Origin of the sequence: Actinoplanes sp. NBRC 101535 (assembly GCF_030269225.1) — a bacterium.
GTDB classification, from domain to species: Bacteria; Actinomycetota; Actinomycetes; order Mycobacteriales; family Micromonosporaceae; genus Actinoplanes; species Actinoplanes rectilineatus.
Genome location: NZ_BSSY01000023.1, coordinates 57,672 through 115,342 on the forward strand (window position 1 = coordinate 57,672; position 57,671 = coordinate 115,342).

The window sequence follows — 57,671 nt, forward strand, 5'->3', positions numbered from 1 at the left end:
ACGATATTGATGATCGGGAACCGGTCGACCTTCGGGGGCCATAATCGATGGATCTTCAACGATCAACCCTACGATCTTGCAGGGCAACACAACTAATCTTGCGAACGTGCCAGGATCATCGTTGACCGCCGTTGTCCGCCCCGCCATCGAAGCCGACGTGTCCAGCATCGCCAGGATCTGCTCCACGTCCTACCGCGACGCGTACCGGGACCTTCTGCCCGAGGGCTACATCGAACGCAGCGTCGTCGCGTTCTACGAGCCGGAGAGGGTCGCCAAGGAGGTGTCACCCGCCCCACCGGACTGGTTCGGATACCAGGTTATCGAGGAGGACGGCCGGATCCTCGGCGCGGCCGGCGGCGGCATGAGCGGCCCCACCGCGGGCGAACTCTCCCTGATCTACCTCGAGCCGGCCCAGCGCGGGCGCGGCCTCGGCACCCTGATGCTCGACAGCGTCACCGATCAGATCCGGGCAGCCGGCGGCACCGAGATGTGGGTGTCGGTCTTCCTCGGCGACCGCAACGGCATCGGCTTCTACCGGGCGCGCGGCTTCCAGCCGATGGACACGGTCCGTGCGGCCCTGTCCCGCGTCGACGACCACATCGTGAGCCTGCGCATGTGCCGGCAACTGGGGTGACGGTCAGCTCGGGCGGGCGTACTTCAGCAGGCGCAGGCCCTCCAACCGCAGCACCTCCGGGTAGATCGCCTGGTAGATGTGGCAGTTGGGGGACTTCACGTCGAACCGCCCGGTGGCCCGGAACGTGGCGACCGAGCAACCGCCCGAGCACCAGTACCGCCACGAGCAGTCGCGGCAGCCCTCCTTCTCCTCGACGGCCAGGTTGAGCACCGTCCGGGTATCGGAGCGGACCAGTTCGAGCGGGTCGTCGCGGAAGACGTCACCGAGCGTCCGCTCGATCTCCATGTGACACTTGGCGACGCGTCCGTGCTGGTCGACGACCACGTAGTCGCGGCCGACCCCGCACGAGTGCTGCCGGGGCTGCAGCAACTGCCCACGGTCGAGCACCGTGCCGAGGACACTCCACGGTGGCAGGCGATCCTCGATCACGGCGAACGCGGCCCGCAACGCCGCGATCATCTGCTGCTCCTCGTAGCGCAGGTCGTCGAACCCGGAGGCGCACTCGTTGTCGCGGAAGAAGTTCAGGCTGAACGTGAGGTCGCGGTCCAGGGCGAAACGCACCGCGTCGGCCACCCCGTCCGCGTTCCGGCTGGTGATCGTGATCGACAGATGCGGTGCGACACCGAGCTGCGCCAGCCGGGCGATGGTCCGCTCGACCATCCGGAACGACGGCTTGCCCGCGGTCGACGGCCGCTGCACGTCGTGGCTCGCTCCCACCCCGTCCAGCGAGATCATCACCTTGATGTCCTCACCGGCCAGCGCCGCGGCGAGCCGGGGCGGCACCATGACGCCGTTCGTCAGCACGGTGGCGTGCAGGTCCAGGCCGTTCCTTCCGGCCACCTCCTTCGCGTACGCGTGAAGCGTCACCACCAGGTCCGCGTTCAGCGTCGCCTCGCCACCGGCGTACTTCATCTTGACCGCGGGAAATCCGTGCCGCACCGCCGAGGCCACCACGGCGTCGATCGCGGCCCGGCCGGTCGCCTCGTCCATCGGCTCCCGGGTCTTGGCGAGATAGCAGTACGGGCAGCGCAGATTGCAGTCGTTGGTCACGTGCAGCCAGGCGGTGAGCATCTCCCCGCGGTCCGATCCGGAGAAGTCCGGCCGGACCGGGGAATCGGCCGGCTCGATCATTTCCAGAGCGTGCAGCCGATTCACCACGGAATGGAATTCCGCCCGGGTCGCGGCATCCAGCGCCGCCCGGGCGGCCGGCACCGTCACCGGATCGGCGAAACCACGGAAAATCCGCCGGGCCGCCGCGTCGACGACCACCGCGCCGCCGTGCCCCAGCGGATTGAACAAGGTGCTGTACGCGTCGTCCACGGGTATTTCGACGACGTTGCGCCCACTCACCCAGACGTCGTCGTTCTCACCCGGCGCCGGCTGCCGTGGTGCCCGCCGCACGCTGGTGCTGCTCACCTCACAGGCGCAGTCCTCGCAGTTGTGCACCAGGTGGCCGCCGTCGCCGCCGACATCGGCGCCGGACAGCACGACGGCGTGCCCGTCGGATTGCATGCTCGCCACGATCCAGCCTCCATGCGGTCGGCGAGAAGCGGTAACAGATCAGTACAGCTCTTCCAACCGTGCCAGGAGCTCGACGGATCCGCCCCACGATTGCCGCAGACTCTCCTCCCACTGCTCCTGGACGTTTTCCGGGAGCCGGACGAACAGTTCGCGGAATTTAGCGAATTGGTCGGGAATGGCGGTCACGCCATGGGAACGCTGATAGCCCTCCGCAATGCGCTGGAATCCTTCGGTGTAGTGGAGTAGGGCGTCCGGCAGCCGGTCCGGGTCGCCGGCTTCCAGGGACTGCCGGACCAGGACGTGGCCCTGAACCAGCCGCCAGCGTCCCGCCAGGCTGGGGAAGGTGTAGTCCGCGGACACCTGCGCGATCTCGTCGGCGTGGACGCCGGTCTGCGCGCGGTAGTGGTCCCGGCCGGTGAGCTGCCACGCCTCGTAACTCAGTTCGGCGTACTCGACCATGTTGGCGAAGAGGAACCAGCCGTCGGACAGGGCACGTGCCTGCGTGATGCCCTCGTGCAGGTACCGCAGACCCCGGTCCCGGTCGGTGCTGCCGTAGATGCGCCCGGCCCGGTTCAGCGCCGACGGGTAGCTGCGGATCGCCTGGTCCCGGCAGATGTCCAGGGCCAGGCCGATGCGCTTTTTCGCCTGCTCGGCCGGGTGCGGCACACCCTCCACCTCGACACCGCGGCGCATCGCCTGATGCAGGCAGACCGCCTGCTGCTGGTAGATCTGACCGAGCCAGTGCCAGCTGCGCAGACTGTGGAACAGTCGTTCGGCGGTCCGGTAACACCGCCATGCCTGGTCGAACTCGCCGTCGAACCGGTGCAGTTCGCCGTGCACACTCCAGCCGATGCCCTCACCGGACCGCTGCTGGAACCGCTGCCTGATCTTGATCGCGCTCTCGACCAGCTGGTGGCCCTCGTGCCGGGAGCCGCTGAGGCCCTTCACGTACGCCCAGTTGATACGGATCGACGCCATCTCGCCCTGGTCCTCTGCCGGGCTGCGTTTGCGGACCTTCTCCCAGATGAGCTGGTGGGCCCGGCCGTACGCGGCGTCGGCCCGGTCCCAGCGCCCGACGTTGCGGTAGTAGAACCCGAGTTCCTTCTCGGCCTCGGCCCGGCGCTTCGGCCGGTCCTCCTCGGGCAGGAAGTCGGTCTCGGCCAGGGACAGCTCGAACTCGGTCAGGCCCTCGGCCACCCGGCCCGGCAACCGCATGTAGACGTTGCCCCGCAGAATGTGGACCTGGTAACGGCTCAGCGGTGGCGAGTGCCGGACCGGCAGGCCTTCCAGCACCACGGCGGCCGGCTGCCAGCTCTCGGTCGTGACGAGGTACGCCGCGATGGCGATGCCGATGTCGACGTAGACGGACGGCGAGGTGCCGATCAGCCAGCGGTGGAACGAGTCGACCGCTTCGGCGACCGCCTCGGTGACGGCGGGGGTGCGGTCCGCACCCGGCAGGAAACGCTGCATCTCCATCGTGACCAGGCTCTGGAACAACACGTCGTTGTCCCGGCGGGCCTGCTCGACGGACTGCAGGAACTCCCGGCAGCCGGGTTCCGGGTCGAGCAGCACCTGGTAGTACAGGTGCGCCGTGCGCAACTGGTCGAGCTCCCGCTTGTCCTGGCTGAGATGCTCCACCTCGAGGATGAAGGTGGCGTCCGGCGCCGCGGAGGTGTCGTCCTCGACCTTGGCGCGGAGCCGGTCGTTGAGGGAGGCCCGCCGTTCCCGGTAGACGCGGGCCTGCTCGTCGGCCCGGACGCCGTAGATGCGGACCGCGCGTTCCCACAGGTCCCGGCGCCACCGTTGATCGCTGTCGTGGACCGGGATGATCCGCTGGGCGAGTTCGTCGGCGAACGCGTCGTGCAGCGTCACGTAGTGCCGGTTGGCGCGCGGCCGGATCCAGGGGATGTCCAGCAGGAGGAACCACGCGTCCTGCCACGAGGCCAGTTCGGCCGGCATCGGCCGGTCCGCCATCAGCTCCAGCCAGATCGGCAGGCTCACGTTCTTGCGGATCACCGCGAGACGTTTGGTGGCCTCGTGCCAGAAGTCGCTGTCGCGGTACGGCGTGACGAGGCGGCGCTTGAAAGCCTCGTGCAGCAGGCGACCGGCCGGAGTCGGCTCCCCCGGAAGGGGCAGGTCGGCTGCGATCTCCGCGAGGCTCGCCGCGGCCTCCTCGGGCATCCCACGGTCCTGCAGATAGTCCAGCGTGATCGCCAGCCAGAGCGGATGGCCCTGCGCCAGGTGGGCGAACTTGGACTTCTCCTCGGCGGTCAGCGCACCGGCGATCGCGCTGGTCTCCAGATAGGCCAGTGACTCGACCATGCCGAAGGGCCCGAGACGCAGCGAGGTCACCGGGATGTGCTGATGCGGATCGCTGAGCTGCTCGGCGATGGCGTCCAGCGCCTCCTCACCGCCGTGCGGCGGCCGGCCCGAGAGCAGGAACAGCGTGTTCGGCAGCGATTTCATCCACTGGGTCACGGTGACCAGCAGATCCATGCCGCGGATCGCCTCGACCGTGTCCAGCGGGATCACCACGACGGTGCCGGTGGCCCGGACGAACGAGGTGTAACACTCGACGAAGACCCGCTTGATCCGGGCGAGATGGCTGACCACGGTCTCGTACGCGATGTCGTCGTGTTCCAGCCGGGGCAGCTCGGACAGGTATCGGAGGTACTCGGCGAAGTGTCCGCCGTCCGGGTCGAGCTGCTCGACCGTCCTGCGTTCGAGATTGGAGAGAAGCCAATACTCCGAGTCGTCCATGTCGATCGGGGCGAGCCAGACGGCCACCCCGTCCCGGCCCCGGGCGCCGAGCGCGCGGAGCATCTGGGTTTTGCCCACCCCGCCGGGACCGTAGAGCAGAACGGCACGGCTCTCGCCGTCCTCGCGTACCCGGGCCAGCTCGGTTTGGATCTGTTTCTCCTCGGCCGGGCGGGGGACGTAGTCGGGGTAGAGGCCGGGCTCATGCATCGCTGCCTCCCGCGGGCGACGAGATGATCGCGATCAGCCGGTTCGCCAGGCCGGACTCCACGCCGAGGACCTCCTGCAACTCCTCGTCCCGGCTGATCCGGGTGGCCACGTAGTCCCGCAGTTCCCCGGCGACGTAGAACGAGGAGGGCCGCAGGCGCTCGCGCATCCGGTCGGCGGTGGCGGACAGGACCGCCGTCAGCTCGGCCGGCCGTTCCAGGACGAGCGCCGAGGCCTCGTGCCAGAGCCGTTCCACCACGCCGACACCGGACTCCTTGCCGCGAGGGCTCTCCATCCACTGCTCGACGTACGTGGCGGCCTCGCGGTGCGCGGCGGCCCGGTCGGCGGCGGCCGGGTGGAAGTGGCGGAACAACAGGCGGCGGATCGGCGGGTGGATCGCCGTCCACGGCTCGTCGTGCGGACGGGCCAACAGCGCCGTCCGGTTCAGCGCCTCCCACAGGTCCGGCGGCGACCAGCCGCCGGCGGACACCGCCTGGTGCAGCGCGGCGTCGGCGGCCCAGTAGTGGGCCAGATGGGACTGGGTGAGCACCCGGTAGGGGGTGAGCACCCGGAGAGCGTGCGACAGCACGTCCCGGATGTCGCCGAGGTCACGGCCGCCCTCCGGCATGAGGCTCTCGGTCGACAGCAGCCTGTTCTCCACATAGGGGCGGGCGATCCGGTCGAACGACGTGGTGCTGTCCAGGTCGGCGATGTCGGCCCAACTGTCCTCCCGCCGGACCCACTGCAGGCACTCCACCACCAGTGCGGGCAGGCCCTCGGTGAATCGGTGGACGAACTCGGCGTGCACCTCCATCTCCCGGGGGGAGAAGCTCCGGTCCATCTGGGCGGCGAGGTCACGCAGGGCCTGGCTGATGACCTCGGCGCCGAACCGGGTCAGCGGTAACTGGTTCAGCCGGGGCGCCGGGCTGACCGGCAGCCACTCCTCGTTGCGCCGGCCGGCCACGACGACGGCGAGCCGGGCTGCCGGATGCCCGGACGCCTGCAGCCGCTGGTGTACCTGGGACAGCTGCTTGCGGAGCGCGTCCGCCGCGCCGCGATCGAGCAGGTCGGCGCCGTCGAGGAGACACGCGTAGGGCTGCTTGTCACCGCTGATCATCTTGGTGATCTCGCGGGCGCCGGTGGGCGGCGCGGACTGCGGGTCGACGGCCGGGAACATGTGGGCGAGCAGTTTGGTGGTGTCGCTGCGGACATCCGACGGCAGTACCCGGAGGTCGACCAGCCGCACCCGCCACGGACGACCGTCGCGGCCCTGCGTCAGCTCGGCGCTCACCTGATCGAGCAGCCAGGACTTGCCCAGCTGCGGGGGCGCGACGACCAGCCAGAAGCAGTGCCCGCCGAGCGTGGTGACCCCGTGCAGCAGCTGCTGCAGCTCCTGCTCCCGGTTGCGGAAGGCGGTCAGCGCCGGCCCGGACGCCGGGTCGCCCGGTGCGGCGTTGCCTCGGGATCCCATGTGGGCATCCAATACGTCCAGCAGATGGACCATGCCATCCGGCGCGACCAGATCGTGCCAATCATAGGTCCGCAGAAATCCGGGATCGGTCAACGGTGTGGGGCCGACCCGAGCCACGTGGACGAATTGTGTGTCTCGTCCATCGGCCTGAAGATCGTTTTCTCGGATCAGTGCCAACTCCCTTTCCCGGCGGCACCACCCCGAGACGAGATAACTCGGCGAGAGCAGCGCAAGGAATCCCTGAGCCTCGTTGATCTCCTCCTCGAGGCGACGAACCCACTGCTTGCCGCGCTGTGCGGGATCCTCGAAACGGAACACCTCATGGTGTCGCTGCTGCAATTTCCGGGCGATCTCCTCAGCGATCTTGCCGTCCTCTTGGGCATAACTAAGGAAGAGCGACATCTTCGTTCCCGCGTATGTGATCAATGGACCGGCCTGACGTTCGGTGACCAGGATGATAGACCTCGGACGATGCCCGGCAGCATCATGCGGACGGCGTCGAAGTCCCACCGATGGGACCCCGCCGACTGACCGATACTGCGGTGCTGGCAGGGTGCGGGCCGTCCGTCTGCTCGGTTCGTTTGTTCGGTTCGTCTATTCGGGAGGATGCGGGTGAACCCGGATCTCAAAGTGTCCGTCGAGGACCACGTCGCGGTGCTGGAGATGCGGCGGCCGCCCGCCAACCACTTCGACGAGTCGCTGATCGGGCGGCTCGCCGACGCCGCCCTGGAACTGGACGAGGACCGTGCCTGCCGGGTGATCGTCCTGGCCTCGCAGGGGCGGCACTTCTGCGCCGGCGCGGACTTCGGCAGCGGCGACTTCGCGACTGATCACGTCGACGCGGCGGACCGGCTCTACCGGAGTGCCGCTCGGCTGTTCGACGTGCGTACCCCCATGATCGCGGCCGTGCAGGGCAGCGCCGTGGGCGGCGGTCTCGGCCTGGCGTGCGCCGCGGACTTCCGCGTGGCGGAGGAATCCACCCGGTTCGTCGCCAACTTCGCCAAGCTCGGATTTCACCAGGGCTTCGGGCTCAGCGTCACACTCCCGGAGCTGATCGGCCGGCAGGCGGCGACCGGGATGCTGCTCACCGGCCGCCGGGTGGGCGGTGCGGAGGCCGTACACCTCGGACTCGCCGACCGCCTCGCCGAGCCGGGCCTGGTCCGCCAGACCGCGCACGATCTGGCTCGGGAGATCGCCGCGGGTGCGCCCCTGGCGATCCGGTCGATGCGCGCGACCCTACGGGGAGATCTTGCTTTGCGGGTACGCGACGCGCTCGCCCACGAGCTGGCCGAGCAGAAGGTCCTGTGGTCCACCGCCGACAGTGCCGAAGGCATCGCCGCGAGCCTCGAACGCCGCCCACCGGTGTTCCGCGGCGAGTAGCGGGTGATCAGCGGGTGACCGGGGTCGCGGGGGAGGGCAGGCCGCTCAGGTCGGTGGCGTCCGGTGGCACCTCGACACCGCCGACCAGGGTCGACAGACCCAGCGCCTGACCGAGACGGATCAGCGCCTCGACGACCTCCCTCTCCCCGCGGGCCCTCCCCAGATCGAGGACGTTGACCGACAGGCCGTGCAGCGCCTCGAAGGTCCGGCCCAGGTCGCGGACCGCCAGCCGGACGCCCAGCTCGCGCAGCCGGGCGATCGAGGTCTCGTTCAGGGCGTCGCCCGTCATGGTCAGAACCAGACGGTGCCCGGGCAGGCCGCAGGCCGCGAGGGCCTCGGACACGTCGGCGGTGAACCGTGGATGGCGGGACTGCTGCGGGGTGACCGCCACGGTGACGTAGCCGTCGTCCCAGGTCGCGGCGTCGGCGATCGCCCGGCGCAGGGTCCAGTCGGTGATCTGCCCGGCCACGCCGGTGCGTTCGGCGATGGGCAGGAACACCTCCGGGGCGATCGTGCCGATCTCCGGATGTTCCCAGCTCAGCGCGGTCGACGCGCCGACCTCGGCACCGTCGAGGGTGCGGATCGGGTGGTAGGACAGCCGCAGCTGCCCGGCCGCCGCGGCCCGGCCCAGCTCGGTGCCGAGGGTGTCGGTGCCGCCGGACTCCAGATCCGGCTGCCACGCCTGCCAGCCGCTGCCCTGTCGTTTCCGGTCATACATGGCGACGTCGGCCCGGTGCAGGACAGTGTCCGGATCGAGTTCGCCGGGGGCGCTCACCGCCACGCCGATGCTCGCCGACGCGCTCATCGGCACCGACCCGATCACGAACGGGCCGGCGATGGCCTCGATGATCCGCTCGGCGATCGCCGCCGCGCCGGCCTCGTCCGCGACCGACTGCAGCAGGATGCCGAACTCGTCACCGCCGAGACGTCCGACCAGGTCGTCCTGGCGTACCGAGGCCTGCATCGCCTCGGCCACCGCGGCCAGCAGGCCGTCACCGGCCAGGTGACCCAGCGTGTCGTTGATCTGTTTGAAGCCGTTCAGGTCGATCAGCAGCACGGCCACCGGGCGACCGGTCCGCGCCGACCGCTGCAGGGCGCGCGTCAACTCCTCGCGCAACCGGGCCCGGTTGGCCAGACCGGTCAGCGCGTCGGTCTCCGCCGCCTCGGCGGTCTCGCTCTGCGCGAGGACCTGCCGCAGCATCACCACCCCGGTCAGGCCGGTGCTGCCCACGACCAGCCCCAGCCACGGGAAGACCTCGTGCTCGCGCCACGCGGCCACCGCCGTCAGCGAGACACCGACGGCGACCGCCAGGTAGGGGAGTTTGCCGGCCACACCGCGCCGAAAGGTGTCGGAAACGGTCACCGGATGGACGGTCTGACGCCACAGCTCGATCGCGCCGCAGCAGAGCATCAGGTGTGTGGTGAGCCAGCAGACGAACTCGAACGTCGACCGGTGCACCGTGGTCATGTGCGACTGGGCGTACCCCAGATAGGCGTCGCTGACGAACAGCGTGAGACTGGCGAGACCGATACAGGTCAGCACCCGGCGACCGATCCGGCCGTCTCCGCAGAGCAGGGCGCGCGCCAGGGCGAACAGCACCAGCAGGTCGGCCACCGGATAACAGGCCGCGGCGAGAAGCAGCGCGACTGATCGTTTTCCGCTCTCCAGGGCGGGGCCGAGCGCCACGTACCACAGCACCATCGAGGCGCCGAGCACGACCGTGCCGGCGTCGAGAAGCGTTTTCAGGCGGTCCCGGCGGGAGGCGGCACGCATCGGGACGAGCAGCAGCGCCACGAACAGCACGGCCATCACCAGGAGGTGCGGGACGTCACCGGGCTGCGGGAACGCGCCGGTGCCGGTGATCGTGAACGTCAGGCTGATACCGAAAGTGATCACGAAGGCGGCAAGCAGCGTGCGGGCCACCCGGCGGATCGGCGGGTCCAGCCCGGGATGTCGGCAGGCACGCCATCCGTAGACCACGGCAACGATGTCGAACCAGAACATCCCCGGCCCGGCGGCAGCTTCGACCGGCGCGGCGCCGGTGCCGGCCGCGGCGGCGATACCGGCCAGGGCCAAGGCGTACACCAGGTATTGCGCCGCAAGCATCACGCGTCCGGCCACCGCTGATCCCTTCTGATCACCTATTTCTTCGACAGGCGCTCGGCCGAGCTGACAGTACCGACTTATGATTGTTTAACCGCAAAAATCTTTTATGGTACGAGCTACTACTCCCTGAGAACTACGTGTCCCGGAGCCACCAGCGATCGACGGCCCTGTGGAGAGTCGGAGGGGCCGCTCTGGATCGACGGTCCCGTGATGAGGACCGTGGTGAGCCGCATTCGGTGGCTCGGGCCCGGCCGTATCGCTACGTGCCACGGCCGGTTGCCCGGAATCGATGGTCCGGCGTCGTCCGTGGTTGCCTCGTGTTCCGAGCACGACCGGTTCTGTTCGGCCGCGAAGGAACCGACATCACCGCGATCGTCCCGTGGACCACCCCGGCCGAACCGAGCATCATCGCGACCGCCCGTGCACCCTGTTGGCAGGCGAGCACGGCGGCGAGGGCGGCGAACGGCAGCACGGGCAGTCGCATCGGCCGCCGCATCAGCGCCTCGACCGTCGCCGCCACCGCCGTCCAGCTGATCAGAATCGACAGCGCAGGCCCGGGGGTGCGGGCTCGGGCCGTGGCCAGCGCCGCGAACCCGAACACCACAGCCGCCATCGAGATGACGAGATGCCCTGTGGCCACGCGGTCCGGGGCGGGCCGCCGTGTAGCCACCGATTCAGGCAGCCCGGTTTCCGACTGTCCCTCAGGCGCAAGCGTGAGCCGTTGAGTGGCATCGGGATCGATGTCCGGTCGTCTGGGGAGAGGGAGCCGCAGAGTGGCGTCGGGGTCCGGGCTGGATCCGAGCCCGAGCCCGAGCCCGAGCCCGAGCCCGAGCCCGAGCCCGAGCCCGAGCCCGAGCCCGAGCCCGAGCCCGAGCCCGAGCCCGAGTCCGGGTTCGGGTTCGGACTCGGACTCCAGTCCGGGTTCGGGTCCGGGTGGCGTCGGGTCGGGTGGTGTCGACGATGCGCGCCGGCCGGGCGGGAGCACGCCCACCCGGCCGCTGGGTGATTCCACTCGCGGAATGGTGGCGGCCCCCGATCGACGCCCCGTTGATAGCGGCCCGAGTACCGCCTTATCCGGGCCTTAGCGAACAGACAGCGTGGTGATAGCCCTCTTTCCGCGAAAGTTCCTCCTGTCAGAACGAAGCAGCACCACACGACGGAAACACGTCGGAATCACGGAGGTACGCATCATGAGGAAGACCCGCACCGCAGTGGCGATCACCGTCGGCACGATCGCAGCCCTGGGCCTGGGCGGCATGGCCCTGGCAGCCGCCTCCGACAGCCCGAACCCGTCCGCCTCATCCTCGGCCACGTCGTCGCCGTCGGAGTCGCCGGACGTGACGGGAACCTTCGACGACAGCCAGAGCCGCGGCTTCGACGACGGGACCGCCTCTGCTTCGGCCTCGGTCTCGGCCTCCGCCTCCGCCTCCGCCTCCCAGAGCAGCTCGGCGAGCACCGGCGAGGACAACCCGAACCGTCGCTCCGACGACACGAACCCGCCCACCTCCCCGAGCAGTTCCGCGACGAACGGCTCCTCCCGGGGCGCCGTGATCACCGCTGAGCAGGCCGGGCAGATCGCTCTGCGGACGGCCGGCGGCGGCCGGGTAGAGGACATCGAGCGAGAGACCGAACACGGCATCCTGGTCTGGGACGTCGAAATCTGGAACAACGGCGTCGAGTACGACATCGACGTGAACGCCACCACCGGCGCAATCCTCCGCAACCGAGCCGACGACGACAGCCGCGGTCGCGGTTCCGACGACAGCGGTCACCACGCGCGCGGCTCCGACGACTCGGGCTCCGACGACAGCGGTCACGGCGGTCGCAGCTCCGACGACTGACCTTTCCCACCCTGCCCGCTCACCCGGCCTGCTTGCTCGTCTCGGCCTGCTTGCTCGTCTCGGCCTGCTTGCTCGTCTCGGCCTGCTTGCTCGTCTCGGCCTGCTTGCTCGCCTCCGGCCTGCCCGCTCGCGTGGCGCCGCCGACCGATCGGACGAACTACCGCATCCCCCACCTTCCACGGCCCCGCGGCGAGTTTGCGCCGCGGGGCCTACCCGCGTCGCAGGTCACGACAGCCGACGTGGCAGTGGGCACACACCGCACCCAAAGTCGTTTCCGGGTGCCGCTGCAGTCCTTATCAGGGCGGCCAGCGCACCCAAGCTCGGAGCGGGTCTGCGTCGGGGTGGTCGGCGCACCCAAATCCGGGGCTGGCCTACGTCGGGGCGGCCATTGCACGCAAGAGCGCTGTCGGGTGCGCTTGCCGTCTCCAACGAGGCGGTCGGCGCACCCGAAGCCGCTGTTGGGTGCTTTTGCCGTCTTAGCGGGGCGGTCGGGGCACCCGAGGCTGCGATCGGGTGCGTTTGTTGTCCCTGGCAGGGCTGCGAGCGCACCCAAAGTCAGGTGCGACAGCGACTGCACCGCGACAGCGACTGCACCGGGACTGCGGATGTGACTCGGCAGCGGCTGAACCGGGACTGCGGATGTGACTCGACTGCGGGTGCGATCTCTGTTCAGGCGGTTGGTGCACCCGTTCGTCGGAGCGGCCGGCCGTCGATGGCGGGGGAGACGGGACTTACGGCAGCGCGTACCCCTCAAGGGGTTTTGAGGATGAGCTGGACCGAGGCGCCTCCGGCGGCGGACCGCCTGATCGTGAACGTGGTGGCGATCTGGCGGGCTATGTCCAAGCCTAGACCGGTTGATTCCGCCGCGGAGACGCCGCGCCTGACCGCCGATGCCGGGAAACCCGGGCCCGCGTCGTCGACCGTGAGGAGGGCGCCGCCCTCGTGTGCGGCCAGGGTGACCGACAGTGCGGTGCCGTCCGGGGTGTGGGCGAAGACGTTGCCGAGCAGCGCGTCCAGGGCAGCCGCGAGATCGTCCGCGGCCACCGCGACCGGGAGTGGTGTGGACGGCAGGTGTCGTCGCACGTCACGGCCGGTGTCCTCGGCCAGCACCGCCCAGAACGCCACCCGATTCTGGACCACCGCGGTTGCGTCGCATGACACCGTGGCCGGGGCCGTGTCCCTGCGGCGGGCCTGCTGGATCAGGGCGGTCACGGTTCGCTCCAACTGATCGGTAGCGGACGTGATCCGGGCCGCCTCGTCGGCGTCGCGCAACGACTCGGCCTCCAGACGTAGGGCCGTGAGTGGGGTGCGGAGGCGGTGGGAGAGGTCGGCTACGCGTTCCCGTTCGGCGCGGAGCAGGTCCTGGATGCGACCGGCGAGATGGTTGAGGGCGCCCGCCACCTCGCGCAGCTCGGGTGGCCCGGCGGGCTCGGCGCGGGCGTTCAGTTCGGCTCCGGCCAGGCGATGTGACACCTCGGAGAGTTCGATGATCGGCACCGTGATGGACCGCGCCAGACGGTCCGCCACCAGGAGACCCAGCAGTACCAGCACCACGCCGAGTCCGGCCAGGGTGAGCCAGGCCCGACCGACCCCACGGTTGATCTCGGCGTTGGTGACCAGGGTTCGCACCACGGCGTTTCCGGCGGTGCCCACCACGGCGACCGCCAACTCCTGACCGCTTTCGGTCTTGACGGTCAGCGCACGGCCGCGGGCCGCGGCCAGGCGGACCGCGGGGGTGGGGGCGGCCGGAGCGCCGATCACGGTGCCGTCGGGCATGAAGACCGTCACGGGTACGGGCTGAGTCGTCACCGTCAGTTCGAGGACCGTCACGTCGCCCGCCCCGACGAGCGGCACGATCGTCTGCACCACGTCGTCGGCACGGCTGAGCGCGCGGTCGGCCGCCACCTGCCGGACCAGCAGTGCCATCGGAATCAGGAACGCCAGTAGTACGAGCACGGTCGTGCCGGCGACCAGCAGTGTCAGGCGGCGTCTCATGCGGGCTCGCTCAGGCGTACCCCGACACCCCGGACGGTGTGCAGATAGCGCGGCTCCTGCGCGGTCTCGCCGAGCTTGCGCCGCAACCACGACAGGTGCACGTCGACCGTCTTGTCGGCGCCGCCGTACGGTACCTGCCACACCTCGCCGAGCAGCTCCCGTTTCGTCACCACCTGCCCGGCCTTCTGCGCCAGATGGTGCAGCAGATCGAACTCGCGTGGGCTCAACTCCACGGCCGTGCCGTCCAGGGTGACGGTCCGCGCCGCCGGGTCGATGCGCAGGCCGCCGACAGTCAGTTCCGGCGACGTCTCCTCGGTGACGCCGCCGCGCCGCAGCACGGCCCGGATCCGCGCGTCCAGCTGCGCCGCCGTGAACGGTTTCACCACGTAGTCGTCGGCGCCGGCATCCAGCAACCGGACCATCTCGGCCTCCTCGTCCCGGGCGGTCGCCACGATCACCGGAATCCGGCTCACCGCGCGCAGCATCCGCAGCAGCTCCCGCCCGTCAAGATCGGGCAAGCCCAGGTCCAGGACGATCAGATCCGGTCGTTCGGCCAGCGCCGTCTGCAGGCCCTCCATGGCCGCGGCGCAGGCCGCGACGGCATGCCCCTTCTCCCGGAGGGCACGCAGCAGCGGCCCCCGGATCGCCGGGTCGTCTTCGATGAGGAGCAGTCGGGCCACCGCTGCACGGTATCCGTCCAGCTCGGGCCGCCGGTAAGGCCTTAACCGATCCTTATCGTGCCCGGGTACGCGTCTTATCGTGCCGGGGCGCACAGTGGTGGGGTGCGACTTCTCGATCGACTGGGCCGGCGACCCCTGGTGATCGTCACCGGCTGGCTGGTGGCGGTGGGTCTCGCCGTGCTCGTGGGCGTTGTCGGCATCACCACGGTGGGTGCCGGCCTGACGTCCCGGCAGACGACCACCTCGCTCAGCGAGGAGCAGGTGGAACGGGAGCTGCGTGCGTTGGCGGCCCCGTCACTGTCCTCTTCTCCCTCTGCGTCTTCCCCTACTCCGTCTTCTTCCTCTCCGTCGTCTTCTCCTTCCCGGTCCGAGCCGTCGGCGTCGTCCGATGTCAGGTCACAGGCCACCCGCGGCGGGATCGTGGTCTTCGACTGTCAGCGGATCCGTTCCCTGTCACCGGCCCAGGGCTGGTCGGTGCACGAGCAGGAGGACGACGAGGGCGAGTTCCGCAGCGACACGGATTCGCACGTGCGGCTCAAGGTGGAACTCGACTGCGCCCGCGGCGTGCCGCAACTGCAGGTCACCACGCGGGAGGACGACGACTAGAAACGTTCCATGGTCAGCATCCGTGTGGTGATTTGGGGCGCTGAGCGCGGCCGTAATCACCACATGCCACCACGGATGTGGTGACTTCGGGTGCTCAGCGCGCCTGAAGCCAGCACGCGTACGGGCTTCGCGCCCTGACCACGAAACGTGTCTAACGGGGGTGGACCACCTGGAATCGTTCGAACAGCACCTCGTCCGATTCTGACCAGGTGGCGCCCTGCGCGGCGCGGACTCGCTGCCAATACCGGCTGTGCTCGCGCATCCAGCCGTCGCGGGTACGGTCGTTCTCCCCCTCGTCCCAGGCGAACGCGTCGTCGACGCTGTGGAACGGGCCGATGCGCAGTTCGGTGGTGCGCAGCACGGCCCGCGGCGTGCCGGAACCGTCGCACACGATCCAGTGGACGCCGATCCGGGGCAGCGGGGTCTTGTCGTGCGCGAAGTCGGCGAGCAGCGACGCGGTGGCCCGCTTCCCGCCGTGCAGCACCAGGCCGAGTAGTTCGTCGGCCATCTCGGCGGAGTCCCCGAACCGTTCGACGGTGTACTCCGCGTCGGCGAGGTGCGGGGTGCCCCGGGAGTACTCCTCCCAGAGACGGGCGGCCGCCTCGTGATCCAGCGGCGCGGCAGCAGTCATGATCCCGATCCTGTCATTGGCGTCCCGCTCGGCCGTCTCGTACGGCTGAAGATCGCGTGCCGGGCATGCCGGAGTCGGTCTGCCGTCGTCGACGGTTGGAACTCCTGCTGCGGTCAGCCGTGCTCGACGGCCCGGATCGGCGGGGCGCCGAGTGGCGGCGGGCCGCTGTGGGTTGTTGCGGGGGTGTCGGCCGGCCGTGGTCGACGGCTGGCCCGCGTCGGCCGGTGGCAGCGGTCGATTTCGCTTTTGCGGGCGGCCGCTCACGACGGCCGGCCCGGATGGGCCGTCGTTGATGGTCGGAAAACGCGTTCGGAACAGCCGCCGGCGACGGCCCGCTCGCTTCAGCCGTCGTGCACGGTCGAGATTCGGTGGTGGAGGAGCCACTCACGACGGCTGGCGAAGTTCGGCCGTCGTCTGCGGTCGTCGTGCCGCTGTCCGGGAACCGTCCGCGACGGCTGGCGTGGGCGAGCCGTTCTTCAAGGCTGAGGATCTGTGGGCGGCGGCCGGGTGGGCGGGTCGTCTTCAGGACTTGCGAACGGTGGTTCACCGACGGTGGCTGCAGCCGGTGGTTCACCGACGGTGGTTCACGGGTGGCGGCGGGTGGGAGTGCTGGGACGGAGGATGACCTCTACCGGGATCGGGACGGACATCGGGCCGGAGACAGCGGCCGAGGCGCGGTCGGTGGTGGTGTGTGGGGGCGGCTCGGCCAGGGCCGACGCGAGAGCGCGGCGGCCCAGCTCGTGCAACGGCACCCGGACCGAGGTCAGGGCCGGGGAGACGTCCACGGCGGCGTTGATGTCGTCGAAGCCGGCGACGGCCAGGTCGCGGCCGGGTAGCAGGCCGGATTCGCGGAGGCCGGTCATCACGCCGATGGCCATCACGTCGTTCACCGCGAAGACCAGTTCCAGGTCACCGTGGCCGCGGGCGATCAGATCCAGCGCCGCCTGGCGGCCGCCCGCCCGGGTGAAATCGGTGGGCAGGAGGGCAGGCGGCGGCAGCCCGGCCTCGGCCAGTCCGGCGGCGAAACCGAGGCGCCGGTCGTGGGAGGTGCGGATGCTGTCGTCGGCGTGGGCGATGGCGAACCGGCGGTAGCCGAGTCCCGCCAGGTCGAGCGCGAGCTGCCGCGCACCACCGGTGTTGTCGATGGCCAGCGTGGTGAACGGCAGGTCGTCCTGGCTGATCAGCGCCACCCGCCCGCCGGCCTGCTGATAGGCGGCCAACTCCGCGATCAGCGCCGCCCGGGTGTCGTCGTCATCGGAAGCGGAAGCGGCGGCGGAAGCGGCGGAAGCGGCGGAAGCGGAGGCGGTAACGGAGGTGGAGGCGGGAGCGGAGGTGGAGGCGGGAGCGGAGGTGGAGGCGGCGGGGGCGATCCGGCTTCCGGCGATGATGACGGCCCGGGGGCGATGGCCGCGCAGTGCCCGCACGATCTGCAGTTCCAGGCCGGGGGAGCGGTCGGCGATCGCCATCGTGACGATGAGCCCGGCGTCGGTGGCCGCCTCGGTGACACCGGCCGCGATCGACGAGAAGTAGGGGTCGTCGATGTCGCTGACCACCAGTGCCACCGTGCTGCTGGATCCGCGTGCTGTCGCCTGTGCGGACAGGTCCGGGGTGTAGCCCAGCCGGTCGGCCGCGTCGCGGACCCGGGCGGCGTTGTCCGCGCGGACGGTGCGGTCGCTGCCGTTCAGTGCGCGGGACGCCGTCGCGTAGGAGACCCCGGCCTCGCGCGCCACATCGTGCAGAGTGACGCTGTGCAGAGTGATGCCGTGCAGAGTGACGTCGTGCAGAGTGACGCCGGTGTCATCCCGCTCCACCAGCACCATTCTGCCACCCGCGCTTGACGCTCGTCGATGAGCCCCGCACAATCCGGAATACGTTTTCCCCACCTGTATCACCGGGGCGCGGGCCCGCCCGTGCTGTGCCACCCGGACGACAAGGAGTGGCACACCCATGTCCTGGAAAGCTCTCCTCGCGCTGGCGTTGACAGTCGCGATTCCGCAGACCCCGGTCCACCGTCCGGAGCACCGATCCGGCACGACCTACTACCTGGACGCCGGCACCGGTGACGACGCCGATTCCGGCCGTGGCCCGCGTTCCGCCTGGCGCACTCTCGACCGGGTCAACACCACGACCTTCCACCAGGGCGACCGGATTCTGCTGCGTTCCGGCCAGTCGTGGACTGGTCAGCTCTGGCCGAAGGGTTCGGGCGCCGCCGGCCGTCCGATCGTGGTGGACCGCTACGGGCCCGGCGCCAAACCCCGTATCGACGGGGCGGGCGTGGTCGCCGACGCCGTCCGCCTGTTCAATCAGGAACACTGGACGATTCGCAATCTGGAGATCACCAATGCGAATCCGCCCACCGGGATGCCCGGCGAGAATCTCCGGGACCTGCGCGGATTGCATGTCGGCGGCGACAACAGCCAGATCCTGGACGGTTTCGTCATCGACGCGGTCGACGTGCACGACGTCACCGGCGAGGTCAATTGGATCAGTGGTGATCCGGCGGAGAGCGAGCCGGGTATGAACAAGGGCACCGGCTGGGACCGGTCGAAGAGGACCGGCGGCATCGTGCTGGACACCACCGTTCCGGATCCGCTGGCGCCGCCGGAGACGCCCACGATTCTCAACGACGTGCTGGTGCAGAACTCCACGGTCCGGGACACGTCGTTCGCCGGGATCGTCGTCAAGCAGTACACCGGTGACAAGGCGGTTCCCACCGGATGGGGCACCCGGACCAGTGCGACGGATCCCGCTTTCGCCCCGCACACCGACGTGACGATCAGGAACAACTTCATCACCCAGAGCGGGACCGCGTACGGCTGCAACGGTATTTATCTGACCGACGTCAGAGGCGCCGTGGTCGAACACAACGTCGTCCACCGCACCGGCACGTCCGGTATCGAGTCCTATTTCTCCGACGACGTGACGATCCAGTTCAACGAGGTGTACGAGACGACCGCCAAGGCCGGTGGCGCCGATTCCAACGGCATCGACCCGGACAAGGGCACCACCCGTCACCTGGTGCAGTACAACTACGTGCACCACAACGGCGACGGCATCCTGCTCTGCCAGTTCGTCTTCGGTGACGTGGTGGTCCGGGAGAACGTGATCGCGAGCAACAGCCGCCATCAGATCTATCTGCATTCCGACCGGGCCGCCCGCGCCCAGATCTACCACAACACCGTCCACAACGACCGGAGCAACTTTCTCATCTACGGGTACGGGAGTTCCCTCAACGCCACCTACGAGGTGCGGAACAACGTCCTGTCCACGACCCGTCCCGGCGCGGTGCTGACGACGAGTCCCACCATCACGTACGACGCGAATCTCTACAGTGATGCCGCCGTACCCGGTGACGCGCGGGCGATCGTCGCCGATCCGCTGTTCCTGAATCCCGCCGTGACCGGACCTTATGGCACCGCCGCGTCGGGTCCCGAGCTGACCACCGCGCACGCTTTCCGGGTGCGTGCCGCGTCGCCCGCGATCGACACCGGAACGGCGATTCCCGACGACGGCGGCCGTGATTTCGCCGGTGTTCCGCGCGTCGATGATCGGGGCGCTTTCGAGTACGCGACACCGCCCGGCGCCACCACCGAGACCATCGCCGGTTTCGTCCGCGACCCGAACGGCGTCCCGCTGTCCGGCGCGGTGGTGGCCGCCGGCGCCCGGACGACGACGACCGCCGCCAACGGTTGGTACGCCCTCCCGGACGTCCCGTTCGCCGCCTCGGTGATCGTCACCGCCACGCGGGACGGCTACTCCACCGGGCAGGCGGACATCGCCGTCTCGGCCCGGCGCGCCACCCTGCATTTCACCCTCACGTCGACGAGCACTGTCGGCCGGATCAGCGGCCAGGTCCAGGACCAGACCGGGCAGCCCGTCGCCGGCGCCGTCATCACCGTCCAGGGTGCGGTGGCGGAGACCCGCAGCGCCGCCGACGGCACGTTCACCCTGGTGGACGTGCCGGTGGGCGACGATCACACGATCACCGCGACCCGGGACGGCCTGGCCCCGGCCACCCGTGACGGCCTGGATGTCACCGCCGCCACGACCACGCCGGCCGGCACCCTGATCCTGCTCGCCGACGTCCCGGACGAGCGTGATCTGCAGACCTTCGACGACCTTCCTGACGGTCCGTTGGCCACCGGCACCAACGGCCTGACCGTCAGCCACTCCGGCGGCGCCGTCGAGGTGGTCGGCGGCCACCTGCGTCTGACCCGGTCCGCCGACAGCGGTGGCACCAGTGTCGTGCGGACCTTCGACCCGCCGCTGAAGGGGCTGGTGACGGTCGAGGGCCGGGTGATGCGCGACGACCCGTACGTCTCCGGCAACCACTGGTTCGGCGTCCCCTACCTGCGCGGCACGAGCGGCGTGAACGCGGTCAGTGTCGCCTTCGACCGGGGGAGGATCGTCGCCTACTCCGGGACCGGCACGGTAACCCTCGGCGATTACGAGCTCGGCCGCTGGTACCACGTCCAGTGTGTGGTGGACGTCGCCAACCGGCGTTTCGACCTGCTCGTCGACGGAACCACCGTGCTGAGCAGGGCGGCCCTGCGCGCCCCGATGGACGGGGTGGCCCAGGTCGAGTACTTCGCGAACAGTTCCAACTACGGTCAGGTGCACCTGGACGACTTCCGGGTCTATCAGGGACGCCGGTGAAGCGCAGGTAGAAGGAGGACGAGCGTGCCGCACCCAGCCAGGCCGACCGTGACCCTGCGGGAGGTGGCGGCCGCCGCCGGAGTCTCGGTGGCGACCGCCTCGCGGGTGCTCGGCGGCAGCTCACGTACGGTGGGCGGGGAGAACGCCCGCCGGGTGCTGGAGGCGGCCGCGGCCCTGCGGTACACCGTGGACGTGTCGGCGCGGGCCATGCGCCGTAAGAGCGACGCGATCGCCCTGGTCGCCGACGATCTGACCACGCCGTCGATCGCGCAGGTGGTGGCGGCGATGGAACGGCGGGCCCGGGCCGTCGACGCGTTCGTCACGGTGTCGGCGACCCGGGGTGATCCGGCCCGCCAGCTGGAGACGGTCCGGACCCTGTGCGCGTTCCGCCCGCGGGCGCTGGTCATCACCTCGAGCTGGACGGCGACCACCGCGTACGGCGCGCGGCTGGCCGAGGAACTGTTCGCTTACGAACGGCGCGGCGGCCGGGTGGTGACCTACGGTGATCTGGACACGCCGTTCGACGCGATCGGGGTGGACGATCACGGGTCGGCCCGGCTGGTCGGCGAGCACCTGGCCGCCACCGGGCACCGGCGGATCGTGGTGCTCGGCGGGACCCGGGACCGGACGTTCGCGGCGGCGCGGGTCCGTGGCTTCACCGAGGGCCTGGGCGGCGGCGACGTGCGGGTCGTCGACTGCGAGGTGTCCCGCGAGGGCGGATACGCGGCGACCGCGCGCCTGATCGCCGCGGGGCTGGGGGAGACCGGCGCTCTGGTGGCGGTGAACGATCTGGTGGCGATCGGTGCGCTGTCCGCGTGCCGGGCGGCCGGGGTGGACGTGCCCGGTCGACTGTCGGTGACCGGGTTCGACGACATCCCGCTCGCCGCGGACGTGACGCCCCGGCTGACCACGGTGGCCATCCCGTTCGCCGAGATCGGTGCCCGTTGCATCCAGCTCGCTCTGACTCCGGGCCGGGCGCCGGAGCGACAGAGGGTGACCGGCACGCTGGTGGTCCGGGACAGCACGTCGATGCGTTCCGGCGTCATCTGATCGAAACACTTGACCGTCCACGATGACGCGCGGCACACTGCGGAATACGTTTTCCATCGATGTCGGAGGGCACACCGGCATCGACTCTCATCGTGCTTCTTCGGCGCCGGCGACATCGAGAAGATCGTCAAGCGCTGGACCGAGGAGGTCTTGTTCAAGCGCCAGACGCCCGACCAGGCGGCCGCCGGGTTCATCAAGGAACTGCAGGCCGAGATCGACGCCGCTCAGATCGGCACCGGAGGAGTCACATGCATCGCGCGGCCATCGTCGGCACGGGCGCCATCGCCGCCGCCCACGCCCAGGCACTGTCCGACCACCGGGACCGGATCACGCTCACCTCCGTCGTCGATGTGGACGGCGCGCGGGCGCGTACCTTCGCCGACACCTGGCATGCGCCCGGCGTGGCGCCGAACCTGACCGCGCTGCTGGCCGGAGGCGGTCTTGACCTGGTGCATCTCTGCACGCCGCCGTCGACGCACGCGCCGCTCGCCCTGGAGTGCCTGCGGGCCGGGGTGAACGTGCTGCTGGAGAAACCGCCGACGCTGTCGCTGGCCGAGATCGATCAGCTGGCGGCGGCGTCGGCGGAGACCGGCGCGCAGGTCGCCACGGTGTTTCAGCACCGGTTCGGCAGCGGCGCCGTGCGGCTGCGCGAGATGATCGCGAAAGGGGAGCTGGGCCGCTCCCTGCTCGCCACCTGCAACACCCTCTGGTATCGCGACGCCGCCTATTTCGAGGTGCCGTGGCGGGGGAAGTGGGAGACCGAGGGCGGCGGGCCGACCATGGGGCACGGCATTCACCAGTTCGACCTGTTGCTCTCGATTCTCGGGCCGTGGGAACAGGTGACCGCGGTGGCCGGCCGGCGTTCCCGGAAGGTGGATACCGAGGACGTCTCGATGGCGCTGGTGACGTTCGCCGACGGGACCCTCGCCTCGGTCGTCAACTCGGTGGTCTCGCCGCGGCAGACCTCCGCGCTGCGGTTCGATTTCGAGCGCGCGACCGTCGAACTCGAGCATCTCTACGGCTATCGCGACGCGGACTGGACGGTGACCCCGGCGCCCGGGGAGACGGTGCACTGGGAGGCGTCGTCGACCGTGACGAGTGGTCATGGCGGTCAGCTGACCGCGGTGCTGGACGCGCTGGACGGCGGTGGTGTGCTGCCGGTCGGCATCGAGGAGACACGACAGACGATGGAATTCGTGGCAGCGCTGTACGCGTCGGCGTTCACCGGTGCGCCGGTGCGGGCGGGGGAGATCGGGCCGGGCAGCCCGTTCGCCGAGCGGATGGACGGGGAGGGAACGCCGTGGTGATGACGGGTCTCGATGTGGTGCACGCGGTGGGAAAGTCGGTCACGGTGTCGGCCGGTGACGTGGAGCTGTTCACCTACGTCTATCGTCCGGAGACTCCGCAGCTGGAGTCGCCGAAGCCCTATCTGCACCCGATCCGCACGCTGACCGGTGACGTGGTCTCGTTGTTCCGGCCGCACGACCACGTCTGGCACAAGGGGATCGCCTGGTCATTGCCGTACGTCGGCGAACACAATTTCTGGGGTGGCCCGACGTACGTTCACGGCCAGTTCTACGTGCAGTTGGAAAACAATGGAAGCGCAATCCATGACGAAATCTCCGAAATCTCGGACAGGCGGATCGCTCACTCGCTGAACTGGATCTCCCAGCAGGGCGCCCCGGTGATCCGGGAGGAGCGGGCACTCGAACCGGCCCTGGTCGACGACGGCATCTGGACACTCGTCTTCGAGACGGCGATGACCAACGTCTCCGGCGCGACGCTGACGTTCGCCTCACCCACCACGAAAGGCCGGGAGAACGCCGGATACGGCGGACTGTTCTGGCGCGGTCCGCGCTCCTTCACCGACGGCGTCGTCCAGTCACCCGACGGTGTCGGCGCCGACGACCTGCGCGGCAAGCGCGCCGAGTGGTTCGCCTTCCGGGGCCGGCACGACGGCACCGGCACCGCGTCGACCGTGCTGATCGTCGACGACACCACCAATCCGCAGCACCCGCCGCAATGGTTCGCCCGCAGCGAGCAATTCGCCTGCCTCAATCCGGCGCCGTTCTTCAGCGAGGAACTCGACCTTCCGGACGGTGAGACACTGGCCTTCCGCTACGCCGTGGTGATCGCCGCCGGCGACCGGGGCGAATCCGGCACCGCAGCCCTCGCCGAGCACGGCCGGGCGGCGCTGTCGTGACGGTCTTCCCGGGTGGGACCTCGGTGACCAGGCTCTCCGTCTACGACGGCGTCTGCGCCGCGGACGGCCTGGCCGGCGGCACCCCGCACCTGCATCTGGCGTCCACCGAGGCGTACGCGGTGATCGGCGGTTCCGGCGAACTGCACACGCTCGACACCGCCGGACTGCGCCAGTCCCCGTTGCGGGCGGGCGACCTGATCTGGTTCAGCCCGGGTGTGATCCACCGGGCCGTCAACCACGGTGACCTGCAGGTCCTGGTGATCATGTCGAATGCGGGTCTCCCGGAGGCGGGCGACGCCGTGATGACCTTCCCGCCCGACGTCGTGACCGATCCTGATCGGTACCGCGAGGCTGTCGCGCTGCCCGTCCCGGAGCGCCGCGAACTGGCGGTGCGGGGTTTCCGCCGGCTGCTGTCCGACCCGGCGTTGCTGGAGGAGTTCTACGACCACGCGGTGGCCCTGGTCCGCCCGCGTGTCGCGGACTGGCACACCCTCTGGTCGGAGACGGCCGAGGTGGACGCCGCGCGGACCGCGTCGATCCTCACCGCCTTGGGCGCCGGCGACGGCTCCCACCTGCGCCGATCCTCGCTCCGCTCGGCCCCGCAGAGCTCGGAGGTGCGTTCCGGCATGTGCGGCCACCTGCGCACCCATGACGTCAGAAACCCCGGATAGGGTACGACCTACCGAAGTCCCGTGACTGATCGCGATCTCCCCGGTGGTCCGGCCCGTGCCGCCACCGCCGGGCTGAGATCGCCGGTCAATCCAGCGGCTTCGCGAAACAGTTGGCGCCCACGTGATCGGTGTAGGGCTCGTATACCGGAATCGGCGTGTACCCGTGTTTCACATAGCGGGCGATCGCGTCGGGCTGACGATCCCCGGTGTGCAGGATGATCCGCGGCGCTCCCAACGAGACCGCCGTCGACTCGATCGCATCGAGCAGGGCCGAGGCCACGCCGCGACCACGCCACGCCGGCGTCACGTACATCCGCTTGATCTCGACGTCGGGCCCGTGGCGGCGCAGCGCGGCATGTCCCACGGGGGTGCCGTCCGGGGTGGTGGCCACGCCGATCCAGAGCATGTTCTCGCTGGTCACCACCATCGCCGGGCGGTCGAAGTAGCGTTCGCGCATCTCGGCCCGCATGGCCTCGCGCAACGCCATGCCGTCCGGGTCGTCCCAGGTCACCGACCGGATGTGAAAGCTCACGGGTATATCCTATGCGGTCCGTAGGATAAGACCGTCGCCGACGCGGCGACCCTCATTGCCCCTCGCGTGGGCTGGACCCCGACCGCCGTCGACGGCTGACCGCCGTGCCCAGCAGCGCCGCCGCGGCGAGCAGCACTCCACCGGCGACCAGCGCACCCGCCGGAACCCCGGTCGTCGAGGTCGCGGTGGTCGCCTGCGGGGCGGCTTTCCCGGCCGTCGGCGATGCGGCGGCCACGCCCGCGGAGGGCGACGGGGACGCGGAGTCGCTCGCGGGGAGGGGGTAGGCGAGCAGGTCGCTCGGTGCGCCCTCCTGGCTCTCCGAGATGGTGAGCAGGGACTCGCCGTCGGGGGAGTAGGCTACCGACTCGCCCTGCGGCTCGTCCGGCAGCGGGATCTCGCGCGGCGTGTCCGAGGTGATCGCGCGGATCGGGTCGCCGTCCGGGACGTCGAACTCGAACGCGTCGGCGTAGGTGCGAATCACCACCCGGCGGCCGTCCGCGCTGGTGGCGGCGCCGGTGACGACCAGCCGGCCGACGAACGAGTACGGGTTGGCGGTGGTGGTGCCCGGAACGTCGAAGTCGCCGACGTGCCGCATCGGGGTGCTCCTCGTGGCGCTCAGCTTGCCGTCCGGACGGTACAGCCCGGCCCGCCCGGCGTCCTTGGTGATCACCACCGGGGTGCCGTCGGGCAGCGCGATCATGGCTTCGGCGTCGTGCGGGCCGTCCGGGTAGGTCAGCCGGAACAGTTTCGGGCTCTTGGCGCCCGGAGCCAGCCGCCACACGGCGATCGTCTCGCGGTTCTTGCCGTTGTCGCCGATGTCGCCCACCCACAGGGTGCCGTCGGCGGCGAGGGCCATGTCCTCGGTGTCGCGCGGGCGGGACGGGTAGGCGACCGTCTTGGTGACCTTGCACTTCTTCGACAGGTAGAAGATCCGGCGGGCGGCCGGGTCGTCGGCGCCGTCGTTGACCAGGATGTACCCGCTGCTCGTGGCGACCATCCCGGAGATCTCCCGCAGCCGGTCGTCGTCGACGCGGCACACCGGCTGCGGCGCCCCGGTGGGAAGGGCCACCGTGGGAAGAGTCAACAGCGTGGTCACGAGCAGGGGCATCACGGGAGGAACACTATCGACCGGTCACCAGCTGTGCATGGTCCCGTCCTCCAGGCGGTTCACCGGCAACTGCGCCGGACTGTACGGGTAGCGTGCCGCCAGTTCCTCGTCGATGTCCACGCCCAGCCCGGGCTCCTCGGACGGGTGCAGATATCCGCGCTCGAACCGGTATCCGTGCGGAAAGACGAGATCGGTCTCCGGCGTGTGCCGCATGTACTCCTGCAGGCCGAAGTTGGGGATCGCGATGTCCACGTGCAGGGCCGCCGCCATGCACACCGGGGACAGGTCGGTGGCGCCGTGCGAGCCGCTGCGCACGTGGTGGAGCGCCGCCAGGTCGAAGATGCGCCGCAGGTGGGTGATACCGCCCGCGTGTACGACGGTGGTCCGGATGTAGTCGATCAGCTGCGACGTGATCAGTTCCTGGCAGTCCCAGATCGTGTTGAAGACCTCGCCGACCGCCAGGGGAGTGGTGGTGTGCTGCCGGATCAGGCGGAAGCCCTCCTGCAGTTCGGCCGGCACCGGATCCTCGATCCAGGTCAGCGCGTACGGTTCGAGCGACTTGCCGAGCCGGGCCGCCTCGATCGGGGTGAGCCGGTGGTGCACGTCGTGGAGCAGCTTCAGCGTCGGCCCGAACTCCTTACGAACCTCGGCGAACACTTTGGGTACGTGGTGCAGGTAGTGCTCGGTCGACCAGACGTTCTCCGTCGGCAGCGCCGCGTCGGCGGGCTCGTAGAACATCTTGTCGTCGGACACGCCATAGGTCGAGGAAAGACCGGGAATGCCGGTTTGCACCCGAACCGCGCGATAGCCGAGCGCAACATACGATGAAATCTCCGATAAAACGGTCTCTACGTCGACGGCGTTAGCGTGACCGTAAACAGTCACACCGGATCGCGAGCGCCCTCCTAAGAGCTGATAAAGGGGTAAACCAGCGACTTTTCCTTTGATATCCCACAAAGCCGTGTCGACAGCCGCGATGGCACTCATCGTCACCGGCCCACGTCGCCAATAAGCGCCTTTGTAGAGGAACTGCCAGGTGTCCTCGATCCGGGACGCGTCCCGCCCGATCAGCAACGGCACCACGTGCTCGGTCAGGTAGGCGGCGACGGCCAGCTCCCGGCCGTTCAGCGTGGCGTCCCCGACCCCGCTCACCCCGTCCTCGGTGACGATCTTCAGGGCGACGAAGTTCCGTCCCGGACACGTCACGATCACCCGGACATCAGCGATCTTCATTCGGGGTCCTCCTTGACGCGGGCCACCAGCTGGGTGGGGTTGACGAAGCGCAGCGCGACGACCAGCAGGGTCAGCATCATCACGCAGTAGATGACCGCCATCGCGTCGACCGACTGCTGAGCCCGGATCCCGGCCGCCGACATCGAGTAGAAGAGCGCCACGACCAGGGTCTGCGAGTCCGGTCCGGCGGTCAGGAAGGTCAGCTCGAACATGCCGACGGTGCGGACCACCACCAGGATCGAGGCGGCGAGGATGCCGGGTACGAGCAGCGGCGCCAGGATCCGGGTGAAGACGTGCCGGGTTCCGGCCCCGCACATCCGGGCGGCCCGCTCCACCGTGGGATCGATCTGCTCGATGAACGGGGTCATGGTGAGGATGACGAACGGTACCGACGGCACCAGGTTCGCCAGCACCACACCGGACAGGTGACCGGCCAGGCCGTACTTGTAGAGGACGGTTGCCAGCGGGATCCCGTACGTGATCGGCGGCATCAGGATCGGCAGCAGGAACAGCAGGTAGAGCGCGCGGCTGCCGGGGAAGGAACGGCGGGCCAGCACGTACGCGGCGGGCACCCCGATCAGCACCGAGACGCCGGTGACCAGCGCACAGACGACCAGGGTCACGGTGAGGACGGGCAGCAGGGTGAACTCGTCCCAGGCCTGCGCGTACCACTGGGTGGTCCAGGCCTCGGGCAGCCACGAGTCGAACCAGCGCAACCCGACCGAGTTGACCACCACCGAGCCGATCACCCCGGCCAGGCCGACGAAGAAGATCGCCACGGTGCCCCAGACCAGCCAGGCGGCCGGGCTGGCGACTACAGCACGTCTCACCCTTTGCTTCCCGCGGTCGAGCCGGTGTAGAGCAGGGCCCGCAGTCCGAGCACCACGCTGATCACCAGCAGTTCGACGGCGCCCATGATGATCGCGGCCGCGGACGCTCCGGCGTAGTCGTAGCGGACGTAGGCGGCCTCGTACGCGGCGATCGAGATGACCCGGGTGCTGCCGGACGGGTCGCCGACCAGGATCGCCGACGGGAAGACGCTGAACGCCAGCACGAACGTCAGGCAGAACGTGGTGGCCAGCCCCGGCGCGAGCAGCGGCAGGGTGATCCGGAGGAACCGCTGCCGCCAGCCGGCCCCGAGCGTCGCCGCGGCCCGTTCCAGGCTCGGGTCGATACCGGACAGGTAGGAGAGCACCAGCAGGAACGCGAACGGGAACCCGGTGATCACCAGGGACAGGAACACCCCGGTGTAGTTGTTGGTCAACCGCAGGGGAGTGTCGATCAGGCCGATCGTGGTCAGCAGTCGGTTGACCCAGCCGGCCGGCCCGAGGAAGTTCAGCAGGCCCTCGGCGGTCAGTACGGTCCCCAGCGTGATCGGCACGACCAGGATCGTGGTGAGCAGCCGCTTGCCGCGGAACCGGCCGCGCATCCGGTAGGCGATCGGCACCGAGGCGAGCACGTTGAGCAGGGCGGCCGGCAGCGCGATCGCCAGCGTCGTGGTGATGGTGTCGCGCTGGTACGCGTCGGTGAAGAACGCCTGGTAGGCGGCGAACGTCCCGCCCTGCGCCGGTTGCAGGGACACCGACATCCCGTACGCGAACGGATAGATGAACAGTGCGACCACGAAGACCGTGGCCGGCACGAGCAGCAGCAGTTGCCGGTCGATGCCCCGATCGGCGAGCCGGTGACTGAGCGCGACGGTGGTCATGACGGGAAGATGAGCAGTCGGTCGGCCGGCAGACCGATTCTGACCTTGTCACCGGGTGCCAGCCGGCGGTCGGTGCGCAGGTGCAGCACCAGGCCGTCGTCGGTGCGGACCTCGGCGGCGATCTCCCGGCCCTGGTACTCGGCGACCTCCACGGTGGCGTCCAACTCGCCGGTGAGCGTCACGTCCTCGGGACGGATCGCCGCCACGGCCGGCCCGCCGTCCTCGAGGGTGCCCACGGGCGTCCCTTTCACGCGTACCCCCTCGGTGTGGAAGTAGGCCGAGGAGAAACGGCCCGGCAGCAGATTGCGGAACCCGATGAAGTCGGCGACGTGCCGGTTGGCCGGGCGCGTGTGCACCTCCTCGGGGGTGCCGATCTGCTGGACACGGCCGTCGCGCAGCACCACCAGCCGGTCGGCCAGCGACAACGCCTCCTCCTGGTCGTGGGTGACGTAGACGGTGGTCAGGCCCAGGCTCTGGTGCAGGCGGCGGATCTCGGTGCGCATCTCCAGCCGCAGTTTGGCGTCGAGGTTGGAGAGCGGCTCGTCCATCAGCACCAGCGACGGCTCGACCACCACCGCCCGCGCGATCGCCACCCGCTGCTGCTGGCCCCCGGAGAGCTGACCGGGAAGCTTGCGCGCGTGTTCCTCGAGGTGCACGAGACGGATCGCCTCGGTGGTCCTGCGCCGTGCCTCGGCGCGCGGCACACCCCGCATCGAGAGTCCGAAAGAGATGTTCTTCTGGACGGACATGTGCGGGAACAGCGCGTAGTTCTGAAAGACCATCCCGAACCCGCGTTTCTCCGGGGGGAGCGTGTCGAGTCGGGTGTCGTCGCGCCAGATGCTGCCGCCGCTGAGCGGGAGCAGGCCGGCCAGGCAGTTGAGCGCGGTGGACTTGCCGCAGCCGGAGGGGCCGAGCAGGGCGATGAACTCGCCCCGGCGGATCTCCAGGGTCAGGTCGGCCAGGGCGTCGGCGCCCGCGAAACGCCGGGTCACGCCGTCCAGGCGCAGGCGGTCGAAGCCGGTCACTTCGACACCTTCGAGCCGCCGATCTCCCTGTCCCAGCGGTCGAAGGCGGCGACCAGGGCCTTCGCGTCGAGCGGCGTCTCCAGCGGATTGTCCGCGATCAGCTGATCGTATTCGGGCCGGCCGAACTCGGTGATGGCCTGCTGGCTGTCCGCCGGAGCCATCGACAACGGGACGTCCCTGACCGCCGGGCCGGGGTAGAAGTAGCCCTTGTCGTAGGCCTTGGCCTGCTGTTCCGGGGTGAGCATCCAGCTCAGCAACGACAGCACGGCGGCCTGCTTGTCGACCGGGACGCCCTTCGGGATCACCGCGTAGTGCGCGTCGGTGACCCAGTGGAAGCCCGCCAGGGTGCCGACCTTCGCCTCCTTCGGCACGGTGCCGAGCACCCGCGGGTTGATGTCCCAGCCGGTCGTCGACGCGATGATCTTCGCGGACCCGTTGGCCAGGTTCTTCATCGTCTCGCTGGTGCTGGAGGGGTAGAGGGTGATGTATCTGTCGAGCTCCTTGAGGTACGCCCAGGTCTTCTCCCAGCCGCCGACCGGGTCCTTCGGGTCGCTGTCGCCGAGCAGGTACGGCAGGCCCATCAGGAACGTGCGGCCGGGGCCGGAGTTGGACGGCCGGGCGTACTGCACGGCGCCCGGGTTGGCCTTGGCGAAGTCGAGCAGGGCCTGCGCGTTCGCCGGCGGGGCCGGGACCTTCGCCGGGAGATACTCGATCAGCGGTCCGGACGGGTAGTAGGTGACCGTCACGCCGTTGCCGCCGGCCAGCTCCTGCATCGCGGCGGCGCCCTCGGAGTACGCGTTCATGCCGGTCAAGCGGGCGGCATGGGTGGGCAGCAGCGGCAGCCACAGCCCCTGATCGATGCCGGCGGCCAGGCCGTCCACGCCGGTGAGCACCAGATCCAGATCGACCCGGTTCGCGGCCTGCTGCGCCTTGATCTTGCCGACGAGTTCCGGCGCGGTGGACTTCGTGTAGGTGACCTTGCTGATCACGTCACCGTTCTTGGCCACGAAGTCATCGATCATGCCCTGGGTCAGCTGGAGGTTGCCGGCCACGTCCAGGACGTTGAGGGTGACCGCGGCGGCGGGTTTGTCGGGGACGGGGCCGTCGGTCTTGGTGTTCGCGGCGTCGTTCTCGGGCGGGCTGCAGGCGGTGAGGAGGGTTAAGACGGCGATGGTGGCGGCTGTTCTGCGCATGACGGCTCTCCTCTAGACGAGGGGTGGTGGTCCGGTGGAAGCGCGTACTCTGAGCTGGGTTTCCGTCGTCTTTCGCGGCTTGTCCGCTTTGTTCGACATTTCGGCTAAAAGAAGTTCGACTCCGACGCGCCCGATCTGCTCCCTGGCGATGGCCACCGTGGTCAGGTCGACCAGCGCGGCGACCAGGATGTCGTCGAAGCCGACGATGCTGATCCGGCCCGGCACGTCGATGCCCCGGGCCTGGAACCGTTGCCGCAGACCGAGCGCGATCAGGTCGTTGTAGGCGAGCACCGCGGTCGCCGGCGAGGCGGCCACCAGATCGGCCGCGGCCGCGCCGCCGTCCACGGTCGGCGTCACGTTGCCGATCTCGATCAGGGTCATGTCCCGGGTGGCGGTCGCGGCCCGCAGGCCCCGCAGCCGGTCCCGGTTCGACCAGGAGGCGCGCGGGCCGGCCACGTACGCCACCCGGCGGTGCCCGAGCGCGTGCAGATGGGCGGCCGCCTGGCGCATCCCGTCGGCGTTGTCCGCGGTCACCGACGGGAACGGGGTGATCCGCCGGTTGAGCACCACCATCGGCTTGCGCCCGGCCAGTGCGCGCAGCTCCTCGTCGGCGGCCCGTGGCGAGCAGAGCAGCAGGCCGTCCACCTGCCGCGCCATCGCGGCGATCACCGGCGCCTCGACGGTCGGATCCTCGTCGGTATCGCTGAACAGCACCGCGTGCTCGGCGCGGCGGGCCCGGGTCTGGATCGACTTGACGACATCCGGGAAGAACGGGTTCCCGAGGTCCGGAAGGATCACGCCGATGGTCCCGGTGCGGCCGGTGATCAGACTGCGGGCGGCCCGGTTGGGGTGGTAGTCGAGGTCCCGTGCGGCCCGCTCGACACGCTCCCGAGTCTCCGGTCTGACCTGGTCAGGGTGGGCCAGCGCCCGGCAGACCGAGGACTGTGACACCCCGGCCAGACGCGCGACATCCTTGATCGTCACCGGCACGGCGACTCCCTGATCTTTCGACATCGATCGATCGGTTCGCCGGTCAGTCTGGAATCGGTTCCAGAAAGTTGTCAAGCGCGTACGGGCAGTCGCTTTTTTAGTTGTCTCGGGTGGCGGTCTTGGCGCGATACATCGCGGCGTCCGAGGCCGTCACCCGGTATTCGCCGGCAAGCTCCAGCTGATCGCTATCGGTCGTCCACAGTCCGAGGCAGCCCGCCAGGGCCGGCGTGGAACCCAGCCAGTCCAGAGCCCGCGGGTCATAGGTGTGCCGGCCGAGCAGCGCGATGCCGAGCTCGTACTGGATGTTCAGCGTCGACTGCAGGTGCCGGACCTGATCGAACAGCGCCCGGGTGTGCGGTTCGGAGACGGCCGGCCCGGCATGCGGGCAGCCGCATGACTCCCGCGGCGTGAACTCGGTGGCGACCTGGCGCATCTCGGCCGGCATCCCCGGATCGGCGACCAGTTCGTCCAGCAGGCCGTAGACGGCGGCGCCCACCCGGTCCAGCGGCTGCCGCACACTCGACAACGCCGGCCGCAGGTACGACGCGTCGGCGATGTCGTCGAAACCCACCACGGCCAGCTCACGGGGCTCCCGGGATCGCCACCGGATGACGCCACAGCCAGGTGACCGGGATGACGATCAGGTACCGGGTCAGCCAGGCCGGCGGCGGCTTGAAGTACCGCTCCCACACCCGCGCCAGCCCGGCGGCGATCAGCCCGAGTAGCCGCAACGGCAGTCCGCCGAGCGTCGCGATCGTCTTGATCGGCCAGAGCAGCCAGTGGTCGTCGTTCGCCGGCCGGCCGGGATGCCGTATTCCGTCATGCGCCCACACCCCCAGTACCGTGTGTGATCATGTGATCCACGGTGAGTTTCCCTTGAGCAAAATACCTTCTACAAGGTCATTGGCCAGGGGTGGTCGCATGTTTCCAGAAGTCGTGCCCCGACCAGGGAAAATGTGGGCCGGGGCGGGGGTGGGCCAGGCGTTTCACCAGCGCGGCGGCCCATTTAAACAGAACCTCACCGAATCGTTAACGAATGGCGGGTCTCAATGCGTAAACGCGTTCCGCGAGTCAGGCGGCGACCTCGGTCGCCGGGCGGGCCTGGGCGCGGACCTCGTCGAGGTATTCGGTGACCGCGTCGCGGTTGCGGGTCAGGGCGTCGATGCGCCGTTGCATGCGTTCCAGCTCCTGACTCAGCGTCTCGATGATCTCCGGGGTGGCGTCCGAGAAGACGATCGCGCGGGGCTTGTCGAGGCAGGGCAGGACCTGTTTGATGACCCGGGTGGGCAGGCCCGCATCGAGGAGACCGCGGATCTGCAGCACCCGGTCGGCGAACCGGTCGTCGTACGAGCGGTAGCCGTTGGCGCATCGCTGCGACACAATGAGGCCCTGCTCCTCGTAGTAGCGCAGCAGGCGTCGCGATGTGCCGGTCCGGTCCGCGAGCTCACCGATGCGCATGTGATCCACCTCACGTCGAAGTGCTTGACCTTCACACTGATGTGAAGGTTTCAGCATACGGGTCATGGCAACCGAGAGCACCGACCTCAGTGTGGGGTCACCCGTACCGGCCCGGGCCGGCGACCGGCTCCCGATGTCCGCGCTACTCGCGCTGGCCACGGCGGTCTTCATCACCAGTCTCACCGAGACGCTGCCCGCCGGCGTGCTGCCGGGCATGAGCGGCAGCCTCGGGGTCAGCGAGTCCCTGGCCGGGCAGTCCGTCACGATCTACGCCCTCGGCACCGCCCTCACCGCGATCCCGCTGACCGCCTTCACCGCGAACTGGCCCCGCAAGCGGCTCCTGCTGACCGCGATGGTGGTCTTCTCCGTCGCCAACACGGTCACCGCGATCTCCTCCGACTACCTCACGACGATGGTCGCCCGTTTCGCCGCGGGGGTCGCCGCCGGCCTGGCCTGGGCCCTGCTCGCCGGATACGCCCGCCGTCTCGTCCCGCCCCGCCTGCAGGGCAAGGCGGTGTCGGTCGCGATGGCCGGCATCCCGGTCGCCCTGTCGCTGGGCGTACCGGCCGGCACCTTCCTCGGCCAGGCCCTCGGCTGGCGGGCCGCCTTCACCGCCATGACGCTGCTCACCGTCGTCCTTCTCGGCTGGATCGCGGTGTCGGTCCCCGGCTTCCCCGGGCACCCCGCCGGTGAGCGGCCGCCCATGCTGCGCGCTCTCGGGGTACCGGGCGTCACCCCGGTCCTGATCGTCACGCTGGTCTTCGTCCTGGCCCACACCATCCTGTACGCCTACATCACCACGTTCCTCGCCCACCTCGGCATGGCCGGGTCCGCCGACGCCGTCCTGCTGGCCTTCGGTGTCGCCTCCCTGGCCAGCATCGTGGCCACCGGCGCCTGGATCGACCGCAAGCTGCGGGTCCTCACGGTGGCGAGTGTCCTGCTCGTCGGTGTCGCCGCCGCGGTCCTCGCCACGCTCGCCGCCAGTGACGTGCTGGTCTACACCGCCGCGGTCCTGTGGGGGCTGGGCTGGGGCGGCGTACCGACCCTGCTGCAGACCGCCGTCGCCGACGCCGGTGGCAAAGCCGCCGATGCCGCCCAGGCCATGCTGGTGACCCTGTGGAACGTCGCCATGGCCGCGGGCGGCGTGATCGGCGGCGTCCTGCTGGAGTCCCTCGGCGCGGGGGTCTTCCCCGCCACCGTCGGCATCCTCCTGATCCCGGTGCTGGTGATCGTCGTCGGTGCCCGCGCCCACGGGTTCCCGGTCCGCCGCCCGGCCGCGGAGCCGGCCGCCTGACCGGGGTCACACGGGCGGCGAAAGTGTCGGTGGGCACTGCCACCTTCGCGGGACCGTTCGACGAGATGCGACTGCGGCCCGAGTCCCGTGACCATCAGTTAGCACCTGGAGACGTTCGCCGGGCTACCGGTCGTTCCCTGGAATGCCGGCAAGAAGGAGCGGCCCGCCGACTCGGGCGGTGGCCTGGCGGATCGACGCCCCGGAATACGATGACCAATCCTTCACCGACGCCCTGACCAAGGTCATGAAGCGGGCCGGCCCGGGCGGGCCGGTAACCCCGGGCACGTGGTGGTCCGGACCAGCCGGTCCCCGATGACCAACCCGCACCTGGGCAACGCCCGCGGCGCCGTGGCGGCGGTCCGGGCCGCCGCCGGCGAGCACGCGTGAGCGGCCGCGATGGAGACGTGTGCCCGGGCGGCCGCCTGCTTCCCGGACACCCTGCAGGTCAAGCACGGGCCGGGTGACGATCCGCCGAAACAGCCCGGCACCGGCCGGTGACGCCGAGACTGGCCAGATGTCGAAACAACACGGACGTCGTCTGGCCGGTCTCGTCGCGGCGGTCCTGCCGCTCACCCTCAGCGCCGGTACGCTGCCGGCAAGCGCCCAGCCCGCACCTCCCGGCCGGTACGTCTGCTACGAGGCGCACGTGCAGAACGTCGGCTGGCAGGGCCGGCAGTGCAACGGCGGCGTCGCCGGCACCACCGGCCAGAGCCTGCGACTGGAAGCCATCACGATCACCGGCGGTGGCGTCGGCGCCCTCTGCTACGAGGCGCACGTGCAAAACGTCGGCTGGCAGAGCCGGCGCTGCAACGGTGAGGTCGCCGGGACCACCGGCCAGAGCCTGCGACTGGAGGCGCTGACGATCACCGCGTCCCGGGGCTCGGTCTGCTACAACGCGCACGTGCAGAACATCGGCTGGCAGGGGTGGCGCTGCGACGGCGAGACCGCGGGCACGACCGGTCGGAGTCTGCGCCTGGAGGCCATCATGATCAAGGTGAGCCCCGGGAGGCTCGGGTCAGTGACCCCGGGTCGCTGACTTCGCGCGGTACATCGCGGCGTCGGCCTCCCGCAGCATGCGATCGGGGTCGGACGCCCCCGGCTGGGAGACGGCGACGCCGATGCTGACGCCCACCTCGACCGTGTGGCCGTCGATCTCCATCGGCTCGCAGACCGCGGCCTGGAGCGCGGCACACACCGTCTTGTAGCTATCAGGATCGGTCAAGCCGTCGATCAGGACCACGAACTCGTCGCCGCCCAGCCGGGCCACCGTGTCACTACGGCGCAACCGGCTGGTCAGGCGATGGGCCATCTCGATCAGCAGCAGGTCACCGGCGGCGTGACCGAGAGTGTCGTTCACCGCCTTGAACCGATCCAGGTCGAGCAGCAGCACGGCGAACCGGAACGACGGATCACGGGTGGCGCGCATCCCGGCCCGAGCCAGCCGGTCCTCCAGCAACAGACGGTTCGGCAGCCCGGTCAGGTGATCGCGCATCGCCGCGGTGCGCAGGCGTTCCTCCTGCTCACGCAGGGCGGCCATGGTCACCTGGTAGTCCAGCGCCTTGGTCAACAACGACCCCGAGTGGTTCATCATCTCGCGGCCGGGCGGCGTGGTCGACTGGATCCGGCCGACCGCGGCGAGCATCCCCCAGTCCCGGGCCGGGCTGCGCACCGGCACCACGAACACCACGTCACCGTCGGCGCCGTCGGCAACCCCGAACAACTCCGGCGGGGGAAACGCGGTCACGCTCATCTCGGCGTACGGGGCACCGGCCGTTACCCGGTATTCGCCGGCCAGCTCGAGGTGATCGTTTTCAGCCGTCCACAGTCCGAGGCAACCGGCCAGGGCCGGCGTGGAACCCAGCCAGTCCAGAGCCCGCGGGTCATAGGTGTGCCGGCCGAGCAGCGCGATGCCGAGCTCGTACTGGATGTTCAGCGTCGACTGCAGGTACCGGACCTGATCGAACAGCGCCCGGGTGTGCGGTTCGGAGACGGCCGGCCCGGCATGCGGGCAGCCGCACGACTCCCGCGGCGTGAACTCGGTGGCGACCTGGCGCACCTCGGCCGGCATCCCCGGATCGGCGACCAGCTCGTCCAGAAGGCCGTAGACGGCGGCGCCCACCCGGTCCAGCGGCTGCCGCACACTCGACAACGCCGGCCGCAGGTACGACGCGTCGGCGATGTCGTCGAAACCCACCACGGCCAGCTCACGGGGCAGGTCGTACCCGGCCGCCGTCATCCGGTCGATCAGGCCGATCGCGTTGCGGTCGGTGCCCAGCACGATCGCGGTCGCCGGCATCCCGGACCGGATCAGCGTGTCCGCCACCGCGGCGCCACCCGACTCGTGGTTGTCGCCGGTGTCGAAGAGCAGGTCGGCCCGGGGCGTGATGCCGTGCGCGAGCAGACCCTCCCGGTACCCCTCGTGCCGCTCCCGCAGATCGAAATGCGCCAGATAGCCGGCGAACGCGATCCGCTCGTGACCGTGCTCGATCAGGTGGGCGACGGCAGCGCGTACCCCGGAACGGTTGTCCGCCAGCACCGCCGACGCACCGCTCTCCACCGCCTCCTGCGCGACGAACACCACCGGCAGGCCGGCCCGCCGGGCCTCCACCGCATAGCTCTCCGGAACAGCACCGGGCAGCACCACCAGGCCGGACAGCAGACCCTGCGCGACCGGGCGGGCGAACGCCGGCAACCCGCTGCGGTCGGCACTGTGCGAGCCCGGATCCAGGGTCTGCACGGCCATCACCCGGTCGCCACCGGCCACCGCGGCGGCGTTGACACCCTCGATGATCGCCCCGTAGTAGTCGCCACCCACGAACGGCGACAGGATTCCGAACGTACGGCTCGTCACCGGGACATGATCTCAGGAATCGTCAGGCGCGCAGGCCCAACGCGGTCAGGACGGCCCGGACCGCCTCCGCGACCGGGTGCAGGATCTCGCGGTGCAACCAGCGGGCCACCGGGACGACCGTGGCGTTCCACAGCCAGGCGATCGCCCTGCCCACCGGGACGACCAACGTCTCCCACAGCCAGGTGGTGCCGTCCCAGCCCAGCTTGAGGAACCAGACGATCGCCCGGGTGATCGGCCCGAGAAACCATCGCCACAGCGGTTCCAGCAGGTAGGTGATGATCACCTCTGCCATCGCCGTCAGGGCGCGGGCGACGACGTGGACGACCGGGCCGAGGACCCAGCGCCACAGCCAGGCGGCCGGGATCGCGACCAGATAGCGCCACAGCCGGCTGACCGGGACGACGATCAGGTAGTAGGTCAGCCAGGCCAGCGGCGGCCGGAGCCAGCGGTCCCAGATGTGTTCGAGGCCCTGGAACAACAGGCCGAGCAACCGGAACGGCAGCACGACGAGCGTCGCGATCGCCTTGATCGGCCAGAGCAGCCAGTGGTCGTTCTGCACGGGCGACACGGTAGCAACCCGCGTCCCACCAGGGCACCCTCGGAAATGTCGTAGGTCGCCGGTACGGTTCGGCGAGGTTGTCGACAGACGGGGAGGCCGTTGGATGTACCGGCAGGGTGATGTGCTGATCGTTCCGGTGCCCGAGGAGAGCGTGCCCGCCTGCGCGCCGGTTCCCCGGGACAGGCGCGGGCGGATGGTGCTGGCACGAGGCGAGGCGACCGGACACGCCCACGTGGTCGGCGGTCCCGGGCTGCGGCTGCTCGCCGACGTCGACGACCCTGAGCTGATGTTCATCCACGTGCCGTCGCACGGCCGGGTCAGCCATGAGGAACACGGGCCGATCTCGCTGCCGGCCGGGCACTACCGGGTGACCCGCCAGCGGGAGTACATCCCCGGCGCGTTCCGTCCGGTCGCGGACTGAGAGGGGAACGGGCGATGCAGCTGACCCATGAGCAGGAGGCGATGGCGGCCGCGGTCGAGGACCAGTGGCTGGCCACGGCGCTGGAGACCGGTCCGGCCGACCGGGCGGCGGCCGAGGAGGGGGTACGCGTTTCCTACCGGCTGGCCGGTCTGGAGCCGCCGACGCGCATCTACTGGTTCGGATCGCCGCGCGCTGCGGCGGTGGCGGTCGCCGTGCTGAACGGTGTTTCCGTCCCTTCTTCCCCAGGCGTCTCGTCTTCTTCGGGTGTTCTGTCTTCTTCAAGTGGCCCGGGCTCGGCTGACGGTGAGACCTTGCCGGAGTGGTTCGGTGAGGTCGTCGCGGAGTTGCGCCGTCAAGGCTGGCAGACCGGCGAGACCGCTGGAGCGTCGGTGCGCCGTCAGGTCCGCACCGAGCCGTGGGCCGCAGCCCGTGCCGCTGCCGCCGCCGAGCTGGGCGCGGAGGGCTGGGCGCAGCTCGGGTCCGCCGCGGGCCGTCGTTCGTGGGGTCTGGCGATGGACCGGGTCGCCGGCCGTCTCCGCCTTCGTCTCGGCGAGGACCTCATCGCGGGGCTTCCGGCCGACGTCGGCAAGGCGGTACGGTCCCGTCTGCTCGACGCGATCTACGGCCAGTTCGACGGGGCGTGGCTCGGCACCTTCGACGCGGCCGGACGGCTCTCCCCGCAGGCCGGGTCGGAATCCCCGGAGGCGGGGCCAGGATCTCTGGAGACCGAGTCAGAATCTCTGGAGGCCGGATCGGGATCTCTGGAGACCGGGTCGGGCCTTTCGCAGGACGGGTCCGGTGCCGGGCTGGCGGGGCTGGCTGCGGTGGCCCGGCAGGCCGGCTGGTGGTGGGCGCACGAGCGGGTGGCCGTGCTCAGTGAGCGTCCGGCCCTGCTGGCCCGCGACAACGTGGGCCGGCTGCACCGGGGCGAGGGCGCCGCGATGGAGTTCACCGACGGCTACGGCCTGTGGGCGTGGCGGGGCATGCCGATCCCACCGGAGCTGGCGGCCGAGCTGCCCACCCTCACCCTGGACCGGATCCAGGCCGAGGAGAACGCCGAGATCCGCCGGGTGATGCTGGAGCACTTCGGCTACGAGCGTTACCTGCAGGAGGCCGGAGCCCGCCAGTTGGGGAGCGACGAGACCGGCACGTTGTGGTACCTGGACTTGCCCGGTGACGAGCCCCTGGTCATGGTCGAGGTGGTCAACTCGACGCCGGAGCCCGACGGCACCAGCCGCGTCTACTGGCTCCGCGTCCCGCCGGACACCCGCACCGCCCGAGCCGGCGTCGCCTGGACCTTCGGCCTGACCGAGGAGGAATACCACCCCCTGGTCCAGACCTGACCCCATCGCGGCGGAATCGTCATGCTTGAGCCGTCCGTGGCCGACCGCTGACCTGAACCGGCGGGAAGCCGCCACGGCTCAGGTCGGGGTTGGTCCAGGCCTGAGCCGATGCGACGGCGCGCCCGGCCCGCGATCAGCGGTGACGGGCGCGCCGGACCTGCTTCCCGAGCGATGGTCCTCAGGCCGGTCTACTTCCCGACCACCGGTTTACTCGGGCCTGGACTTTCCCAGGTCAGGCATCGCCGAGGCCAGGTGTTCCCGGGATCGAGTGGTCTTGACGGAAGCCTGCTTCAGGAGCGGTGGATCAGGCCATCCACTTGCTGCACCAGGCGTACCAGTTGTCGGCCTTGTCGGGGTGGTTGAGGCCGTAGCAGACGCGGACCCGGTCGTCGTTGCTGTTACCGACCATGTCGGTCCAGTAGTAGCCGGAGAAACCGGGCGGGGCAGTCACCGACGTGGCACTGTGCGCCCGGTAGACGCCGCCGGAGAGGATCTGCCGTTCTACCAGGACGTTGTACTCGGAGCCGACGGTGTAGATCGACCCGGCGCTCCAGATGCGGCCCCAGAAGGCGTTGCAGGCGGACGACTTCCGCAGCTCGAGGCGGAAGGTGGGGCTCAGCGGCTCGTCCATCTGCACCCAGATGCTGCCGGAAGCCGAGCAGCCAGTGCTCGACGGGTCCTGGTTGTAGCAGCCGTTGCCGGAGCAGAGCGCCAACGCCGGTGCGGCCGGTGCGACCACGGCGGAGCCGAGCAGGCCCACCACCAGCGCCAGCATCATGCGCAAGAACTTGTTCTTCATGGAACGCCCCCGTCTGGGTCGGGCCGGAGGCGCCGGAACGAAGCCCGATGACCGGGCCGTTCCCGTCACTTCCGGAACGAGATCAGCGCCGGCCGACCATGAAGTCGGCGGCTCGCTCACCGTGACAGACCACCGGATCGAAGTATGGAAATCCGACCGAATCCGAACGCTGTCGAAGTGGCCGGCTGACGGGATCCGAACGCTGTCGAAGTGACCGGCTGACGGGAACGGGTGACCAGCACATCGGCATGACCGGACCATCCGGATGGCGAGACCATGGGAACGGCCGGCGTCGTCGGGGCAGCGATTCCCGGGCCGGGGGAGCGCCTCACCGGACGGTCGAAAAGAGAAAGCCGGGTTCGCATCGATGCGAACCCGGCCCGGCGACCTCGTTTCCCCCGCTAACGAGATCGCCACCGTCCACCTCGAACCCCGTGTGGCGACGGCAGGACCAGTCTGGCGGAGTACACGCGCTCCCCGGCGAATCCCGAACGAACCCGAACGGCCCACGGCCCACTCTGATCGCACTCCGTCCGGCCATTCAAGTAGGGCGCCACAGTTGCGGAGACCGGGGACAGCGCCACGGCCGCGGCCAGACAGCTAATGAGTCAGTCAGGGTGCGAAGCCCGTCCGCGTGGTGATTTCGGGCGTGCTGGGCGCCCGTAATCGCCACGCTGTTGTGGGTGTGGTGATTTTGGGCGTGCTGGGCGCCTGAAGTCGCCACGCTGTTGTGGGTGTGGTGATTTTGGGCGTGCTGGGCGCCTGAAGTCGCCACGCTGTTGTGGGTGTGGTGATTTTGGGCGTGCTGGGCGCCCGAAATCACCACGCAGACCCTGACTGTGGAAGGTGTCCAGGGTCGGCTACGCGACGGGCCACAGGGCGGGGATCCGCTCGAGCAGGCCTTCCGCGTACACGTCACGGAGCTTCAGAGGCTTGAGATGCACGTAGCCGATGTGACAGTCGCAGATGGCGTTGCCGCAGGCCCGCGGCCGCAAACCCGCACGCCACGACCCGTCGTAGAGGTTGCCGATCGGGGTCTGGATGAAGTGGCAGCGGCGGACCGTCCCGTCGCCCAGCACCGAGATGGCCGTCTCCCCGGCGTGGCAGTCGCGGCCCAGGGAGAGATGTGGCCGGACGCTGTCGCCGAACCGCGGGTCCAGTGCTGTCCAGAGGCGTTCCTCGTCCGCGGTGTAGATGTGGCCCTCCGCGGCGTTCACCCACAGGTAGACCGAGGGCGGCAGGGCAGCCCGCAACGCCACCGCCGCGGCGTGGTGTTCGGGCAGGCCGACGACCCCGACCGAGTAGCGGACTCCTAGCTCGTCGAGGCTGCGGCAGCGTTCCAGGAAGCGTTCCGGGGTGACCTGGCCCGGATGGTACGTGGTCCACAGTGCCGCCACCCGCGGGTTCGCGTCGGCGAGCCAGCCTGTGCGGGCGGCCAGGTTGGTCTGGATCGCGACGCGGGCGACGTGCGGGAGGTGGGACAGCCGGACGATGGCGTCGCGGTACCAGCTGCGGGTCAGGCCCTCGCCCCACGGCGTGAACAGCACCGACAGTCTGCGGTCGGTGGTCTGCTCCACCCAGTCGACGAAGCGCAGCAGGTCGGCCTTGTCGGCCCGGAGCAGGTCCGGCGGGTCGACCCGTTTGGCGAACGGGCAGTAGGGACAGTCGTAGTTGCAGCTGGCGAGTGGTCCCCGGTAGAGGATGTACAGGTCGTCGGTCATCGGGGGACGTAGGTTCCCATCGCTTCGCGGACGTCGCCGGAGACCAGCCACGGGCCGATCGCGTCGGAGCGGGACAGGCCCTCGGCGGTCAGGGTGGTCCGGTCTCCGCTCAGCCAGCCGCGGTCGGCCAGTTCGGTGAGTTGCGGGAAGTCGTCGTCGTGGGCGGTGCCGAACCGTTCCTTGTAGGCGACCGCGTCGACGCCGTCGGCGCGCAGCAGCGACTTGAGCAGCCAGCGGCGGCGTTGTTCGACGGCGTCGAGGTGGAAACCGAACTCGGCGTGGCGGAAGTCGCCGGACGGCCGGGAGATGTAGTCGTCGATCACCGCGCGGACCTCGGGCACCGCGACCGCGTAGTCGAACGAGTAGTGCAGGCCGCCGGTGTACGACCGGGAGCCCGCCCCCAGCCCGACGGTGCCGTCGTCCTGGCAGCAGTAGTCCGGGCCGTCCGGTTCGGGCGCGTCGGCCCGGCGGAACTGGCGCATCGAATGCCGGACGTAGCCCGCGTCCTCGAGGACGCCGACGGCCTGGCGGTAGAGCTCCTGGCGCTGCCGGTCCCAGTCGGCGCGGGCGTGCGCGCGGCGGCCGAGTCCGGTGAGTGGCCGCACGTACAGCGGGTAGAGGTAGATCTCCTCGGGGTGCCAGCGCAGGGCCTCGTCCAGCGAGTGCTGCCAGGTCTGCGGGGTCTGGCCGTCGATGCCGTAGATCAGGTCGAGGTTGAGCACCGGGATGCGGGCGTCGCGGATCGCCTGCAGGGCGGCCAGCACCTCGGCGAGCCGTTGGGGCCGGCCGGCCGCGTGGGCCTCGGCGTCCAGGAAGCTCTGCACGCCGATGCTGACCCGGGTCGTCCCGTGTCCGGCGAGCACCTCGAGACGGTCCGGGGTGGCGGTGGCCGGGGAGGTCTCCACGGACATCGGCACCCCGGTGGCGCCGAACGCGTCGGCGGCGATGCCGAACAGTTCCTCCAGTTCGGGGGCGGTCAGGTAGGTGGGGGTGCCGCCGCCGATCGCCAGCCGGGAGAACCGGGCGTCCGGGCGCAGGCTGTCGCGGACCTCCCGGGCTTCCCGGCGCAGCTGGCCGAGGTAGGCCCGGACCTGCTCGTCCGGCGGGTTGGCCCGGGTGAACAGGTTGCAGAAGCCGCAACGCATCTCGCAGAACGGCAGGTGGATGTAGCCGAACAGGGAGTCCTGCCGTTCGCCGGACCACACGTCGCTCAGCAGCGGGCGGGGTTCCAGGCGGCGGTAGGCGGTCTTGTGCGGGTACGCGTAGAGGTAGCCCTGGTAGGGGGAGTCATCCAAGGATGAAATCGGCATAGGGAACTGTCCAGACGTTGTCGTGTGCGACCCGGTGACCGACGAACCCGTCCTCGCCGTAGAGCGTGCCGTGGTCCGAGCAGATGATCACCTGGCAGGGGCGGCCACGGCCACCCGCCAGGGCGAACAGACGGCCGAGGCGACCGTCGACGTACTCCAGGGCGGCGGCGTGACTCTCCAGGGAGTCCTCGGTCGCGCCGGGCAGGTAGTGCTTGTTGGGCTGGTGCATGGCGGCCACGTTGAGGAACGTGAACAGCGGGCGTTCCGGGGGCAGGCCGCCGATGATCTGTTCGAGCCGGTCGAGCTGGTTGTCGACGCAGGCGGGATCGGTCACCCCGAAACTGCGGTCCCAGTGCGCCTCGGCGAACATGCCGGGCAGCACCCGGCCCAGTGGCGCCCCGGTGTTGAAGAAGCCGACGCCGCCCAGGCAGACGGTGTGGTAGCCCTCGGCGGCCAGCCCGGCCGGCAGGTGGGCGGCGTCGAACACGAACGTGTGCGGGCCGCTGGTCTCGCTGCCGCCGAACCGGGCGGCGAACATCCGCTCGTGACGGCGGGGTGGCACCGGGGTGGGCAGGAAACCGGCGAAGAACGCGTGGTGGGCGGCGTACGTGAACGTGGCCGGACTGTGCCGCCGTTGCCAGACCCCGCCGGGCAGCACCGACGCCAGGGTGGGGGTGCGCCCCGTGGCCAGGCAGGACTCGGCGATGTCCCAGCGCAGCGTGTCGAGGGTGACGAAGAGCAGGTCGTGGCTGCCGATCAGATCACGCATGATGCCCCCGGGAGAGAGAGCACAGCGCCTCCACCTGGGCCTGGTAGGTGTCCCGCCCGTCGGCGAGCACGCCCGGCAGCAGGTCGCCGAAAGCGTTGACCTCGGCGACCGCGTGGTCGCGCCAGCCGACCCGGAACATCAGGTCGACGCCGACCTGCAGGGTGTCCGGGAAACAGGCGGCCGCCCGGGCACAGGTCTGCATCGCCGCGGACCAGGCCGCCTCGCCGGCCGCGGCCCGGACCGCCGCCACGTCGCCGCGGGCGTTGCCCAGATGAAGGTTGGTCATCGGGGAGCGGCTGGTGCGGACGACCACGTGTCCCGGCTCGCCGCCGATCACCACGACCCGCAGGTCGAGCACCCGGTCGCCGAGGCCGGCCTTGGGGAACCAGCGCTCGACGTGCAGGCCGTCGGGTCCGAGGCCGTCGACGATCGCGGCCACGTCAGCCTCCGCGGCATAACGGCGTACGCGAAGATTGTTGAACAATCGCCCGCCGGACAGCTCGACCGAGGTGGTGGCGGCGATCCGGGAACCGGCCGCCGCCAGCGCGACCACCCCGGACGCCGACGAGCCGTGCGACGGTTTCACGAACACCCGGCTCCAGCCGGCGTCGTGCATCGCGGACCGCAGCGACGCGTAGTCGCGGATCGGGCCGGGCAGCGCGGCCGGCACCGGCACCCCGGCGGCGGCCAGCCGGGCATGGCAGCGCGGCTTGTCACTCATGCACAGGATGTCCTCCGGCCGGTTGAGCAGATGCCCGCCGCCGGCCTCGATCCGGGCGAGCGCCCGCGCCAGCCCGGCGTGCGCGTCGGCCGAACCGGTGATCTCACCGTGCTCGGCCGCCCGGACCGGACCGCCGCTGCCCAGCTCGCGCAGCAGCCGGCCGACCTCGGCGTCCTCACCGGGGGAGTCGATCCGCACGGTGCTCTCCGGCCCGGGGACCGTGCCTGCGAGCAGCACGTCACGCCACGGATGGACCTCGGGAGCGGGCAGGCCGGCACGTTCCACGGCCGCGGTGAACAGGGCGACCCGGCGGTTGCCCGGGTTGCCGACGACGGCGAGTCGCACTTATTCCGACACCTCGGTGTAGCGGCCCCACTCCTCTTCCTGCTGGGGGTCGGAGACGTCCACCAGCACCCCCTTGAGCTCGTCGACCAGGCGTTTCGTCATGTCCTCGGACATGAAGTGGTGGTGCAGGTCGAGACGGCTCAGGTGGGTGAGCGGCTGCCCGGCCAGCAGCGCCGCGGCGCCGTCGTCGCCGAGTGCACCCATCGACAGGTCGAGCTCGGTGACCCGGGCGACCACCGGCGCGGACGCCACCGCCTCGGCGACCTCGTCGGCGATCTCCGCGTTGCGCAGGGCCAGCGAGATCAGCGACGGCAGCGCCCGGCCGGCCAGGATCACCGACAGGTCGTCGGCGCGGACGTCGCCGCCGTAGTTGTCGACGCCCAGCCACAGCTCCAGGTGGGCCAGGTTGGGCAGGTCGCAGGCGCTGATCGAGCGGACCACCGAGGCGGGCAGGCCGCCGGACTGCAGGACCAGGTGCCGCAGGCCCTCGTGGCGCATGGTGGGGAACTCGAGCCCCTGCGAGCCGCGGATCCACAGATGCTCGAGGCCGGGGAACGCCTCCAGGATCGGCGTCATGTCACCCTGGTTGATCCAGGAGATCTCACACTGCTCGAAGGTCATCTCGCCGACGAACAGGGCCCGCAGCCCGCGGAGCTTGTCGGCGTGGTCGGTGAGCAGCTCGGCGTCGAAACCGTCGTCGAAGGCGCCGTCCCAGTCGCCGATGACGATCGCTGCCGGACCGTCCGGACCGGTGCGCTCGATCACCGCGGCCAGGGCCTTCGCGAAGTGGTCCTCGTCCTCACCCATGGTGTCGATCCGCCAGGCGACCGAGGACGGGTCGTCGGGCACGGTGTCCCACGACACGACGGGAAGCCCGGCGAACGTCGTCAGGTGTTCGTTGATGGTCACGGAACTCCTCGGGCCGCAGTCGAACGATCCCGCGAAGGTAGCAGTGCCCACCGACACTTTCACGGCCGATGCAGCAGATAGGCCAACAGTCGTGCGGCGATCTCCTCACCGGCCATGACCCCACTGACGTCGGTCACCGCGATCCGGTCGTGTGCCCAGCCGCGCTCGTGCAGCTCCCCATGCGCGGGCCGGACACCCGCGTCCGCGGCCCGCAGCAGATCCTGGTCCAGCAGTGAGTCGCCGGCCGCGAACAGCACCTCCGTCCGCAGGCGGCGGGCCACCTCCGCCACCGCCGCCTGTTTGGTCACCGGGCGGGGCATGCAGTACACCTTGCGGCCCTGCAGGGAGACGTTCCACCGGCGCTGCCCGCACCACGCCGACAGTTCGGGCAGCCAGTCCGCGGGCAACCGGGACCGCTCCACGATGGCGTAACAGAACAGGTCGTCGGCGGTGTACACGCGCAGCAGCCACTCGTCCGCGCCAGCGGCGTCGCGCAGGTGGTCGTGGACCTCACCGAGCGGAGCACACTCCTGCCCGACCAGGGCGGCGACCGTGCCGGCCCACGCGGGGTCGACCCGGTCGTCCACGAGGATGTGCCCGCCGTTGGCCGCGACGGCGTACCGCGGCGGCCACCCGGTGAGCCGGACCCGCCGGTACTGGTCCAGGGTCCGGGTGGTGACCGGTACCAACGGGGCGAGCCGGCCGATGGCGGCCAGGAGCGGACCGGTGCCCCGGGTGTGGAAGCTGAGCGGCGCGCCGTCGCTGGTCTCGGCCACCTCCAGCGGCGGGGCCGGCGTGGTCACCGCGGCGGCCGAGTAGATCAGGGTGCGGTCCAGGTCGCAGGCGACGAGCGCCGGTCCGGAGACGGGCGACGGTGGTGGTGGATACCGGATGGTCGGATCGGTGTCCGCGAGGGTCATCCGGTCATGCCCCGGACCAGTCCGACACATCGGAAGCGCAGGTCGGGAACGACCTCCACGGGTACGCCACGCCGTCGTGCCAGCACCCGGACGTGCTCGATGTCGGGTCCCGCGCCGGGGTGGACCAGGACCCGCCACGGCACCCGGCGCAGCAGCACCCGGGTGGTCTCGCCGATCCCGGGTTTGACCAGGTTCAGGTCGGTGACCCCGTACGCCTCCCCGATCCGCCGCACCTCCGCGAGCCCCTGCCAGGTGACGTCCCGGTCGGCGGCGGCCAGCACCGGCCAGTCCCGGGCCACCGTCGCCCGTACCTCGTCGAAGCGGCCGCTGACCGCGTCCAGGAAGGTCAGGGAGAGGTCGTCGGCGGCGAACTCGGTGTAGAACTTGGCGCCGTGGAACCGTCCGGGACCGGTCAGGGCCGGGTTCAGCACGGTCCGCGACACCAGACCGGACACCGTGGAGTTGAGGCAGGCCGACGGGATGAGGTAGTCGTCGCGGCCGGCGTGCAGCGGGGTGCAGCCGCCCGGGTCGGCGAGGACCGCCAGCCGGCCGGGCACGTCGAGGCCGTCCCGGTCGCGGACGGCGGCGAGGGCCTCGTGCAGTTCCCGGGCTATCGCGCCCTTGCCGGTCCAGCCGTCGACGAAGACCAGGTCCGCGGTGCCGTGCCGGTCGGCGACCCAGCGCAGGGCGGCGACGTCGATGCCCCGGCCGCGGACGATGCTCACCGCGTAGTGCGGCAGGTCGGCGCCGTCGGCGGCGAGGGCCCAGCGGCGCATCAGGACACCGACCGGGGTCCCGGCGCGTGCCAGCGAGAGCAGCACCGGCCGGGGCGTCACCAGGTGCCGGACCAGTTCGGTGAGGACGCCGACGTCGTGGGCGACCCGAACGCTGTTGTCCCGCAGTGCCCGGTGGAACAGGGCGAGGTAGTCGCCGGCCGGCCGGTACTCGACCGGCAGCGACTCGGCGTAGTGGGCGGTCCCCGATTGGACGGCCCGTTCCCGCTGCTCGGCGGGGGCCTCCAGGTCGGCGCCGGACAGGTCGGTGAGCAGCCAGCCGACGTCGTCGAGCGGGTACGACCCGAACGCCGGACCCCGCAGCGGCGTGTTGACCGGGGCGCTCATGCCGCGCCCACGGTCGCGACCAGGACGTGCCGGGTGGCCGCCCCGAGCGCGGCGATCAGGCCGGCCGGCACGGTGGTGTCGGTGACCAGCAGGACGGCGTCCGGTGCCGTCGTCACCAGGTTGTACGCGTACCGCGGCCCGCCGTCCTCCCCGGACGTCCAGGTCACGGCGTCGCGGAGGGCGTACCCGGGGGTGTCGACGGGCAGCGCCGGGGACCGGGTGGTGCTGGCGAACAGGACGTCGTCGCCGCGATCGGCCAGGGCCCCGGCCAGGCGCAGTGGCGTGTACATCAGCTCCTCGGTGCCGAGGACGAGCAGCCGTCCGCCGTGCGGCACCGGTGCGGTCAGGACGGGCAGCGCGGCCTCGAGGCGGTCCCGGTCGGCCGGGTGGAAGCCGTGCCGGGCGTCCGCGGGCAGGCCGTCCGGCCAGGGCGGTCGCAGCCGGGTCACCCGCGGTGCGCCGGGCGAGGCCCGGGGCGGTTCGCCGTGGCGGACGGCCAGGTCGTGCCCCCGGTCGAGGACGTCGGCGGGCAGGTCGAGCCGGGCCTGAACGGTGGCGGCCAGGGTGATGCCGGTGCCGAGTTCGGCGGCGAGCCGCCGGGCCCAGTCCGGGCCGGCGGTGTCCACCAGGGCGGCGACGACGTAGTGCCGGCGGGGGTGCAGGTCGTGCAGCACCCGGATGGTGGCGGCGGCGGTGGCGCCGGTGGTCAGCTCGTCGTCGACCAGGATCACCGGGCCGTCGCCGTGCAGCAGGGCCGGGTCGGCGGGGGCGAGCAGGTGCCGGGTGGCGTGCGAGTGCGCCTCGGCGAACTGCGCGGCCGGCCGGATGCCCGGCGTCTCCCGGCGGGTCGAGTGCAGGCAGATCGCGTCCCCGAGGGCGTCGGCTACACATTGACCCAGGGCGGTGGCTGTTTCGGCGTACCCGATGACCAGCGGAACCACCCCGGGAGCGCGCGGGGGGAGCAGGGTCTGCACCTGCTGTCCGAGGCGCAGGCCGGCGGACCGGATCTCGGCCGGGTGCACCGGTACGTGCTTGCCCAGCACCCGGGAGACGAGCAGGTGGGCGCGGCGGGTGTTGTCGCGCAGGGCCAGCCCGACCAGGTCCTCGACGCCGGGTGTGCCGGTCAGCGTGGCCGGGAGGTGCCGGGCGACCCAGGATCCCGGCCAGCCGGGCCGTACCGGCGCGGTCGTGGTCATGCGGCGGCGCCGGCCACGAGCAGGTCGACGGCGCCGACGCCTTCCCGGGCGACGCCGAAGACCGCGGCACGGCGCAGGACCCGCTCGGCCCAGGCGCGGTGCGGCCGGGCCTCGTTCATCTTGTTCCGGTACGCCGAAGCGCACACGCCGCCGTGGGCCCCGGTGGCCAGCAGGTCGTCGGCGTCGGCGAACTCCTCGGCGGTGACCACCATCAGCGCGTGCACCACCGGCACGTGGCTCGGGTGGATGACGGTCTTGCCGGTGAGCCCGTTCGCCTTGTCCAGGGTCACCTCCCGCAGCAGGCCGTCCAGCCCGGAGGCGAGCAGGTCGCGGCGCAGGTCGCTCGCGTAGTGCGGGTGGAACGGCGACTCCCGGAGCTGGGGTTTGAACAGGCGTCCCGCGTCGCCGAAGTACTCCCAGACCGGTCCGCTGACCGCGTATCCGGTGCCGTCCGCGCGGGCGAACACGTTCACGATGTCGCCGATCACGTCGGCGACCACGCAGACGTCGTAGACGGTCAGGTCGCGTTCGCGGCGCAGCCCGTAGACGCCGCACAGGTCGGTGGCGCCGACCCGGATCGCGAGGACCATGCCCGGGTACTTGCCCAGCAGACGTTGCACCGCGTGCAGGGTGTCGTCGCGGGTCTCCCGGTGGGCGACGGCCGTCGACTCCAGCACCGGCATGCCGAACAGGCGCAGGCCGGAGGTGTCCGCGGCGCCGGCCAGCGCGTCGAGGTAGTCGGCGCCGTCCACGTCGGTGAACTTCGGCAGCACGAACCCGGTCAGCGGGGTCGACGCGGCGTCGAGACGGCCCACGATGGCGGTGATCTGGTCCGGGTGCCGGACCCGGACGAAGGTCAGCGGCGTCTCGGCGGCGGTCAGTGTCCGCAGTTGGGTGATCACGTTCTCCTGCGCCGCGGCGACGCTGTCGTCGTCGATCGCGTCCTCCAGACATACGACCACGCTCATCACGCCGCGCGCGGCGGCGGACCGCAGGTCGCGGGCCAGGTCCGGCCGGGTGCCCGGCATGTAGAGGGTGGCGCCGAGCGCGACCGACAGCGTCTCGGGGTCCGCGGAGCGGTCGAAGGAGCCGGGCTCGCGGGAGAAGAGCCGCCCGCGGATCTCCGGCGCGAGATGGGCGAAGTGCCGCATATGCCCATTAGTGCACAGGAATCCCGGCCGTGGCGCGGGATTGCCTACTTACGGCCGGCCTCCCAGCGCATGCCCCACCCGTAGGCCTCGTCCATCTTCTTGTGGCCGCCCTGGATGTAGCGGACCTCGCGGCGTACCGAGAGATCCGAGCCGGTGTTCTCCAGCATCACGATGGCGCACATCGACGCCCGGTCGTCGGCGTCGTCGAGCAGCACCTCGATCTCCGGCCCGCTCGCCGGGAAGACCGTGACGACGGCGCGCGCCTCGGCCCAGTTCGGCACGCCCTGGTAGATGAACGTGAAGATCAGGATGCGGCGTACGGCCTGCGCCTGCGCCAGGTCGACGAAGAGGTTCTCCCCCTGGGAGACGGCGCCCGACCGGTCGTCCCCGTCGAGCCGGCAGATCGGGTTCCTCCCGAACGAGTGCCGGTCGGTGAAGGCGTTGCCCAGCGCCTGGACCACACCCTTGGAGCCGTCGGTGTACTCGTACAGGCAGCCCAGGTCCAGGTCGACGCCGGGCGCGGGTTTGCGGAAGATCCCGCCGCCGGTCGCCGGCTTGGCGTTCCAGTTCAGGTTGACCCGCAGCACGCCGGAGGCGGAACCCTGCTTGGTCAGCGAGACGGTCGGCGCAGCCTTGGTCAGGCTGACCTTCGACAGCGAGACCGGCGGGGTCGCGGCCGCCGCCGGGCGTTTGGTGTAGTCGATGGGCACGGTGATCACGCCACGTTGACGCCGTAGTCCTGGGCGATGCCCCGCAGACCCGAGGCGTAGCCCTGGCCGACGGCCCGGAACTTCCACTCGGCGCCGTTGCGATACACCTCGCCGAAGACCATGGCCGTCTCGGTCGACGCGTCCTCGGACAGGTCGTAGCGGGCCAGCTCCTTGCCGTCGGCCTGGTTCAGCACCCGGATGAAGGCGTTGCGGACCTGCCCGAAGGACTGTCCCCGCTGGTCCGCCTCGTAGACCGAGACGTTGAAGACCACCTTGTCGACATCGGGCGACAAGTCGGCCAGCTTGATGTTGATCTGCTCGTCGTCGCCGTCACCCGCACCGGTCAGGTTGTCCCCGGTGTGCTGCACCGACTCGTCCGGGGTCTGCAGGTTGCCGAAGAAGACGAAGTGCTGGTCGGAGATCACCTTGCCGGCCGCGTTGGCGACGATGGCGCTGGCGTCCAGATCGAAGTCGGCGCCGGTGGTGGTGCGCAGGTCCCAGCCGAGCCCGACGGTGACCGCGGACAACCCGCCCGGGCCGGCCTGCTTGGTCAGCGAGACGTTGCCGCCCTTGGTGAGGCTGACGCTCATGGTTGCTCCTTGCCTAGAGGTTCTGGGAGATCACGGGTAGCAGGTCGGTGAAGGTCCGCCCGGTGGCCGCCGCGCCGATCGCGGTCATCGTCCAGCCGCCGGCGCCCCGGCTCAGCTTGGCCATGACCTGGGAGTTGTGCGAGCCGCTGCCGGACAGGTCGTACCGGGCCATCTCCTGCTCGTTCTTCTGGTTCACCAGGCGGCAGAAGGCGTTCTCGATCTGTGTGAAGTTCTGGCCGGTGAAGGAGTTCACCACGAAGACCAGCGACTGTACGGCCGGAGCAAGGCCACCGAGATCGACCACGATGCTCTCGTCGTCACCGTCCCCGGCGCCGGTCAGGTTGTCGCCGGTGTGGGTGACCGCGCCGTCCCGGCTGCGCAGCTGCCGGAACCACACCTGGTCCACCAGCGCGCCCTGGCCGTCGAAGAGCAGGCACGACGCGTCGAGGTCGACGCTCTGCTCCTTCATGCCGCCGAACAGGCCCCGCTTCTTGATGGTGTCCCAGCCCAGACCCATCCGGACGACGGACAGCGCGTCGTCGCCGGAGGCCTTCTCGAGGGAGACCGATTCGCCCTTGCGCAGACTCACGCCCATGGCAACGCTCCTTAGGCGTCGATGAGGTTGTTACGGCGGTCCTCCGCCGAGGCGGCGAGCCCACCCCGGCGGTTGCGGACGATGGACGAGACCATCGCCGCGGCGATGAACGTGACGCCGACCAGACCGGTCACGATCTCCGGCACCTCGTGCCTGATGCTGATCAGCAGGATCGCGGCCAGTGCGCCGATCGCCCAGTGCGCGCCGTGCTCCAGGTACGCGTACTCGTCCAGGCTCCCCTTGCGGACCAGGTAGATCGTGATCGACCGGATGTACATGGCGCCGACGCCGAGACCGGTCGCGATGATGAAGATGTCCTGGGTGATGGCGAACGCGCCGATCACGCCGTCGAAGGAGAACGACGCGTCCAGCACCTCGAGGTAGAGGAACAGCGAGAACGCGGCCTTGCCGGCCACCGTGCCGGCCTGTGCGGGCCCGGCCGTCTTGAGGGACTGCTCCACGGCCAGTGCGTCGCCGTGGATGCCGGCGGCGTGGTCGCCGTCGTCCGAGCCGTCCGTCTCGAACATCTCGCCCAGGCCGTTCACCAGCACGTACGTGGTGACGCCGAGCACGCCGGCGAGCAACACGGTGGCCGGTTCGTCGGCCAGGGTCTCGGCGGTGACCACCAGGATGATCAGGGCCGTCACCACCGACACCTGGTCCAGCCGGCCGATCCGGGCCAGCGGACGCTCCAGCCAGCCCAGCCAGGTGACGGCCCGGTCCTCGAAGACGAAGTTCAGGAAGAGCATCAGCAGGAACATGCCGCCGAACGCCGCGATGCTCGGATGCGCCTCGTGCAGGTGGGCCGCGTACGTGCCCGGCTCGTCGACCGTGCCGCCGGCCAGCGCCAGCCGGACCACCTCGACCGGGCCGATCTGCGCGGTGACCGCGACGAGGAGCAGCGGGAACACCAGGCGCATGCCGAAGACCGCGATGATGATGCCGACCGTGAGGAACAGCCGCTGCCAGTACGCGTTCATGCGCTTGAGGACGGTGGCGTTGACGACCGCGTTGTCGAACGAGAGCGAGATCTCCAGGACGCAGAGGATGGCGACCAGCGCGAGCGCTCCGGTGCCGCCCAGCGCCAAGGCTCCGATCAGAGCGGCGGCGGTCACGGCGAACGACCATCCGAAAACGCGGATAAGCACGGGTCGAAGGCTAATCGCGGCGGCATCGCGACAGGCTGGATTCGAGGTTCCCTGACGAATCACGGTGTTCTGGAGAACGATGGGGGCGATTGACGCGGTGGATGTGAGAGGCGTGGGGGAGATATGTCGGTCAGTCTCGCCAAGGGTGGCAATGTTTCGCTCACCAAACAGGCGCCGAATCTGAAAGCGGTCACGGTGGGCCTCGGCTGGGACGAACGGGCCACCACCGGTGCGGACTTCGACCTGGACGCCAGCGCGCTCATGGTGGACGAGAGCGGCAGGATCCTCTCGGACCGGCACTTCGTCTTCTTCAACAACCTGACCAGCCCGGACGGCGCGGTGCAGCACGCCGGCGACAACCTGACCGGTGGCGGCGACGGCGACGACGAGCGGATCGAGGTCAACCTCCAGGCGATGCCCGGCGAATGCCGCCGGGTCGTCGTCGCGGTCTCCATCTACGAGGCCGAACAACGCCGGCAGTCGTTCGGTCAGGTGCGCAACGCCTTCATCCGGATCATCAACGCCGACAACGGGATGGAGATGACCCGCTACGACCTGGGCGAGGATTTCTCCACGGAGACCGCGATGATATTCGGCGAACTCTATCTGCACGGCAACGAATGGAAGTTCCGGGCCGTCGGGCAGGGTTATGCCAACGGCCTGGGCGGCATCGCCCGTGACTTCGGCGTCAACGTCGGCTGAGCGCATGTCCAGCCTCGATCTCGGCCCGACGCCCGAGCCCCTCGTCCTCACCCCGCCCGGACCGGTCACCGAGGTGACCCCGGTGCAGGCCGCCGGTGCCGTCGCCGTCCCGGCCGCGAAACAGACCGAACTGCAGCAGCGCGCCGCCTCGTTCGCGAACGAGCTCGCCGGGATCGACAGCAAGTCGCCGGACTTCCACCGCAAGGTCGAGTCGATCACCAGCATGGGCGAGCAGGACATGCGGGCCGCCGCGACCGCGTCCAGCCGGATGCTCGACCGGCCCGCCGCGGCGCTGGGCAAGGGCAAGGGCGGCGGCGACGCGCAGACCCGGGTCGCCAAGACCCTGGCCGACCTGCGCGTCACCGTCACCGAACTGGACCCGAAACGGGCCGACCTGACCGGCGTCAAGAAGGCCCTCAAGTGGCTGCCCGGCGGGGACAAGGTGGACCGCTACTTCGCCCAGTACCGCTCCGCCCAGAGCCACCTCGACGCGATCATCCGGGCGCTCGCCTCCGGCCAGGACGAGCTGCGCAAGGACAACGCCGCGATCGAGACCGAGAAGGCCAACCTCTGGTCGTCGATGGGACGGCTCAGCGAGTACAACGAACTGGCCGCCGCGCTCGACGAGGCGATCACCGCGAAGGTCGCCGAACTGGAGGCGGCCGGCCGGACCGAGGACGCCCAGACGCTGACCTCCGACGCGCTCTTCGCGATCCGGCAGCGCCGGCAGGACCTGATGACCCAGATGGCGGTCAGCGTGCAGGGCTATCTCGCCCTCGACCTGATCCGCAAGAACAACCTGGAACTGATCCGCGGCGTGGACCGGTCGCAGACCACCACGGTCGCCGCCCTGCGGATCGCGGTGATCGTGTCGCAGGCGCTGACCCGCCAGAAGCTCGTCCTCGACCAGATCAACGCCCTGAACACGGTGACGTCGAACCTGATCGAGTCCACCTCACGGCAGTTGCAGACCCAGGGCGCCGCGATCAACCAACAGGCCGCGTCGGCGACGGTCGACGTGGCGAAACTGCAGGCCGCGTTCGACAACGTGTTCGCCACCATGGACGCCATCGACACCTTCCGGGCGCAGGCCGTCGAGTCCATGTCGCAGACCGTGCACGCGCTGGAGGGGCAGATCCAGCGCGCCCAGCCCTACCTGGAGCGGTCCCGCCGCAACGACGGCGGTAACTGATCGGTGCGCTGGTTCCGTCGCACCGACGCCGACCGGGATCCGTCGCCGGCCGCGGTCGAGCCGCCCGACCCGGCGGCGATGCTCGACGACCTCGACCGTTTCATCAACCGCGGCGCCGCCGGACTGCCCGGCTGGGCCGTCGTGCAGGCCCGCTGGATCACCGACACGCTGCGGACCATCACCGCGTCGACCCCGCTGGAGACCACCACCATGATCCTGGTGACCGGAAGCGCCGGCGACTACCTGCCGACCACCCTGCGCGCCTATCTCGCGGTGGACGAACACCTGCGCGACCGGCCCCGCGGTGACGGCCGCACGCCGGACGACCTGCTGCACGACCAGCTCGCCGACCTGCACACCGCGGCGACGTCCGCGCTGGCCGCGGTCCGCGACCGGGACGTGGACGCGATGCAGACGCAGAGCAACTTCCTGCGTACCAAGTTCACCCGGTCCGACCTGGACCTGCCGTGATCGGGCCGGCCGCGGTGATGCGGCGCGGTGCCAACGCGCCGCTGACCAGGGAGATCCCGGACCTGACCGGGGTGGTGCTCGGGGTCCGGTTCGACGCCGGGGTCGAGACGGTCCTCACCGACAACCTGGTGGTCGCCGTCCTGCTGTGCGGGCCGTCGAAGAAGGTGCTGTCCGACGAGCACTTCGTGTTCTTCAACCAGCTGGCCACCCCGGACATGTCGGTGCGCCGGCTCGAGGAGGCGCTCGGATCCGACCGCGACCAGATCGAGATCGACCTGGACGCCGTCCCGGACGCGGTGCAGCACATCGTCGTCGTGACGTACGTCAACGAGGGACTCGGCCTCAGCCGCACCCTGGGCCGGCTGCGCCGCTGCGAGATCCGGGTCCTCAACCTGAACGGCGGCGTGGAACTCGTCCGGTCCGAGAACCTCGCCGAGGGGCTGACCGACGAGACCGGGATGGCGCTCGGCGAGATCTACCGGCACCAGCAGGACTGGAAGTTTCGGGTGCTCGGCGACGGCTACGGCGACGGCGCGGCCGGGGTGGCCCGCGACTTCGGGGTGTCGCTGTGAGGATGGGGTCACCGGAGGACGCCCCGCCCCGCACCGACCTGCCCTACCTGCGGCATCGACGCCGGCCCGCGGTGGCACCCCCGGAGCCGGTTCCGGTCCGGGCCGCCGGGGGAGACCTCCTCGATCTGGGTACGCCCACCGCCCCCGCCGTCCCACCGCGGTCCGACCCGCCGCCGGCCGTCCGGCGCAGGCTCGCCCCGGTCCGCCGGGTCGCGCCGGACCGGCCGCTGGCGCTGACCCCGCCGACGCCCACCGCGGTCCTCACCCGCATCCAGTCCGGGGTGGGTACCCTCACCGCGACCATGCACTGGTCCGAACCCGGTGTCGGCCGTCTCCTGGTGGCGTGCCAGCGGCGGTCCCGGGAGGTCCGCGTTCTGAACCCGGAGCCGGGTTCGCTGGTCGAGGCCGGTGGCCTGCTGCTCGACCACCGTGGCGGCAGCCCGTCGCTGACCTGGGACCTGCTGCACGTCCGGGAGATCGACCGGCTGATGCTGGCGGTGACCGCGAACCGGGGGCCGCGGCCGTTGACCGGGGTGCTGACCCTGGTCACCTACAGCGGGGCGCGGGTCGAGGTGCCGGTCGAGCTACCGCCGGAGGCGATGGT

At 70.3% G+C, this 57,671-nt stretch carries 54 protein-coding genes and 1 pseudogene (1 of these 55 only partly in view); 18 read left to right on the top strand and 37 right to left on the bottom strand.

The genetic code is table 11. The features are described 5' to 3' along the window. The first annotated feature begins 121 nt into the window (after positions 1-121). Positions 122-634: a GNAT family N-acetyltransferase gene (locus QSK32_RS39750; RefSeq protein ID WP_052720867.1), complete on the top strand. Its 513-nt coding sequence runs from the start codon at positions 122-124 to the stop codon at positions 632-634. Between the two features lie 3 nt (positions 635-637). On the opposite strand, the gene QSK32_RS39755 is transcribed toward QSK32_RS39750, so the two are convergent. The 4 genes and pseudogenes from QSK32_RS39755 to QSK32_RS45605 form a co-directional block, all read right to left on the bottom strand. Next, entirely contained in the window at positions 638-2,146 is a 1,509-nt protein-coding gene (locus tag QSK32_RS39755) for a radical SAM/SPASM domain-containing protein (protein ID WP_285474883.1), read from the bottom strand. Positions 2,147-2,194: 48 nt separating this feature from the next. Next, positions 2,195-5,122, bottom strand: coding sequence for a MalT transcriptional regulator family protein (locus QSK32_RS39760; RefSeq protein WP_045745099.1), 2,928 nt, complete (start codon positions 5,120-5,122; stop codon positions 2,195-2,197). After that, positions 5,115-6,590, bottom strand: coding sequence for a hypothetical protein (locus tag QSK32_RS39765; RefSeq protein ID WP_285474836.1), 1,476 nt, complete (start codon positions 6,588-6,590; stop codon positions 5,115-5,117). The genes QSK32_RS39760 and QSK32_RS39765 overlap by 8 nt, the downstream gene beginning before the upstream one ends. A gap of 105 nt (positions 6,591-6,695) precedes the next feature. Continuing rightward, a pseudogene (locus tag QSK32_RS45605) lies at positions 6,696-6,992 on the bottom strand (toll/interleukin-1 receptor domain-containing protein); the annotation flags it as partial. Between the two features lie 204 nt (positions 6,993-7,196). On the opposite strand from QSK32_RS45605, the gene QSK32_RS39775 reads away from it, so the two are divergent. Then, positions 7,197-7,970, top strand: a complete 774-nt coding sequence (locus tag QSK32_RS39775; protein ID WP_285474837.1) for an enoyl-CoA hydratase/isomerase family protein — start codon at positions 7,197-7,199, stop codon at positions 7,968-7,970. A gap of 7 nt (positions 7,971-7,977) precedes the next feature. Here the strand turns inward: QSK32_RS39775 and QSK32_RS39780 are convergent, their stop codons facing one another. Continuing rightward, complete coding sequence (locus QSK32_RS39780; RefSeq protein WP_285474838.1) at positions 7,978-10,092, bottom strand: putative bifunctional diguanylate cyclase/phosphodiesterase; 2,115 nt, start codon at positions 10,090-10,092, stop codon at positions 7,978-7,980. 244 nt (positions 10,093-10,336) lie between these two features. Continuing rightward, positions 10,337-11,089 carry a hypothetical protein gene (locus tag QSK32_RS39785; protein ID WP_285474839.1) on the bottom strand — a complete coding sequence of 251 codons (753 nt, stop codon included), beginning with the start codon at positions 11,087-11,089 and terminating at the stop codon, positions 10,337-10,339. Positions 11,090-11,267: 178 nt separating this feature from the next. On the opposite strand from QSK32_RS39785, the gene QSK32_RS39790 reads away from it, so the two are divergent. Beyond that, positions 11,268-11,918: a PepSY domain-containing protein gene (locus QSK32_RS39790; RefSeq protein ID WP_285474840.1), complete on the top strand. Its 651-nt coding sequence runs from the start codon at positions 11,268-11,270 to the stop codon at positions 11,916-11,918. 750 nt (positions 11,919-12,668) lie between these two features. Here QSK32_RS39790 and QSK32_RS39795 read toward each other — a convergent pair. Beyond that, positions 12,669-13,913 (bottom strand): sensor histidine kinase, encoded by a 1,245-nt coding sequence (locus QSK32_RS39795; protein WP_285474841.1) that lies wholly within the window; start codon positions 13,911-13,913, stop codon positions 12,669-12,671. Further along, the gene (locus tag QSK32_RS39800) at positions 13,910-14,593 is read right to left on the bottom strand and encodes a response regulator transcription factor (RefSeq protein ID WP_045745091.1); all 684 of its coding nucleotides are present in this window, start codon (positions 14,591-14,593) and stop codon (positions 13,910-13,912) included. Before QSK32_RS39800 ends, QSK32_RS39795 begins: the two co-directional genes overlap by 4 nt. Positions 14,594-14,695: 102 nt before the next feature. Between QSK32_RS39800 and QSK32_RS39805 the strand changes: the two genes are divergently transcribed. Next, a complete protein-coding gene (locus tag QSK32_RS39805; RefSeq protein ID WP_045745090.1) occupies positions 14,696-15,199 on the top strand; it encodes a hypothetical protein in 504 nt (167 codons plus the stop codon). Positions 15,200-15,350: 151 nt separating this feature from the next. Here the strand turns inward: QSK32_RS39805 and QSK32_RS39810 are convergent, their stop codons facing one another. Next, a complete protein-coding gene (locus QSK32_RS39810; protein WP_045745089.1) occupies positions 15,351-15,830 on the bottom strand; it encodes an ASCH domain-containing protein in 480 nt (159 codons plus the stop codon). A gap of 584 nt (positions 15,831-16,414) precedes the next feature. Beyond that, positions 16,415-17,641 carry a LacI family DNA-binding transcriptional regulator gene (locus QSK32_RS39815; RefSeq protein WP_285474842.1) on the bottom strand — a complete coding sequence of 409 codons (1,227 nt, stop codon included), beginning with the start codon at positions 17,639-17,641 and terminating at the stop codon, positions 16,415-16,417. A gap of 136 nt (positions 17,642-17,777) precedes the next feature. Here QSK32_RS39815 and QSK32_RS39820 point away from each other — a divergent pair, with 136 nt between their 5' ends. The 5 genes from QSK32_RS39820 (at position 17,778) to QSK32_RS39840 (ending at position 24,410) form a co-directional block, all read left to right on the top strand. Beyond that, entirely contained in the window at positions 17,778-20,486 is a 2,709-nt protein-coding gene (locus QSK32_RS39820) for a carboxypeptidase regulatory-like domain-containing protein (RefSeq protein WP_285474843.1), read from the top strand. Between the two features lie 24 nt (positions 20,487-20,510). Further along, entirely contained in the window at positions 20,511-21,536 is a 1,026-nt protein-coding gene (locus QSK32_RS39825) for a LacI family DNA-binding transcriptional regulator (protein ID WP_083449316.1), read from the top strand. Positions 21,537-21,784: 248 nt separating this feature from the next. Further along, complete coding sequence (locus QSK32_RS39830) at positions 21,785-22,843, top strand: Gfo/Idh/MocA family protein (RefSeq protein ID WP_285474844.1); 1,059 nt, start codon at positions 21,785-21,787, stop codon at positions 22,841-22,843. Beyond that, the gene (locus QSK32_RS39835) at positions 22,843-23,739 is read left to right on the top strand and encodes a DUF6807 domain-containing protein (RefSeq protein ID WP_045745130.1); all 897 of its coding nucleotides are present in this window, start codon (positions 22,843-22,845) and stop codon (positions 23,737-23,739) included. Before QSK32_RS39830 ends, QSK32_RS39835 begins: the two co-directional genes overlap by 1 nt. A gap of 23 nt (positions 23,740-23,762) precedes the next feature. Beyond that, positions 23,763-24,410: a cupin domain-containing protein gene (locus QSK32_RS39840; RefSeq protein ID WP_211275467.1), complete on the top strand. Its 648-nt coding sequence runs from the start codon at positions 23,763-23,765 to the stop codon at positions 24,408-24,410. 85 nt (positions 24,411-24,495) lie between these two features. Here the strand turns inward: QSK32_RS39840 and QSK32_RS39845 are convergent, their stop codons facing one another. The 11 genes from QSK32_RS39845 to QSK32_RS39895 all read right to left on the bottom strand — a co-directional run bounded on the left by QSK32_RS39845 (position 24,496) and on the right by QSK32_RS39895 (position 33,657). Beyond that, positions 24,496-24,942, bottom strand: coding sequence for a GNAT family N-acetyltransferase (locus tag QSK32_RS39845; RefSeq protein WP_285474845.1), 447 nt, complete (start codon positions 24,940-24,942; stop codon positions 24,496-24,498). A 52-nt stretch (positions 24,943-24,994) separates the two neighbouring features. After that, positions 24,995-26,050 carry an NHL repeat-containing protein gene (locus QSK32_RS39850; protein ID WP_285474884.1) on the bottom strand — a complete coding sequence of 352 codons (1,056 nt, stop codon included), beginning with the start codon at positions 26,048-26,050 and terminating at the stop codon, positions 24,995-24,997. Positions 26,051-26,074: 24 nt separating this feature from the next. Beyond that, positions 26,075-27,283 carry a D-mannonate dehydratase ManD gene (manD, locus tag QSK32_RS39855; protein ID WP_285474846.1) on the bottom strand — a complete coding sequence of 403 codons (1,209 nt, stop codon included), beginning with the start codon at positions 27,281-27,283 and terminating at the stop codon, positions 26,075-26,077. Then, entirely contained in the window at positions 27,280-28,113 is an 834-nt protein-coding gene (locus QSK32_RS39860) for an ABC transporter permease (protein ID WP_285474847.1), read from the bottom strand. Before QSK32_RS39860 ends, manD begins: the two co-directional genes overlap by 4 nt. After that, on the bottom strand, positions 28,110-28,991 hold the full coding sequence (locus QSK32_RS39865) for an ABC transporter permease (protein WP_285474848.1): 882 nt from the start codon (positions 28,989-28,991) through the stop codon (positions 28,110-28,112). The genes QSK32_RS39860 and QSK32_RS39865 overlap by 4 nt, the downstream gene beginning before the upstream one ends. Then, positions 28,988-30,016, bottom strand: coding sequence for an ABC transporter ATP-binding protein (locus QSK32_RS39870; protein WP_285474849.1), 1,029 nt, complete (start codon positions 30,014-30,016; stop codon positions 28,988-28,990). The genes QSK32_RS39865 and QSK32_RS39870 overlap by 4 nt, the downstream gene beginning before the upstream one ends. Next, a complete protein-coding gene (locus QSK32_RS39875; protein WP_285474850.1) occupies positions 30,013-31,209 on the bottom strand; it encodes an extracellular solute-binding protein in 1,197 nt (398 codons plus the stop codon). The genes QSK32_RS39870 and QSK32_RS39875 overlap by 4 nt, the downstream gene beginning before the upstream one ends. Positions 31,210-31,221: 12 nt before the next feature. Next, on the bottom strand, positions 31,222-32,193 hold the full coding sequence (locus QSK32_RS39880; protein ID WP_245674127.1) for a LacI family DNA-binding transcriptional regulator: 972 nt from the start codon (positions 32,191-32,193) through the stop codon (positions 31,222-31,224). Between the two features lie 103 nt (positions 32,194-32,296). Further along, positions 32,297-32,770 (bottom strand): substrate-binding domain-containing protein, encoded by a 474-nt coding sequence (locus tag QSK32_RS39885; protein ID WP_285474851.1) that lies wholly within the window; start codon positions 32,768-32,770, stop codon positions 32,297-32,299. Positions 32,771-32,780: 10 nt separating this feature from the next. Next, positions 32,781-33,032: a hypothetical protein gene (locus QSK32_RS39890; RefSeq protein ID WP_285474852.1), complete on the bottom strand. Its 252-nt coding sequence runs from the start codon at positions 33,030-33,032 to the stop codon at positions 32,781-32,783. Positions 33,033-33,270: 238 nt separating this feature from the next. Further along, positions 33,271-33,657 (bottom strand): MerR family transcriptional regulator, encoded by a 387-nt coding sequence (locus tag QSK32_RS39895; protein WP_045748513.1) that lies wholly within the window; start codon positions 33,655-33,657, stop codon positions 33,271-33,273. A 64-nt stretch (positions 33,658-33,721) separates the two neighbouring features. On the opposite strand from QSK32_RS39895, the gene QSK32_RS39900 reads away from it, so the two are divergent. Together QSK32_RS39900 and QSK32_RS39905 are read left to right on the top strand one after the other, a co-directional pair. After that, entirely contained in the window at positions 33,722-34,951 is a 1,230-nt protein-coding gene (locus QSK32_RS39900) for an MFS transporter (protein WP_045748512.1), read from the top strand. Positions 34,952-35,465: 514 nt separating this feature from the next. Next, on the top strand, positions 35,466-35,987 hold the full coding sequence (locus QSK32_RS39905) for a hypothetical protein (protein WP_211275662.1): 522 nt from the start codon (positions 35,466-35,468) through the stop codon (positions 35,985-35,987). On the opposite strand, the gene QSK32_RS39910 is transcribed toward QSK32_RS39905, so the two are convergent. Both QSK32_RS39910 and QSK32_RS39915 read right to left on the bottom strand, forming a co-directional pair. After that, positions 35,967-37,802, bottom strand: coding sequence for a substrate-binding and GGDEF domain-containing protein (locus tag QSK32_RS39910; RefSeq protein WP_285474853.1), 1,836 nt, complete (start codon positions 37,800-37,802; stop codon positions 35,967-35,969). The two genes, QSK32_RS39905 and QSK32_RS39910, sit on opposite strands and share 21 nt — an antisense overlap. Positions 37,803-37,824: 22 nt before the next feature. Next, a complete protein-coding gene (locus QSK32_RS39915) occupies positions 37,825-38,361 on the bottom strand; it encodes a hypothetical protein (RefSeq protein WP_285474854.1) in 537 nt (178 codons plus the stop codon). 103 nt (positions 38,362-38,464) lie between these two features. Here QSK32_RS39915 and QSK32_RS39920 point away from each other — a divergent pair, with 103 nt between their 5' ends. Both QSK32_RS39920 and QSK32_RS39925 read left to right on the top strand, forming a co-directional pair. After that, positions 38,465-38,782 (top strand): DUF8820 family protein, encoded by a 318-nt coding sequence (locus QSK32_RS39920; RefSeq protein ID WP_045748504.1) that lies wholly within the window; start codon positions 38,465-38,467, stop codon positions 38,780-38,782. Positions 38,783-38,796: 14 nt separating this feature from the next. Next, the gene (locus QSK32_RS39925; RefSeq protein ID WP_285474855.1) at positions 38,797-40,125 is read left to right on the top strand and encodes a DUF6745 domain-containing protein; all 1,329 of its coding nucleotides are present in this window, start codon (positions 38,797-38,799) and stop codon (positions 40,123-40,125) included. Between the two features lie 304 nt (positions 40,126-40,429). Here QSK32_RS39925 and QSK32_RS39930 read toward each other — a convergent pair whose 3' ends face one another. From QSK32_RS39930 to QSK32_RS39995, 14 genes are all read right to left on the bottom strand, one after another. After that, on the bottom strand, positions 40,430-40,924 hold the full coding sequence (locus QSK32_RS39930) for a DUF2690 domain-containing protein (RefSeq protein WP_045748503.1): 495 nt from the start codon (positions 40,922-40,924) through the stop codon (positions 40,430-40,432). 860 nt (positions 40,925-41,784) lie between these two features. Then, positions 41,785-42,645 (bottom strand): STM4011 family radical SAM protein, encoded by an 861-nt coding sequence (locus QSK32_RS39935; RefSeq protein WP_285474856.1) that lies wholly within the window; start codon positions 42,643-42,645, stop codon positions 41,785-41,787. Next, positions 42,642-43,940 carry an STM4012 family radical SAM protein gene (locus QSK32_RS39940; RefSeq protein ID WP_285474857.1) on the bottom strand — a complete coding sequence of 433 codons (1,299 nt, stop codon included), beginning with the start codon at positions 43,938-43,940 and terminating at the stop codon, positions 42,642-42,644. The genes QSK32_RS39935 and QSK32_RS39940 overlap by 4 nt, the downstream gene beginning before the upstream one ends. Continuing rightward, a complete protein-coding gene (locus QSK32_RS39945; RefSeq protein WP_285474858.1) occupies positions 43,933-44,724 on the bottom strand; it encodes an STM4013/SEN3800 family hydrolase in 792 nt (263 codons plus the stop codon). Before QSK32_RS39945 ends, QSK32_RS39940 begins: the two co-directional genes overlap by 8 nt. Further along, positions 44,717-45,790, bottom strand: a complete 1,074-nt coding sequence (locus QSK32_RS39950) for an STM4014 family protein (protein WP_045748088.1) — start codon at positions 45,788-45,790, stop codon at positions 44,717-44,719. The genes QSK32_RS39945 and QSK32_RS39950 overlap by 8 nt, the downstream gene beginning before the upstream one ends. Then, entirely contained in the window at positions 45,791-46,699 is a 909-nt protein-coding gene (locus QSK32_RS39955; protein ID WP_285474859.1) for an STM4015 family protein, read from the bottom strand. A gap of 59 nt (positions 46,700-46,758) precedes the next feature. Further along, entirely contained in the window at positions 46,759-47,619 is an 861-nt protein-coding gene (locus QSK32_RS39960) for an HAD family hydrolase (RefSeq protein ID WP_045748087.1), read from the bottom strand. Beyond that, positions 47,616-48,740 (bottom strand): cysteine protease StiP family protein, encoded by a 1,125-nt coding sequence (locus QSK32_RS39965; protein WP_285474860.1) that lies wholly within the window; start codon positions 48,738-48,740, stop codon positions 47,616-47,618. Before QSK32_RS39965 ends, QSK32_RS39960 begins: the two co-directional genes overlap by 4 nt. Further along, the gene (locus QSK32_RS39970; protein WP_285474861.1) at positions 48,737-49,936 is read right to left on the bottom strand and encodes a phosphoribosyltransferase family protein; all 1,200 of its coding nucleotides are present in this window, start codon (positions 49,934-49,936) and stop codon (positions 48,737-48,739) included. The genes QSK32_RS39965 and QSK32_RS39970 overlap by 4 nt, the downstream gene beginning before the upstream one ends. Continuing rightward, entirely contained in the window at positions 49,933-51,087 is a 1,155-nt protein-coding gene (locus QSK32_RS39975) for an HpcH/HpaI aldolase/citrate lyase family protein (protein WP_045748084.1), read from the bottom strand. The genes QSK32_RS39970 and QSK32_RS39975 overlap by 4 nt, the downstream gene beginning before the upstream one ends. A gap of 44 nt (positions 51,088-51,131) precedes the next feature. After that, positions 51,132-51,806 (bottom strand): TerD family protein, encoded by a 675-nt coding sequence (locus QSK32_RS39980; protein ID WP_211275631.1) that lies wholly within the window; start codon positions 51,804-51,806, stop codon positions 51,132-51,134. Further along, complete coding sequence (locus QSK32_RS39985) at positions 51,803-52,387, bottom strand: TerD family protein (protein WP_045748083.1); 585 nt, start codon at positions 52,385-52,387, stop codon at positions 51,803-51,805. Before QSK32_RS39985 ends, QSK32_RS39980 begins: the two co-directional genes overlap by 4 nt. Positions 52,388-52,400: 13 nt before the next feature. Further along, positions 52,401-52,982 carry a TerD family protein gene (locus QSK32_RS39990; RefSeq protein WP_045748082.1) on the bottom strand — a complete coding sequence of 194 codons (582 nt, stop codon included), beginning with the start codon at positions 52,980-52,982 and terminating at the stop codon, positions 52,401-52,403. 11 nt (positions 52,983-52,993) lie between these two features. Beyond that, entirely contained in the window at positions 52,994-54,130 is a 1,137-nt protein-coding gene (locus QSK32_RS39995; RefSeq protein ID WP_285474862.1) for a DUF475 domain-containing protein, read from the bottom strand. 123 nt (positions 54,131-54,253) lie between these two features. Between QSK32_RS39995 and QSK32_RS40000 the strand changes: the two genes are divergently transcribed. The 5 genes in view from QSK32_RS40000 to QSK32_RS40020 are tightly spaced (at most 4 nt apart) and all read left to right on the top strand, a layout consistent with a single transcriptional unit that may run on beyond the window. Further along, complete coding sequence (locus tag QSK32_RS40000; protein ID WP_045748080.1) at positions 54,254-54,832, top strand: TerD family protein; 579 nt, start codon at positions 54,254-54,256, stop codon at positions 54,830-54,832. A gap of 4 nt (positions 54,833-54,836) precedes the next feature. Continuing rightward, positions 54,837-56,024 carry a toxic anion resistance protein gene (locus QSK32_RS40005; protein WP_285474863.1) on the top strand — a complete coding sequence of 396 codons (1,188 nt, stop codon included), beginning with the start codon at positions 54,837-54,839 and terminating at the stop codon, positions 56,022-56,024. 3 nt (positions 56,025-56,027) lie between these two features. Beyond that, entirely contained in the window at positions 56,028-56,495 is a 468-nt protein-coding gene (locus QSK32_RS40010; RefSeq protein WP_045748078.1) for a hypothetical protein, read from the top strand. After that, positions 56,492-57,067 carry a TerD family protein gene (locus tag QSK32_RS40015; RefSeq protein WP_211275630.1) on the top strand — a complete coding sequence of 192 codons (576 nt, stop codon included), beginning with the start codon at positions 56,492-56,494 and terminating at the stop codon, positions 57,065-57,067. Before QSK32_RS40010 ends, QSK32_RS40015 begins: the two co-directional genes overlap by 4 nt. Before the next feature lie 2 nt (positions 57,068-57,069). After that, positions 57,070-57,671: the 5' portion of a hypothetical protein gene (locus QSK32_RS40020; RefSeq protein ID WP_045748077.1), read on the top strand. Its footprint extends 148 nt past the window's final position; 602 of the gene's 750 nt are visible here — the first part of the coding sequence; the start codon lies at positions 57,070-57,072; its stop codon lies off the right edge, out of view.

Coding starts and splice junctions, on each gene's coding strand:
- QSK32_RS39755 (WP_285474883.1), bottom strand. CDS start 2,146: ATGCAATCCGACGGGCACGCCGTCGTGCTGTCCGGCGCCGATGTCGGC.
- QSK32_RS39760 (WP_045745099.1), bottom strand. CDS start 5,122: ATGCATGAGCCCGGCCTCTACCCCGACTACGTCCCCCGCCCGGCCGAG.
- QSK32_RS39765 (WP_285474836.1), bottom strand. CDS start 6,590: ATGGGATCCCGAGGCAACGCCGCACCGGGCGACCCGGCGTCCGGGCCG.
- QSK32_RS39775 (WP_285474837.1), top strand. CDS start 7,197: ATGCGGGTGAACCCGGATCTCAAAGTGTCCGTCGAGGACCACGTCGCG.
- QSK32_RS39790 (WP_285474840.1), top strand. CDS start 11,268: ATGAGGAAGACCCGCACCGCAGTGGCGATCACCGTCGGCACGATCGCA.
- QSK32_RS39795 (WP_285474841.1), bottom strand. CDS start 13,913: ATGAGACGCCGCCTGACACTGCTGGTCGCCGGCACGACCGTGCTCGTA.
- QSK32_RS39810 (WP_045745089.1), bottom strand. CDS start 15,830: ATGACTGCTGCCGCGCCGCTGGATCACGAGGCGGCCGCCCGTCTCTGG.
- QSK32_RS39820 (WP_285474843.1), top strand. CDS start 17,778: ATGTCCTGGAAAGCTCTCCTCGCGCTGGCGTTGACAGTCGCGATTCCG.
- QSK32_RS39830 (WP_285474844.1), top strand. CDS start 21,785: ATGCATCGCGCGGCCATCGTCGGCACGGGCGCCATCGCCGCCGCCCAC.
- QSK32_RS39835 (WP_045745130.1), top strand. CDS start 22,843: ATGACGGGTCTCGATGTGGTGCACGCGGTGGGAAAGTCGGTCACGGTG.
- QSK32_RS39850 (WP_285474884.1), bottom strand. CDS start 26,050: ATGCCCCTGCTCGTGACCACGCTGTTGACTCTTCCCACGGTGGCCCTT.
- manD (WP_285474846.1), bottom strand. CDS start 27,283: ATGAAGATCGCTGATGTCCGGGTGATCGTGACGTGTCCGGGACGGAAC.
- QSK32_RS39865 (WP_285474848.1), bottom strand. CDS start 28,991: ATGACCACCGTCGCGCTCAGTCACCGGCTCGCCGATCGGGGCATCGAC.
- QSK32_RS39875 (WP_285474850.1), bottom strand. CDS start 31,209: ATGCGCAGAACAGCCGCCACCATCGCCGTCTTAACCCTCCTCACCGCC.
- QSK32_RS39895 (WP_045748513.1), bottom strand. CDS start 33,657: ATGCGCATCGGTGAGCTCGCGGACCGGACCGGCACATCGCGACGCCTG.
- QSK32_RS39900 (WP_045748512.1), top strand. CDS start 33,722: ATGGCAACCGAGAGCACCGACCTCAGTGTGGGGTCACCCGTACCGGCC.
- QSK32_RS39905 (WP_211275662.1), top strand. CDS start 35,466: ATGTCGAAACAACACGGACGTCGTCTGGCCGGTCTCGTCGCGGCGGTC.
- QSK32_RS39920 (WP_045748504.1), top strand. CDS start 38,465: ATGTACCGGCAGGGTGATGTGCTGATCGTTCCGGTGCCCGAGGAGAGC.
- QSK32_RS39925 (WP_285474855.1), top strand. CDS start 38,797: ATGCAGCTGACCCATGAGCAGGAGGCGATGGCGGCCGCGGTCGAGGAC.
- QSK32_RS39930 (WP_045748503.1), bottom strand. CDS start 40,924: ATGAAGAACAAGTTCTTGCGCATGATGCTGGCGCTGGTGGTGGGCCTG.
- QSK32_RS39935 (WP_285474856.1), bottom strand. CDS start 42,645: ATGACCGACGACCTGTACATCCTCTACCGGGGACCACTCGCCAGCTGC.
- QSK32_RS39945 (WP_285474858.1), bottom strand. CDS start 44,724: ATGCGTGATCTGATCGGCAGCCACGACCTGCTCTTCGTCACCCTCGAC.
- QSK32_RS39960 (WP_045748087.1), bottom strand. CDS start 47,619: ATGACCCTCGCGGACACCGATCCGACCATCCGGTATCCACCACCACCG.
- QSK32_RS39965 (WP_285474860.1), bottom strand. CDS start 48,740: ATGAGCGCCCCGGTCAACACGCCGCTGCGGGGTCCGGCGTTCGGGTCG.
- QSK32_RS39970 (WP_285474861.1), bottom strand. CDS start 49,936: ATGACCACGACCGCGCCGGTACGGCCCGGCTGGCCGGGATCCTGGGTC.
- QSK32_RS39975 (WP_045748084.1), bottom strand. CDS start 51,087: ATGCGGCACTTCGCCCATCTCGCGCCGGAGATCCGCGGGCGGCTCTTC.
- QSK32_RS39985 (WP_045748083.1), bottom strand. CDS start 52,387: ATGAGCGTCAGCCTCACCAAGGGCGGCAACGTCTCGCTGACCAAGCAG.
- QSK32_RS39990 (WP_045748082.1), bottom strand. CDS start 52,982: ATGGGCGTGAGTCTGCGCAAGGGCGAATCGGTCTCCCTCGAGAAGGCC.
- QSK32_RS40000 (WP_045748080.1), top strand. CDS start 54,254: ATGTCGGTCAGTCTCGCCAAGGGTGGCAATGTTTCGCTCACCAAACAG.
- QSK32_RS40005 (WP_285474863.1), top strand. CDS start 54,837: ATGTCCAGCCTCGATCTCGGCCCGACGCCCGAGCCCCTCGTCCTCACC.